Below are 48,561 nucleotides of genomic sequence, written 5' to 3'. Positions count from 1 at the left end.
TCTTTCAACTTCATCACCAATTAAACAATCCGAAAACCATCTAATCTGCCCGAAGTCAATGTGCTAGAATCGTTTTCCTAGCGATTGGGAGTGCAAAGATGTAGGAATAATTTATAAATACCAACTCTCCCCACAAAAAAAATTAACCCAAATCCATAATTCATTGAAAATCAAGGGGGACTCACGCGAAAAAAAATTATAAATTTTGGACCCAACCACACTTATCGCAAAATAATCCTACCTTTGTGCCCAGCATGGACCCGAATTTTAGCGTCCAAAATTTGAAAAGTATGAAAGACTATCACATCATTTACGAAGACAATCACCTCCTTATCGTTAATAAAAGGGCAGGTATCCTCGTGCAAGGCGACAGCACAGGCGACGTAACATTGACCGATGTCTTGAAAGACTACATCAAAGAAAAATACCAAAAACCCGGCGCAGTATTCTTACATCCCGTTCACCGGCTCGATCGCCCCGTGAGCGGACTCGTAATATTTGCCCGCACGTCCAAAGCCCTCGAGCGCATGATGGAAATGTTCCGCAAACGCGACATCCAAAAAACCTATTGGGCCGTAACCCGGAAAAAGCCTTACCCTGAAAAAGGAAAATTGACCCATTGGCTTTTAAAAAACGAGGCAAAGAACACCACCACCGCCTACGACTATCCCGAAGGCAAAGCACTTAAAGCTGAACTGAACTACAAAGTATTAGGAAAAATTAACCTGCACTACCTCGTTGAAGTAGAGCCCATCACCGGCAGACCACATCAAATTCGTGTGCAATTAGCTTCGTTGGGATGCCCCATCCGCGGCGACATTAAATACGGTTACGACAAAGCCAATCCAGACGCGAGCATCAATCTACACGCCCGCCGCTTGTACTTCATCCATCCTATCAAGAAAACTCCGATCATCTGCAAAGCTGCCGTTCCCGAAAATCCATTCTGGGAAGAATTCTTAGAACTAGATCCCGAGGATTTCAAAATGAAAAACCTCGACTACCTATACGAATAAAAAAAGGAGCTTAAATAAGCTCCTCCAAGGTTGTCTTTTCTAAAACCGATAGGTTGGCATCCCGCCATTTGGCTAATACCGTTCGCAATTGGCATGTCTCCTCATCTGCACAATCATCGCATTTACCATAAAAATGCAAGGATACACAAAGTGCCGGCGCAATGGGCCCATCTACAATGCGAATAATTTTGGCAAAAGTTACCTCACACGGTGGAACACGCAAATAATATCCGCCTCCCTTGCCCTTCTGGCTCTGCAAAACCCCATGGTTCCGCAATTCCAATAAGATGGCCTCTAGAAATTTCTTTGGAATATGCTCCGACTCCGCTATGTGCGAAATCAATAAGGGCCCCTTCTCATACGCCTGAGCTAAAACCTTCAATGCCTTTAAAGCGTATTTTGCCTTCTTAGAAATCATAGTTTGGTTGATTGTTAATCAAAACTACTAATTTTTTACAAATACTCCACTAAACCAATCGATTAACTACTTGTTACCTACAAAAAAAGGCTGCCCATTGCTGGACAGCCTTTTGAAAAAATTCAATCGAATTAGAAACGGAAGTGCGAGAACGCTTTGTTCGCCTCCGCCATTCTGTGCGTATCATCTTTCTTCTTCACAGCTGCTCCCTCACCTTTCGATGCTGCAATGATTTCATTCGCTAAACGATCCATCATTGTTTTGTCACCACGCTTACGTGCATAACCAATTAACCACTTCATTCCCAATGAAACTTTACGTTCAGCGCGTACTTCTGTTGGTACCTGGAAGTTTGCACCACCCACACGACGGCTCTTAACCTCGACAGATGGCATCACATTGTTTAATGCTTTTTTCCAAGTCTCTAAACCGTTCTCTTTCGTACGCTCCTCAACCTTATCCAACGCATCATAAAAAATGGTGAATGCCGTTGACTTCTTTCCGTCGTACATCAAGTTGTTTACAAACTTAGTTACTAATACATCCTTAAATTTAGGATCTGGTAATACGTAGCGCTTTTTTGGTTTCGCCTTTCTCATGTTGTTAGTTTTTTAATTTCGACCCAACCTTCTGCCTTAACGAAGCATACTGGATCTTTCTGTTAATAATTATTTCTTCTTACCTGTTGGAGCTGCTTGTCCTGGTTTTGGACGCTTCGCACCATATTTTGAACGAGACTGTAAACGACCAGTTACACCGGCAGTATCCAATGCTCCACGAATGATGTGATAACGAACACCTGGTAAGTCCTTCACACGACCACCACGGATCAATACGATCGAGTGCTCTTGCAAGTTGTGACCCTCACCTGGAATGTAGGCATTCACCTCTTTTTGGTTTGTCAAACGTACACGCGCTACTTTACGCATCGCTGAGTTTGGTTTCTTTGGAGTCGTCGTGTATACACGAGTACAAACTCCTCTTCTTTGTGGACAAGAATCCAAAGCAGGTGACTTAGATTTCCAAGTCATTTGCTCACGTCCCTTGCGCACTAATTGCTGAATAGTTGGCATTTTAGCGTAATTACCTGTTTAATTATAAATTCATTTAATCCCTTGTTAAGCGCAGTAAACTCAATTGAATAGAGTTATCCCACACCAATGGGGGTGCAAATTTAACAATAAGAAAGAGAAAACAAAACGGTTTGCCCGAAAATTATTTCAAGAAGCCTTCAATCCCAATCTCCAATCCCCGCAATTCCGCCAATCCACGCAAACGACCAATCGCCGTATAACCTGGATTCGTTTTCTTGCCTTCTTGTAAATCGTCCAACATCCGATGGCCGTGATCCGGACGGAACGGCAATCGATAATCTTTTCTACCCGCAGCGATTCGTTTACGTTGCTCCATCACCAAGCCCTTCATCACCCCAAACATATCCACATCCCCATCCAAGTGATCCGCCTCATGAAAATTTCCAAACTCATCCCGGCGCGTTGCACGCAAGTGGATAAAATTAAAACGATGACCCAAACGCTCCACCATCCCCACTAAATCATTGTCGGCCCGAACGCCATAACTCCCCGTGCAAAAACACAATCCATTTGCATTACTATCATAAGCATTCAGCAACTGAACTGCATCACTTTCCGTACTCACTACACGTGGCAAGCCCAAAATCGAATACGGAGGATCATCCGGATGAATCGATAAATTCACCCCTTCTTCCTCCGCGACCGGAGCGATCGCGCGAATAAATTCATATAAGTGTTCGCGCAATTCCTGCTCGCCCACATGCTGATAGGTATCTAAGGCCTCCTGAAAAGACTTCAACGTGAAACTCTCCTCCGAACCCGGTAGGCCCGCAATAATATTACGAATCAATTTCTCCTGCTGCGCTTGCGATGACCCCTTAAACCAAGCCTCTGCGCGCGCAATCTGTTCCTGCGTGTAATGTTGCTCCGCCCCCGGACGCTTCAATAAAAACAATTCAAATGCACAGAATTCAGCCGCATCAAAGCGCAAGCCCGTACTTCCATCCGGAAAACGATAATCCAAATCCGTACGCGTCCAATCCAATATCGGCATGAAATTATAGCATACCAAATCCAATCCCGCCTTCGCGACATTCCGGATAGACTGCTGATAGTTCGCAATGTACTTGACATAGTTCCCAGAACGCGTCTTAATATCTTCATGAATCGGAATACTTTCAATCACCGACCACGTCAAACCCGCCGCTTCGATCATGGCCTTGCGTTCCAAGATATCCGCCACTTCCCATACCTGACCATTGGGGATTTGGTGCAATGCACTCACAATACCTGTCGCGCCCGCTTGACGCACATCCGATAATTTTACGGGATCATTCGGCCCAAACCACCGCCATGTTTGCTCTAATGCCATAATTAATCTTTTTTCGATTTATTTCAACCGTGAGATTGGAAAAACTCCTCTGCTCTTAAAACTACTTTAGAAAGCCCAGAATTAATAAATCCTACTTGATAAATATTACCAATACCCTGATAAATAAAAAACCTTGCCTGTAAAACGGGCAAGGTTTTTGTAATCAAGCATTTATATACTTCCTTCAAAATCTGCTGGAAGAGGTGCAAAATTAGGGATTTTTTACAAAGAGAAAAACCCTATCCGTTTTGATGCGCCGGGCGCAATAAATCCGTTACCGTTTTCACTGGATTGAAGGTTTCCAAAGGAACCTCCACAAACAGCGTATTCCAATGCGCCATCGCTCCATTCCATAAACCGGGCAATTCCTGCGCCTTTAAGGACTTACCATCCTTCGTCTTTTCTGTGATAAATCCCGTCATCATATCGCGATACTCCCGCAAATCACATCCCCGCGTCGCACAAACCAAATCCACCGGATTAAAATGCGTCGCCGCTCCAAACAAGGCCTTTTGTTCCGAATTAGACATATCCACCTGCGCCGACTCCACCAATTGCAAGGTCAAATTCCCCACCGCATCCTGACACCAAAAAGGGCCTCCTCCCGGCTCACCCGTATTCTTCACCACCCCACAAACCCGAGTAGGACGTGCCAATATCCGCAACAACTCCGCCGCCTGCGCCTCCAAACTCAAATGCGCAAAATCAGCCGCCACCTCAAATCCCAAATAGGTCTTCAATTCCAAACATGCTTCCTCAATCAAACCCGCCGACAACTCTCCACGAAGGCGCATCTCCAAATACTCGATTCCCTCTAGCAACCACAATAGTAATCCCGCAAGCGCCTTCTTATACTCCACCGTGATCGGTTTCAAATGATCCGGCACCACATTGTCGATATTCTTAATAAAAATGATATCCGCAGATAAATCATTCAAGTTCTCCAGCAACGCCCCGTGCCCCGCCGGACGGAACAACAAGGATCCATCTGGCTCCCGGTAAAGCGTATTATCCATGTTTACCGCCACCGTATCCGTCGCGGGTTTTTGTTCCGAAAAAGTTACTTCAAATTTGATACCAAAATGAGCAGACCAAACGGGAACCAACTCATCCACCAATTTCTCAAATCGACCTCGATGTTCCGGAGAAACCGTAAAGTGCAATCGAGCTAATTGACCATCGGAAGCATAAGCCGCTGCCTCCACCAAATGTTCCTCCAACGGCGTCCGCGCGCCCGAAGGATACTGATGAAACTTCAATAAACCCTTTGGCAAAGACCCATATTCCATACCCGATGCTCCCAATAGCTGTTTCAACACCGTCACCTCATCAGCCCCTTCCGCCACATGTGACCTCAACTCCTCATAGAATGCAAACGAATCCAATTGATCAAAAAACAAATCCGTCTCCTTGTTTGGCGTACCCGATGAAATATATTCAAACAAGGATTTAAACATACGCGTCGCCGCACCCGAGGCCGGAACCATTTTCAATAAATTCAAGGACGACCGACGGGACTCAAAACGCTCCACATGAGACGCCAAATCCGCCTCCGAAAAACGAACAATCCCATCCCCCACCGTCGCAGATTTCTCCAAAGACATCCAAGGGAAGCCCTGCTTAAAATAATCGACTTGTTGGTGAACCTCCTCTGGACGGATACCCCGTGCAGATAATTGCAATAAATCAGATGCTGTCAACATAATGCGCGTTTTTTGAAAGAATCAAAAATACACGTTGACTTGAATTATCCCGCAATTCCCGGCGATTATTTTAAAATTATCAAGGCTGCATGAGCCGACTTTTTATCCTTCGGCCAAATTTTGGTAGATTTGAATGAACATGCAGGATATCCATCACATATTGCAACAACACTGGGGACACTCAAGCTTTCGTCCCTTGCAAGAGGAGATTATCCAAGCTGTCCTTCAAAAAAGAGATACCCTAGCACTACTCCCCACAGGTGGAGGAAAATCCATTTGCTTTCAAGTCCCGGCACTAGCCTTAGATGGCATTTGTATTGTGATTACTCCCTTGATCGCGCTGATGCAAGATCAGGTGGACCAACTCACCAAAAGAGGAATCCCAGCCATTGCCATCTATTCCGGCATGTCCAAAAAACAAATCGACATCGCGCTCGATAATTGCATCTACGGACAGGTGAAGTTTCTGTACCTCTCCCCCGAACGACTCAAAACCGACTTGGTCATTGAACGTGCCAAGCAAATGAATATCGCACTATTAGCCGTCGACGAAGCGCATTGCATTTCCCAGTGGGGCTATGATTTCCGACCGCCCTACCTCGAAATCCAACAATTCCGAGACATCCTGCCAGGCGTACCTTGCATCGCATTGACAGCCTCCGCGAACCAGGAAGTCAAAGCCGACATCATCGAAAAATTGGGGCTCAAAAATGCCCAAGTCTTTCAAAAAAGTTTTACGCGTGCCAACCTGTCATACTCCTGTCGCTGGGAAGAAAACAAAGATCCTCAACTCATTCAGATGATCAAGAAGGTCGGAGGAACATCCATCGTATACGCCAGAAATCGTCGGAAAACACAAGAAATCGCAAAGCTATTAGGAGAGAACGGTATTCGGGCCGATTTCTACCATGCCGGCTTAAGCACCGAACTGCGGACGCAAAAACAGCAAGATTGGATTAACAATAAAATGGATTGCATCGTGGCAACCAATGCCTTTGGGATGGGTATCGACAAACCTGATGTTCGCCTGGTCGTGCACATGGATTTACCCGATACCTTGGAGGCATATTACCAAGAAGCTGGTCGGGCCGGACGAGACGAAAAGAAAGCCTATGCGGTTGTTTTGGTGGAAGAACAGGACATTATTGACCTGCAGGCCAACTGGGAAAAGACCTTCCCCACGCCAGAAACACTTCGCAAAACCTATCAAGTGATAAGCAACTACTTGCAAATAGCTGAGGGAAGCGGGGAATTAACAACCTATGATTTCGACTGGACCGAAATGGCTAGACGTTTTCAATTACCTGCCTCAGAAACCTATTTCGCCATTAAGACATTGGAAAGCGAAGGCCTCCTGATTTTAAATGATGCCTTCCAAAATCCTTCCAAAATCCGCATTCAAGCCACAGCTGCCGAGGTATACGATTTCATGATTCGAAACGAAAAATTCGAAACTTTTATCAAATTCCTCCTAAGGCACTATGGCGGAAATCTTTACACGCAGTTTATCTCTATCTCCGAGGTCAATATTAGCCAGCTCATCAAGATGCCTTTGGCGGATGTCGAGCGCATCCTAAACCTGCTCGCGAAATTCGAAATTCTCGAATACGAGAAACAATCCGGGCTACCCAAGTTGACATTGCTTACTCCGCGGGCTAACACGGAAAATCTTCCCATCATCTGGAGCGAGTACCTCAAGAAAAAGGAACGAAGTCAAAGCAAAATTAAGGCCATCGAGACCTATGTTCGCGCGAAAAATACGTGTCGGAACCGCTTAATCACGGCTTATTTTGGGGAGTCCGACCAAGCAAATTGTGGCATTTGCGACCTTTGCATCCAACGAAAAAAAGAATCAAGTGGAAAGGCCTATCCAGAAGGAATGGAGAAAGAGCGACAATTGATTCTAAACTATTTGAAAAACGGGGCGATGAGCCTCCAGGATTTAACAGAATGCCTCCGCCCATTAACACAGGCAGAGGCATCTAAAATGATTCAATATTGTCTCGAAATGGGGGATATTGTTTATCAGTCGGCCGACGTACTCGCCTTAGCCTCTTCCTGAAAAACAAACTTTACCGGATTTTTGACCTGCTGATCCAACAAGGCAATGGCCAACACCTCCGTCGCATGTTCCACATAATGGAATTTCAAATCTGAAATATAATGTGCCTCAATCTCCTCCACATCCTTTTGATTTTTGTGGCACATAATTATCTCTTTAATACCCGCACGCTTAGCTGCTAAAATCTTCTCCTTAATTCCACCCACCGGCAAGACCTTACCACGCAAGGTTATCTCTCCTGTCATGGCTAAATTTGCCTTCACTTTTCGCTGGGTTAATGCCGACGCAATCGCTGTCAACATCGTAATCCCAGCCGAAGGGCCATCCTTAGGAACCGCACCCGCAGGTACGTGAATGTGAAGATTGTACTGATCAAAAATACGGTAGTCGATTTTATAATCATCCGAATGCGCCTTCAAGAAACTCAAAGCGGCCATCGCAGACTCCTTCATGACATCCCCCAATTGGCCCGATAAAGTCAATTGGCCTTTGCCGCGGTTCAGCAGAGTTTCAATAAATAAAATATCTCCACCCACGGGCGTCCAGGCCAAGCCTGTCACTACACCAGCATATTCATTACTTTCGTAAGCGTCCTTATCGAAAATCTCTTGGCCCAACATACGAACAACATCTGCCGGCTGAATCTTAGCAGGATACTCCTCACCGATGGCAATCGATTTGGTCATCTTACGAACTACTCGACCGATTTCTTGCTCCAATTTACGCACTCCCGATTCTCGGGTATAACCTTCCACCACCTTTTGAATGGCGGCATCGGTCATCGTAAAGGCAACTTTATCTAATCCATGCTCCAATTTCTGTTTTGGCAACAAATGCTTCTTTGCGATTTGAACCTTCTCTTCCATCGTATAGCCACTCACCTCAATAATCTCCATCCGGTCTCGCAAGGCAGGGTGAATGGTATCTAAGTTATTGGCAGTTGCAACGAACATGACACGGGATAAGTCGTATTCGACCTCCATGTAATTATCCAAGAAGCTATTGTTTTGCTCCGGATCCAATACTTCCAACAAAGCCGATGATGGATCTCCACGGTGATCAGCGCCTACCTTGTCGATTTCATCTAGGATAAATACAGGATTCGACGAACCGGCTTTTTTAATGTTTTGAATGACTTTCCCAGGCATCGCACCGATGTAGGTTTTGCGATGTCCGCGAATTTCCGCTTCATCTCGCAAACCACCCAAAGCCATACGGACGTATTTACGCCCCAAAGCTTTGGCGATCGAACGCCCCAAGGATGTTTTACCAACCCCTGGAGGGCCATAAAGACAGAGAATCGGAGCCTTCATGTCACCCTTCATCTTCAGAACGGCTAAGTATTCAATGATGCGCTCCTTCACTTTTTCCAATCCAAAGTGATCCGCATCCAAGACCTTCTTTGCCTTAATCAAATCGAAATTATCCTTCGAGTATTCACCCCAAGGCAAGTCGACCAATAATTCTACGTAATTCATCAGCATCGGATATTCCGGCGACATCGAATTCGTACGTTGCAATTTGCTCAATTCTTTTTGGAAGAAATCATTGACATCCTTCGACCAGTTTTTCTTCGCCGCACGTGCCCGCAACCCATCCAATTCCTGCTCTGGACTTTCTACCCCGAGCTCTTCTTGGAGAACTTTAATTTGTTGGCGGATGTAATAATCCCTTTGCTGCTGATCAATATCACTTGAAGCTTTACTCTGAATTTCACGCTTCAACTCCAAGAGCTGAATGTCCTTCATCATATGTTCCAACAACGATGTTGCCTGCTCCAAACCATTTAATTGCTCAAGCAATGCTTGCTTTTCAGGCAATTCCGCATTCACATTGGAAGACAAAAAGTGCACCAAATACGATGGTGACTCAATATTATCCAAGGCAATCTGAACCTCCCGGGGTATCTCCGGATTAAGACTTAAGATTTTTGAGGCATTTTCCTTTAAGGTAGAAATCAAGGCCTTATTCTCACGATTCAATTTCTTTGGAAAAGTATCCTCCAAATACCGTACACTAGCAATGAGATTCGGCTCCGTTTTGATGTATTCCTTTACCTCAAAACGCTTACGGCCCTGAACGATAATCGTTGTATTTCCTCCCGGAAGGACAAACATTTTCACAATGTGTCCAACCGTTCCAATCTTGTATAAATCTTCTGGTAAAGGCTCCTCTTTGGAGTGATTCGCTTGCGCTAATACACCAATCGTCCGATCGCCTTTGTACGCTTTTTTCACTAATCGCACGGATTTCTGCCGACTCACCGTGATCGGTATCACCATTCCTGGAAACAAAACAATATTCCGAATAGGTAAAATCGGCAACTCCTCTGACAAAACGCCCATTTTGTCATCACTACCCATCCCCTCTGATCCAATTGGGATCAATTCAATATTCTCGAAGTCGGACATGTCCGACAATCTCAAATGCTTAAAAAGGTCGTTTGAATTATTCATACACACAATTTATAAAATTCCCCTCGTAGTCTTATGCTAAAAGTATGGACCATTTATCAAATTTCATGCCACATGACCTTTTGGCAGACTAGCCCTATTCAAATACTTGAATCCATTTGGTTGATTGAAACAAATAGGAGCGTTTTTGATCACCACGCGCTACATGGAAAAGATTGGTTTGATCAGGAAACGTATCAGCCAATAGACTATTCTCCCAATACGTCCCGCTCAAAGATTGTTCCGTAGGAATCTCCACATAGACCCAAATGACATCTTTGACAGCCTCCCAGCCCAAATAGCGATAAGGCGTTTGCAATTGATTTTTATAATGCGTCCCTAGATGTTTCCGTAGGTAGGCATCCAAAACCTTATCGGTTTGTGGACTATCTTGAAATATAAAGCGCTTGCCTGTAAATTGGCTCAATCCTAATTCCAAATCGTCCTGAAAAAGACGAATGCTAATTTCCCAAACTTTGTCCTTGGGGTTGTAAATGCATTCCCCGACACTCGAGTGAAAAGGGTGCATATTCCCCAAAACAGGCCAAGCCACGAAGAATAAAAAGAAAAGTGCTTTTTTCAATGTTAGAAAAATGCTTTAAATATATCGTTGCCAAAAGTGTAGGCCATCAAGGCTAACAAAATCAACATACCCACTTGTTGGGCGCGCTCCAATACCTTTTCCGACGCCGGTTTCCCCGTGATCATTTCATAAATTAAAAAGACAGCGTGACCGCCATCCAAAGCAGGAATTGGCAAGATGTTCATAAAGGCTAATGCCATCGACAACAAACCAGTCAACATCCAGAATCTCGTCCAATCCCAAACACCCCCAAACATTTGAGCGATACCAATCGGACCACTTAGAGCTTTCGAAGCAGATACATCCCCAGTGGCAATTTTCTTAAATCCACGAATATTGTCTGAAATGACTGAAAATGCACGACCTGTTCCAATTTGAACGGATTCGACAAATGTATAATCTTCATGCGTGGTCTTGATCAACAACTCAGGAATAAATCCGATTTGACCGGTCTTTGCCACGACCATGGAAAGCGTATCCGATTTTCCTTGGCGGGTGATTGCTAGTTTGATGGGCTTACCCGCTTCTTTAGCTAAGGCAACCTTAATTTCATGATAGAAGTGAATGGCTTGGCCATTGACTGCGGTAATATAGTCGCCCGACTTCAATCCGGCAGAATATGCTGGTAACAATTCGCCTTTTTCACTACCTGGTTCTTCAGGAGCCGCTACTTCCGCTACCTTAAAGGCCGCTACCGGTTCGATGAAGGCAGCCTTCTTATCACTTAATTTTTCGATGAAATTGGATGGAATTTTTACCTCAATTTCCTGACCATCGCGCAATACAGTGTAAGATGAATTCTCGCCCAACAAGACATCGGAAGTCCGTAAATCAGCGAGAGATTTATAATCCGCACCATTCACTTTAACCACTTTATCGCCAGTTTTCAATCCAATTTGCTGGCCTAATTCCAAAGCCACAATTCCATTTTTATTCAGCTCCTCTTTGGAAATGAAATTATTTCCATTCGAAAACGTCAAGGCCACGAAGATGACAACCCCTGTGATGACATTCACGATGACACCGCCCAACATCACAATAAGTCTTTGATAGGCCGGTTTCGCGCGAAACTCCCAAGGCTCAGGCTCTTTCGCCAAAGTTGCCGCATCTTGTGTTTCATCAATCATACCGGCAATGGATACATACCCCCCTAATGGGAACCAACCCAAACCGTATTCGGTATCCCCTACTTTCTTCTTGAAAAGCGCGAAGTTTAAGACCGTTGGAATGGGAAACAAGAAATCAAAAAATAGGTAAAACTTATCGACACGCATCTTGAACCACTTCGCTGTAATGAAGTGTCCAAACTCATGTAATGTTACTAAAATCGACAACCCCAAAATGAGTTGGCCCGCCATTATCAAACCTTCCATACTTACTTATTTTGTTTATTAACCCACACACGGGCCATTTCTCTTGTTACTTGATCTGTATCTATATAGTCTTCTAAACTAGGATTCGATATAAAAGTTCCATTCTGCATACAATCGGCTAATAAATCCGACATGGCTAAAAAGCCAATTTGGTCCTTTAAGAATGCATCGACGGCCACTTCATTCGCCGCATTCAATATACATGGAAGATTTCCTCCTTTATCTAATGCCTCAAAGGCTAAACCCAAATTACGGAAAGTCTCCATATCCGGTTGCTCAAAAGTCAGAGTAGCATAATCCCGAAAATCAAATCGTGGAAAATCGGCTAATATCCGGTTCGGATACCCCAAGGCAAATTGAATGGGAAGCTTCATGTCCGGCAAACCCAATTGAGCCTTGATGGAACCATCTTCGAATTGAACGAGCGAATGCACAATCGATTGGGGATGAACCACCACATCGATTTGCGATGCCTTCACATCAAACAACCAAGCCGCTTCAATGACCTCCAATCCTTTGTTCATTAAGCTCGCTGAGTCAATGGTAATCTTGGCTCCCATGGTCCAATTGGGATGTTTCAGCGCTTGCGCACGCGTAACTTCCGCTAATTCCTCCCGCTTCTTTCCACGGAATGGACCACCCGAAGCAGTCAAAATCACCTTTTCAATCTGATTGTGGGATTCACCCATCAAACACTGAAAAATGGCTGAATGCTCTGAATCTACAGGTAAAATAGGGACTCCCATCTCCCGCGCCAAGGGCATAATCAAGGATCCCGCGACCACCAAAGTTTCTTTGTTGGCCAAAGCAATCGGCTTCTTAGCCTTAATCGCTTTCACCGTAGGCAATAAACCCGCATAACCGACCAAGGCTGTCAAAACGATATCAACCGTGTCCAAACAAACCACTTCCTGCAAGGCTTCCGCTCCGGCCATGACGTGTATGGAACTTCCTGCTAAGGAGGTTTTAACATAATCGTATTTGCTTTCATCGCCGATAACCACGTGGCTTGGCTGGAATTGCAAGGCTTGTTCGATCAACAAACCGGCATTGGATTGTGCGGTTAAAACCGTCACCGAAAAAACATCAGAATGCTGTTTAACAACATCCAAAGCTTGCGTTCCGATGGAACCTGTTGAACCTAAAATCGCTATTCTTTTCATCCGAGCATGGCTAAAATTTGTGAAAAGAATTCAACCCAAGTGGATGGTCGCGTCAAGGTGATAAACAGCACACCAAAAAGTCCACCATATAAATGGGCCGAATGATTGACGTAATCACGACCCCGACGATCCATCGCGATAGAATACCATGTAAATAGCCCCGCATAGATGAATCCGGGAATTCCCACGAATCCGAAAAGATAGATTTTTTCGGTGGGGAAGAACATGATACCCGCAAAGATGACTGCAGATACTGCACCAGAGGCCCCTAAGGAATTAAAATAAGGATTATTCCGCTGCTTAAAATACGTTGGCAAATCAGCCACTAGAATGGCTAATAAATAGAAAAGGATAAATACCTCCCCGCCAAAACCTGGGAATATGATTCCGAAAATATATTCTAACTGCGTACCAAAAAAGTAGAAAGAAAAGAGATTAAAAAATAAATGGGCGAAGTCGGCGTGTATAAAGCCGGACGTAATAAATCGCCAATATTCTTTCTTTCGATCAATTCGATACGGGGACATCATCATCGCGTCCAGCCAAGCTGGCTTTTGCCAGGCGAGCAGGGAAATGCCAACTGTTACGGCCATAATCAAGAAACTGAGTGAATTTGTATTCCCCATGGAATTTGGGCGATGCCCTTTAAAATTTAGCCTACAAAACTACATTAAACTTCCCGATCAACCAACCCCGAAAGGAATTTGCCTAGCGCTGCTTTTTGATCCGAATTCAAGTTTAATCGATCGATGGATTGAAAGGCCTGATCAAAATACTGATTAATTTTTTGCTCGGTTTCCGCCCGGATGCCTAGATCGGTGTAAAGAGCGGTTACCGCCTTCACCTTTTCCTCCGAATTCGGATTGGCCACAGTAAGCCAATGTTGCAAGGTTTTCGCCGACTCACCCTGCGCCGTTTCAAGTGCTCTGATTAGCAAGAATGTTTTTTTGTTGGCCAAAATATCCCCTCCCACTTGCTTTCCGAATTTTTCTGGATCCCCATAGACATCCAACAAATCATCCTTCAACTGGAAACCTAGACCGATACACTCGCCGATTTCATACAAGATGCGTGCTTTTTCCGCATCTACTCCCGCCAATATACCACCCATCTCCATCGACAAGCCGATTAAAACAGATGTCTTCAGGCGAATCATTTCAATGTATTCTTCCACGCTGACTTGGTCGCGCGTCTCGAAATTCATATCCATTTGTTGGCCTTCACAAACCTCTGCCGCTGTCCGATTAAAGCGCACTAATAGGTTTTGGTATTCAGCCAAGGACAAATGTTGGCATTGATTTAAATATTGGTAGGCATTCACGAGCATCACATCCCCAGAAAGAATAGCGATGTTGTCATTCCATTTTTCATGAACCGTTTGCTTGCCGCGTCGCAAGGGTGCTTTGTCCATGATGTCATCATGCATCAAGGTGAAATTATGGAAGATTTCGATGGAGAGCGCCGTGGGAACGACTTTCTGCCAATCGGTCTTGAATAAGGAATAGCTCAACAAACAAAGCACGGGACGAATTCGTTTGCCTCCCAATTGCATGAGGTAACGAATCGGATCGTACAATTCCTTGGGGGAATTCCCGAGAGCTTGTTGCTTGATTTCTGCTTCAAGAGCGGCTAAAAATTCTTGGTTCATAATTAACGGTCGACTTCTCCCATGACTAAATCCATGGAACCGATGATAGCCACTAAATCGGCCAAATAGGCCCCCTTGGCTAGTTCAGGGATGATTGATAGGTGAAGAAACGAGCAGGCACGTACCTTCATGCGACTTGGAATGTCTGATTTCCCATCAGCACGGATGTAAAAACCTAATTCGCCTTTGGGGTTTTCGGCACGTGCATAAATATCTTGTGCAACAGGTCTTATTTTCTTGGGAACGAATTCTTGTGGATCAAAGGAAGGGGTTCTTTTATGCTCATTCGTCAAGGCAGAAATACATTGCTCGATAATCCGGATCGACTCGATGCATTCGAGTACGCGAACATGGTTACGATCCCAACAATCGCCGGTTTGGCCTTTTGATCCTTCCCCAACGGGAACATCAAATTCTAACTCGGGGTAAACGGAATAAGCATCCACTTTGCGAAGGTCAAACGCTAAACCTGAACCACGCAAAACGGGTCCCGTACAGCCATAATTGATGGCTAGGTTTAAGGGTAAGACGCCGATATTGGCGGTACGCTTGATGAAAATGGAATTTTCCTCGACGATTTTTTGAACCTCGGAAATCGTATTCTTCATCACGGGAATTAATTCGGCCGTACGTTCTTCGAAACCGATGGGCAGGTCATAAAATAGGCCTCCCACCCATACGTAATTATAAAGCATGCGAGCACCAGAGAGCCATTCCAACAAGCGTTGGATGTGTTCCCGGTCGCGCATGACCCATAGAAAAGGCGTGTAAGCTCCGATGTCGAGGCCATAGGTACCAATGGCCACAAAATGAGACGCGATCCGATTTAACTCGGCCACCAAAACGCGGATATACTCAATGCGCTTAGGCAAGGTACCAGCGATTCCTAACATTTTTTCCACCCCCATGACATAGGCATGCTCGGAATTCATGGAGGCCATGTAATCCAGTCGGTCAACGTAAGGAATAATCTGATTGTAAGGCAAAGCCTCTGCGTGTTTTTCGAAACAACGGTGCAAATAGCCCAGGTGTGGCACAACATCCACCACGAGTTCTCCATCAGAAATCACCTCAAGGCGCAAAACCCCGTGCGTTGAGGGGTGTTGTGGCCCCAAGGAAATCAACATTTCCTCCGATTTCAAATCAGCTAATTGGTACTGATTGGGGTCGGAATCTTGAAAATTTTGAGGTGAAAATTCGTATTGAATGGAATTCATTAAACAAAAATGAAGAAAGTATCTCACATTTAAAAGCATGCAAGGATAGGCAATCGAAGTTTATCAATTATTTATCAGATATTTTCGGGAAAGTGTTTGGCAAAAAAAATATTTCTTATACCTTTGCATTCCGTTTCGAATCGAGGCGTAAACAGATTTTACAATTATGGCAAAGAAAGGAAATCGCATCCAAGTAATTTTGGAATGTACAGAGCACAAAGAGTCTGGTCTACCAGGGATGTCACGTTACATCACGACTAAGAATCGTAAAAACACAACTGCTCGTATTGAGTTGAAGAAATACAACCCAGTATTGAAGAAAGTTACTCTACACAAAGAAATTAAATAAGGTTTTAATACCCACGAATCATGGCTAAGAAAGTAGTTGCAACACTAAAGAAAGAAGGCGGCGTAAAATACGCTAAAATCATTAAGGCGGTTAAAAACCCAACGACAGGAGCTTATACCTTCAAGGAGGAGATTATTCTTCAAGATGAGGTTAACGCTGCATTGAAAAACTAGTTTTTTCGTCGGCAATTTATCGCTAGCATATTGAAGTCCCTTTTTCGGGGACTTTTTTTTGTTTACCTTCAACACACATTAGACTAATTATCCCATGGGATTATTTGATTTTCTCAAAAAGAAACCGGCTCCAGAGGAGCAAGCTAACCTCGAAGAGGCCTTGGAAAAAGGCTTGGAAAAGACCAAAGAAGGGTTTATTTCCAAAATGGGGCGTGCGGTTTTGGGAAAATCGAAGGTCGATGATGATGTATTGGATGAGTTGGAGGAAATCCTATTAACTTCCGATGTCGGGGTGGCCACAACCCTGAAAATCATTGAGCGAATTGAGCGTCGCGTGGAACGCGATAAATTCGTGTCGACGGAAGAATTAGATCAAGTATTGCGCGAAGAAGTTGCTGCACTGCTTGATGAGAACAAATCCTACGACATTGAAAATGCCTTCGCAGAACCCGCTCAAAAACCCTATGTGATCATGGTCGTGGGGGTGAATGGTGTGGGTAAAACCACAACCATTGGGAAGTTGGCCTCCCAATTTCACCAGAACGGATTGAAAGTTGTTTTAGGTGCGGCTGATACGTTCCGTGCGGCTGCAGTGGATCAATTAAAACTTTGGGGAGAGCGAGTGGGGATTCCGGTCATTGACCATGGCATGAACACGGATCCGGCATCAGTGGCCTTTGATACGGTTAAAAAAGCGGTGGATATGCAGGCGGATATCGTCATCATAGATACGGCAGGTCGATTGCATACAAAGGTTAATTTGATGACGGAATTGTCTAAAATGAAACGCGTCGTTCAAAAGTTCATCCCGGAGGCACCGCATGAGGTTCTTTTAGTCCTGGATGGATCTACAGGTCAAAATGCCTTCATTCAGGCACAGGAATTCACGAAAGCGACGGAGGTAACGGCATTGGCAATTACCAAATTAGATGGTACGGCAAAAGGAGGCGTGGTGATCGGTATATCTGATCAGTTCAAGATCCCGGTGAAGTATATTGGGGTTGGCGAAAAAGTCTCCGACTTGCAAGTGTTTAACAAAACGACTTTTGTCGATTCCCTTTTCGCCAAAAAATAACTATTTCTTCTGCTCTTTCGCCCAAGTATCCTTTAAGGTTACGGTACGATTGAAAACAAGATGTCCGGGTTTTGAATCTCGGTCCAGGCAGAAATACCCCTTTCTTATAAACTGTACTGCTTCGCCGACGGTAGCTTGAGCTAAGCTCGGCTCAACAAACGCATTTTCGATAATTTGAAGGGATTCTGGATTAATGAATTTGACAAAGTCATCTCCGAGTTCCGATGCATCTTCTACGATCAACAAGCGATCAAATAGACGAACCTCTGCGTTGACTGCATGTGGAATGGATACCCAGTGAATCGTTCCTTTCACATGAATACCGGAGGTATCTTGGCCGGATTTACTTTCGGGAATGTAAGAAGCGTGAATTTCTTTCACTGAACCATCCGCATTGAGTTCGAAATGATCGCAGGTGATGATATAGGCGCCTTTTAAGCGAACTTGTAATCCGGGACCTAATCGGAAGAATTTCTTCGGCGGTTCGACCATGAAATCCTCGCGTTCAATATACAATTCACGCGAGAAAGGAACTACACGTTTCCCTGTTTCCGGATCCTCAGGATTATTCTCAACGAGCAAATCTTCTGTTTGGCCTTCCGGGTAATTGGTAATGACTAATTTAACAGGATCAAGCACTGCCATAACACGGTCGGCCAATTTATTTAAATCCTCCCGGATACAAAATTCCAATAGACTAATATCAATCAGGTTATCCCGTTTGGCGACACCAATACGATCACAGAAATTACGAATCGATGCCGCCGTGAAACCACGACGACGATACGCTGAGATGGTAGGCATGCGCGGATCGTCCCAACCCGAAACCACTTTCTCATTGACTAATTGAAGAAGTTTACGTTTACTCATCACAGTATGCGACAAGTTCAAGCGCGCAAATTCATATTGATGGGATGGGAAAATATCCAATTTATTGATAAACCAATCATAAAGTGGTCTATGGACATCAAACTCTAAGGTACAGATCGAATGGGTGATACCTTCCATGGAGTCACTTTGGCCGTGGGCAAAGTCATACATGGGGTAAATGCACCATTGAGTGCCTGTACGATGATGAGGCACATGGCGAATGCGGTACATCAAGGGATCACGCATGTGCATATTTGGATGGGCCATATCGATTTTTGCTCTTAATACCTTGGCGCCATCAGGGAATTCGCCATTTCGCATGGCTGTAAAAAGGGCAAGATTCTCCTCTACCGAACGATTGCGGAATGGGCTATTGGAGCCGGGGGACGTTGGGGTACCTTTCTGAGCCGCAATTTCTTCGGCCGTTGAGTCATCAACATAGGCCAAACCTTTTTCAATCAATGAAACCGCAAACTGATATATCTGCTCAAAGTAGTTGGAAGCATACAATTCATTTTCCCAAGAGAAACCTAACCAGGCAACATCGGACTTGATGGATTCGACGTACTCAGTTTCTTCGGTCATTGGATTGGTATCATCAAAACGAAGATTTGTTTTGCCGCCAAATTTCTGAGCTAGACCAAAATTCAAACAAATGCTTTTCGCGTGACCGATGTGCAAATAGCCATTGGGCTCCGGCGGGAAACGCGTAAAAATCCCCTGCGGATATTTACCTGCAGCGATATCTGATTGTATGATTTCTTCTAGAAAATTTAAGGGTTTGGATTTGGATTCTTCCATCATCGCTTTTTTTGCTGGATCAATTGTAAAGTAGCCACAAAAATAAACATATTTTAGCTACCATGTATACTAAATTTTGAGATATCACGTTAGTAAAAAAACGGCTATCGGCTACCAATTAATAATTTTTCTATATTATGTAAAAAATAATTTTTATCTTAGCATTTGAAAATTACAGCAACAAGTTTTAACCAGAATATCTACTCAATTATTCCTTATCATAATGAATAAATTATTCAAAATCACATTGGTATTTGCAATAGCAATCATTTGTTTTCATGCAAATGCGCAAAACAGCCCTCGTATCAACAACAGTACGAACGTAAACATTAACGGTGTAAACAGTTACACGGTTAGTTTTACTGTTTCAGGTTGTGCGTCGGGCTATGACTGGTCAGCAACGAATGCTCAAGGGCAGACGTTTGACTTGACGAACGATTGGGATGTTGCTTATGGCTCTCCTGCTACAACATTAGTTTCTACGGTACCTTTGGGAAATATTCCTGGGGGACTTTGGTTAACTGACCCAAAATCTACGTATGAATATTCTGTAAAATGTTTAAGCGCAAATGGACCGAATGATCCGAAAGCGACTGTTAATATTTACGTTTTACCTCAACCTGTGAATGAATTAGTTCCTACGGTTAAGGTGTTGAGCAGAGAATGTGCTTCGATCGAAAACGGAACTGGGGGCGTCGTTCGCTTACAAGCTGTAGGGTGTTACGATGAGGTGGAATGGACAAAACCAGATGGAACATCAGAAGTCGTTTTTGAAGAATTTGATGGTATTTTGAGTATCAATGGGGATTACCAAGAAGGTACTTATTCTGCAAAATGTAAGTTCAACCAAATTTACCAAGATGTTAATTACAATCCAGTAAATACTTATCCAGTATCTCAAACTGGAAGAACGATTGTAAATAAGGAATATTACCCACCAAGAACAATCACATTAACGTCGGCAGGAGCATTAGGACCTGATTGGACGGAGATTTGTAATGGCGTAAACATCAAGTTGAATACAACCTTAACGGACGCGTACAAGGATAAATTATCTTACCAATGGTTCTACAACAATGTAGCTGTTGAAACGAACAGATCAGGCTTTATCAACAGTGGTAATTCAGGAAATTATTTCGTTCGTGTATCTTCCAAAGGTGGTGCAAGTTTCTGTGGGTTTACAGACTCAAACAATTTTAGCATTAATAAAATTACCCTTGACAAACCTGTTATTTTAGGAAATCCAAAATATTGCTTGGATGATGTAACGACTTTGCGAGTTGACTCAGCTAGTTTAGTGAAGCAACAAGGCTATTTAATGCCAGCTAAACCTACAGCGCCAGCAACGTTTACTTGGTATTACAATGGCGTGGCTCAAAGTAACTTAGGAACCTTGTCGAGTATTAAGGCAGGTTCTAACGTTTCAGTACAAGTTTCCTATGTATCAAATTATGGCTGTAACTCACCAATCTCGGATGAATTGGCAGTTTCAAACTATGATCGTCCCGCTACACCAAGTATTACTGCGAAAACGAAATTAGGCTGGTGCTTTGGTACACCAATTGAAGCGGAGTTAGAATCCTCTGATTTAGCAAACGGTGAAGCAACCAAATATGACTGGAGCAATATGTTATCAACAAAGTCGGTGAAAATTGATAAAGCTGGTAGCTACACAGTACGTGTCATCAACACTGACGGTTGTTATTCATTAGCTTCTGCGCCTGTAACAATTACCGTTCTTCCATTACCAGCGGCACCAACCATTGCAACAGCAAACGGAGCCTCTCCATTCTTCTGCGTTAAGTCAGAAAGTGGTGCAATTAATGCGGTAAGCTTAGTAGCGACAACAACAAATGATGTAATCTGGAGTACGAAGTTTGAAGGCAAAATTTTAGCTGATGTGAAAACAAGTGGGACATATACGGCAACTGCGCGCGATGCCAATGGATGTATTTCTTTGAATTCAAATGCGATTAAAGTCGTAGCCCAACCAAATCCAGCATTAGGGTCAGATACGAAGATTTTGAAAGAAGGTGTTTACACATTGAAGGCGACTAATTTCCCATCTGCAGCGACTGTTAATGCTACAGGTGCAGGCGAATACTTGTGGAAATTTGGTTCAACGGTACTGAATCCGAAGACCTTCATCACGAAAGTAAAAACTGCCGGAGACTATACGGTAGCACGTAAGTATCTTTATACAATTGATGGAACTCCATTAACTTGTATTACAGATGCTGTAAAATATACCTACGTAGTAGATCCAGATTATTCAGGTGTAGCTGTGTATCCAAATCCAATTACAGCAACTTCTAGCACAGACTTAAGTGCCAAAGTTCAAATTCAAATCTTAGAAGATTGGGTTAACGGAGAAATCACCTTATACGACATGGTAGGACGTCCAGTATACAGCGGAAAAATCGCTAATACAGATGGCACGTCAATCTTAGAAGTAAGTGGATTAGCAAATGGAATCTACATCTTACAGATTAAAGCAGATGGAGGTAAATCATTTGTTAGCAAAGTGATTGTAAATAAATAATTACATAGCCATTTAATTGAAGCCGATCCGAAACGATCGGCTTTTTTTATGATGAAAAAACTCTTGTACGCGATTCTAATTGCAGTAAATCTATCTGCATATGGCCAATGGATTTCGGTATCCATTCCAAGCCAAGCCTCTTTTCGTGCACTGAAAGCAAATGGAACTCATATCTGGGTAGGAGGAACACAGGGGACCGTTGGGCATTCCCGTGATGGAGGAAGAACATGGGAATTCACGCAAGTTCCCAATGCCGAAAACCTGGATTTCCGAGATTTAGCAATCGTCAATGAACAGGAAATCATGCTGATGAGTGCAGGACCATCGGAGGAAGGGAAAGCGCGCATCTATGCATCAAATAACGAAGGAAAGAATTGGACACTACGATTAAACAATACTGAGAGTGGCTATTTCTATGACTGCTTACAATGGGATGATAAAAATAAAAAAGCATGGCTGCTAGCGGATCCGATTGATCAAAGACTTACCTTGTTTAGTGTGTTAAAAGATCATGTCATTCGTATCAATCCCACTAAATCTCCCCTACTACAAACCAAGGAGGCATTTTTCGCGGCAAGTGGCTCCAGTATGATTCAATTAGGAAATAAAATACACTTAATTGGTGGAGGTGCCGACAGCGTGAAAATATACCAATACGACATAGATAGAGACTCGTGGACATCCATTCCATTAAAGGTAAACGCAGGTGAGGCAAAAGGATACTTTTCCATCGGAGCAAAAAACAAGAAAACTCTATGGGCTGTGGGTGGCGATTATCGGAAATTAAATGAATCTTCCATCCCAATTTTAATAAGCCAAGATGCGGGTATGCATTGGACACCGATGGCCAATACCCCAAAATTCTATATGGAAAAAGTTATTTGGGCGAAACCGTACTGGATTGTGAGTGGACCAAGTCAAAGTGCGGCCTACCATGAGAAAACAAAAAGGTGGAAGCGTCTAGGCGATTCCCACTATCATAATATCATTCAAGTGGGCGATGTTATTTGGGGAATCGGGGCGAAAGGCCAATTAGGATACATCAGCCTTTCGTCCATAAACCAATTATTTCTTTCTGAAAAATAAAGAAATAGGCGTCCCGTCTAATTTGAAATTTTTGCGCATCTGATTTTCTAAATAACGCTCGTAACTCTCCTTAATATACTGTGGTAAATTACAGAAGAAGATAAACGTAGGATACGGAGTAGAAACCTGCGTGCAATACTTAATCTTGATATATTTTCCCTTCCATGCTGGAGGAGGGTAATTTTGAATGACTTCAAGCATCACATCGTTCAATTTAGATGTAGAAATTTTTTGTGAACGATTCTCATATACCTCCAACATCATTTCAAGGACCTGGAATATACGTTTCTTTTCCATCACCGAGGTAAATATCACAGGCATGTAGTTTAAGGGAGCCATACGCTCCTTAATTGCCTTCTCCAATTGATTAGCTGTATTGGTGTCCTTAGCCACCAAATCCCACTTATTCACCATTAAAACGATGCCTTTCTTCGCTTTATCAGCCATGCTCACAATATTCATATCCTGAGCCTCTAAACCTGTTAAAGGGTCTATCGTTGTCGCATCAATCAAAATAATCGCAATATCACACTCCTCTAAAGCTTTGATCGAACGTAAAACCGAATAGTACTCAATGTTATCATCTATTCGAGCCTTTCTTCGAATACCCGCGGTATCCGTAATGATGAAATCCTTTCCGTAAAGTGTATATCGATTTTGAATAGCGTCACGCGTCGTTCCTGCCATATCGGTAACGATTGAGCGATCGCGTCCCAACAAGGCGTTTAAGAATGAAGATTTACCAACATTCGGTCGGCCTAATATTGCTACTCGGGGAACACCTGCCTCTGGATTCTCAACTCCCTCATCTTTAAAATGCGAAATCATTTCATCCAACATATCCCCTGTTCCACTACCACTCTCTGCTGCAATTGGGAAAGGCTCACCAAGTCCTAACTCATAAAACTCAGCAGCTGCCATTGCCTTCTCATTCGTATCAGCCTTGTTGGCCACCAAAATAACGGGCTTTTTAGAACGGCGTAAAATATTGGCAAAATCCTTATCTAAATCCGTTAATCCCGTTGTACAATCCACAACAAATAAAAGAACGGCAGATTCTTCAATAGCTAATTCAACTTGCTCACGAATAGCTCCTTCAAAAATATCTTCCGACCCATGAACGTAACCTCCTGTATCAATCACAGAGAAGAATTTACCCGTCCATTGACCATATCCATAATGGCGATCGCGCGTAACGCCCGACATATTATCCATAATGGCTTTTTTCTGTTCAATTAAACGGTTGAACAACGTTGATTTACCCACATTTGGGCGGCCTACAATGGCTACAATATTTGACATTTGTCTTAAAAATTAATCGGGCGAATACCCGAATGATCGCAATTTATCTGCTTTTGCACGCCAATCTGGCTCTACCTTCACAAATTGCTCTAAAAAAACTTTTTTACCAAAGAAGGCCTCTAAATCAGCACGTGCCTGAATACCAACCTTCTTAATACTTTCTCCTTTATGTCCGATTAAAATAGCCCGTTGCGAAACACGTTCTACATAAATCTCAGAGGCAATTCGCAAAATCGTTGGCTCATCTTTAAATGAGGTAACAACCACTTCACAGGAGTAAGGAATCTCCTTTTTATAATTCAAAAATATCTTTTCGCGAATAATTTCGGCAGCAAAAAATCGCTCCGACTTATCAGTTAACTCGTCTTTATCGAAAAACGGAGGATGTACAGGCAAATTCTCAACAATATGTTTAAAAATTTGATCCAAATGAACATGCTCCTGTGCAGAAATTGGCAGAATAGGCTTACCTGGAAAAATTCCTTGCCAATATTCCATACACGCCTGCAACTTCTCCTCTGTAACTAAATCAATCTTATTCAATAAAACGACTATCGGTGTCGTGGTATGGTGTTTCCAATTAGTTAGAAATTCCAAATCCTCGTAGGTATCAAATACATCCGTTACATATAAAACCACATCGGCATCTTCCAATGAATTCTTCACAAAAGCCATCATCGACTTATGCAACTCATATTTTGGCATTAATACGCCTGGGGTATCCGAATAAATGATTTGATACTCATCTCCCTCATATTCGCCATTGAGCATCCCCAAAATACGATGACGTGTAGTTTGGGCCTTCGAACTAACAATCGACAAGCGCTCCCCAACTAAGGCATTCATTAAGGTACTCTTCCCAACATTGGGTTTGCCAATTATACTGATAAAACCTGCTTTGTGCTGCTGGGCCATGTCAAAAAATAAATTGCCCGATTGGGATGCGAATTGAATATTTCACAAATATACTTGTTTTTCACGAAAAAACCCTGCATATTTGCACTCCAATATATCGCGGGGTGGAGCAGTTGGTAGCTCGTTGGGCTCATAACCCAAAGGTCGTCAGTTCGAGTCTGGCCCCCGCTACAGAGTAAAAGGTCTTCATTCGAAGACCTTTTTTTATATCCTAAAAAATAACTTGACCACTTAATAATTCTTTCTTTACGAAGGGCCTTTGATTTTATAGGTTTGCATTGAACGGATTACTCAATGCGATGAAAACGACTCTTAAGTTACCTGGATTACAAAATTGCCCAATTGCAGATGTCCTATATATCGAAGGGAAAAGCAATTATAGTATTATATACATCAAAGACGCCAAACCCATTACAATGGCGAAAACATTGAAAAAATTTGAATCCCAATTAAGATTGCACCCCTTTTTACGAATTCACAAATCTTACTTAGTTAATCAGGCGCACCTTTCAGGGAAAGGAATCAATGAAACAAACATGATTGAACTAAGAAATGGGAATAAACTACCCGTTTCGAGAAGAAAGCGAGATACCATCAAAAAAAGCATATAAAAAAAGGGCTTCCGATTTGGAAGCCCTTTTGTGTGAATTCAATATGATTATTTACCTGATGGTGCCGAAAGCAATTCAAAGAATTGATCCAACTTCGGTGTAACGATAATCTCCGTACGACGGTTTTGCTTACGACCAGCGCGGCTATTATTACCAGATTGTGGCTCATACTCACCACGACCTCCAGCAGTCATACGCGTTGGATCGACACCAAATTTTGTTTGCAACAAACGAACAACCGAAGTCGCACGCATTGCACTTAAATCCCAGTTATCTTTAAACTCAGGTGTAGAAATTGGCACAGCATCTGTATGTCCTTCAACTAAGATATCTAAACCTTTGTGATCATTTACCACTTTAGCAACCTTCGCTAACACAGCTTCAGCTTTAGAACTAACAGTCGCAGAACCAGATGCAAACATCAACTTATCAGAGATCGAGATGTATACAACACCTTTCTTCACTTCAATCGATACATCTTCATCATTCACATCAGCCAAAGAACGCTTTAAATTCATCACTAAAGATAAATTCACTGAATCTTTCTTTTGAATTGATGAATTCAAATCCTTGATATACTTACCTTGCTCGTTTAACGCATCCAATGATTTACGAATACTTTCAGCACCTGATTTATTGATTACAGACAAATCTGATAAACGATCCAACAAATTGGTATTTGTCTTCTTCATGTAATCCAACTGCTCTTGCAAGGATTTCAACTGGCTATTTTTCGCGTCCAAATCGGCATCACGCTTTTTCACCTCACCTTGTAAACTAGCCGTCAACGATTGACAATCTGCTAAATCTGATTTTGCGCGTGCAACGGATTGTTCACTGCTCGCTTGTAATTCTGTTAAACGTGATTGCAATTCTGTCATCTTTTTCTTGCTCGCACAAGAGGTGAACAAAAATGGCAACATCGCCAGCACCCAAATTAATTTTTTCATAAAAGTATAATTAAAGGAATATGGTAAATAAGTATTTTAACAAAAGTAAAAATCAAAAATAGATATTTTGTCCTGAATAACGAAAAATTTAAAAAATATACCCATTTTTTCTAATGGCCTCCTCAGCGATCTTACGACGAGATTCAATCAAATTATAGGGATCAATCTTCGTAAATCGCTTTAAGCCCATCAATAATACATTCAATTCATCCCCTTTGGCGAAGCCCATAATAACCTCTCGGCCCGCATGAGCCACTTTTTCAACTGCATCATGCAAATAAACCATGGCACACTCCTTTGCTATTTGATGCTTACCCTCTCCATCTCGCTGAGCCAATTTATCCACACGAACCAAAGCCGATTCCGCTACATAAACTTCAATCATCATATCTGCTAAACCCATCAAAATTTCCTGTTGGTGCTCAATCTCAGTCGTAAACTTCTGTAATGCCGCACCGGCAGCCATCAAAATCGCCTTCTTGGCATTTGCAATTACTTTATACTCCTTTCCAAAAATACCCTGCGGAACATCAGTAGAAAAATCAGGAACTCCTAAAATTTCCTTCCCTACCGCCATGGCAGCTGGCATCAATTCAATCTCACCTTTCATCGCACGCTTAAGAACCGTACCCACCGCTAAAAGCCGGTTAATCTCATTGGTCCCTTCGAATATTCGATTTATACGAGAATCCCTGTACGATCGTTCCAAAGGAGCCTCCGCAGAGAATCCCATACCACCATAAATTTGCACGCCCTCATCCACCACATAATCTAACACCTCAGATCCATGAACTTTTAGAATTGCACATTCAATAGCAAATTGTTCTACCCCTTTTAACTTAGCTTCGGCGTCAGACATGCCTGATGCTTTTAAGCTAGCGATTGATTCATCAATGTTCTGACCTGCCCGGTAACATGCTGCTTCTGAGGCATAGGTCCGACTAATCATCGTTCCCAACTTGGCCTGAATCGCTCCAAATGAATGAATTGATTTGCCAAATTGCTTACGCTCATTTGAATAATTGACCGACAAATCGATTAATCCCTTACAGCCACCAATTACCGCAGCTGCCAATTTTATCCGTCCAATATTCAATATATTAACAGCAATCTTAAATCCACCCTCTCGCTTAAACAAGAGATTTTCAACTGGTACCTCACAATCCGTAAAAAAGATTTGACGCGTTGAACTTCCCTTAATACCCATCTTACGCTCTTCCTCATTCATGGAAATTCCAGGGAATGAACGCTCCACCAAAAACGCAGTTAAGTTTTTATCATCATCAATTTTCGCAAAGACAATAAACAAATCAGCAAATCCGCCATTCGTGATCCACATTTTTTGACCATTCAAAACATAATGTGTTCCCGCCTCATTCAATTTCGCCTTCGTCTTTCCCGCATTAGCGTCTGAACCTGAATCCGGCTCCGTCAAACAGTAAGCTGCCTTCCATTCTCCTGATGCTAACTTTGGCAAATACGTTTTCTTTTGTTCTTCTGTCCCATAATACACAATCGGTAGCGTTCCGATACCCGTATGCGCAGATAAAGCGACCGCAAAGGAATGTCCACCACCGCAGGCCTCAGCGACCAACATCGAGGTATTGAAATCCATACCAAATCCACCGTACTCCTCCGGAACAGATGTCCCCAATAAGCCTAACTCACCAGCCTTATCCAATAAACCGACCATCACAGATGAATCTTTCGCAAAATCAATCTCATCCAAAATGGGATGCACTTCTGTACGAATAAAATCTAGACAAGTCTGACCAATCATTCGCTGCTCTTCCGTAAAATCCTCCGGAATAAATATTTCTTCAGGCAATAACGGGCGAATCAAAAACTCACCCCCTTTAAAGGCATTTAAACTACTCATGGCTTTGGATTTAATTTAGTTGACAAAGAATTAAATATAGTCTCTGATTCCGTTTCCAAAATATGGTTGATGGAACCAATTATTTCAAAAAAATCGGCAAGCTTTTCCTCACCAATTCGCTGGTAAACCAGCTCATTAAATAGCAAAACCCCTTGACGTGCTTGATCGCGTTTTTCCTTTCCCAAATCCGTCAAAAAAATCTTAACTACGCGCTTATCAGCATAATTCGCCTCCCGCCGAATCCACTTCTTATCTTCCAAAGTCTTCAACATGCGAGTCAAACTGCGAGACTCCAAACCTAGAGCAGGCGCAATCTTCGTTGCAGGAGTCCCCTCCTTGTCTATGTGCAATAATACATAGCCGATGGCCATGGTCATATCGAATTGCGCGGAGTACGTATTATACATACGACTAATCGCGTACCAACTGGATTTGATTTGAAAATCAACGGTTTTTTCTGCTTTCATATTTATAGAAGTATGCCGACATACCTTTGTAAATTTGAAATAAAAAAAAATAGGATGCAAGCATCCTATTTTCAAATTCCTGTAAAAATGTTAATTATTTAATTCGATTACCACGCATTCGCTTGCTGCTAACTTTCAGACCAGAGAAAGACGACTTCATAATCAGTAAACGAACCTTCTTTTTGTTGTAAAGCAAATACTTATTGCCATCATAGGTCAAACGAGAAAATGTTGGACTTCCTGTATCATCGACCAACTGATAGTAATACTCTCCGCGCTCTCCCAATACAGGTGCAAAATGCAAACTCTTTTCCTCCCCAGCTCCCGCTTCAAAAGAAATCAACAATTGATCTTTGTTCTCTTTAACCAAAACGCCTGGAGTTTCTTGCTCCAAGCTCACGCGGTTAATCGACTTACCGTTGACAATCGTGACTTTACCTGATTTTACGTTGGCATCCGACGCATTGAGCTCTCTTTCCAAAAACAACGCATTATCATTGTAAAACTGAATTTTATCCAAAGGCAATTGATTCTCTTTAATTAAAGACATTAAGGAACCAGTCAATTGCGTCTTCTCTGAGCATGAGCTCAACAAAATCACACCTAACAATAAATAAACGAGCTTTTTCATAGAATTAATTGACGCCTTCAGCTAGAATTAACACCTTATTGTTTAATACTTCAACAACTCCACCTTCAATTTGAAAGACCTCTTTATCAGCCGAAAGTGTTCCTTTATCCAAGGTACTTACCAATGCCGCGTGATCATTCAAAATCTGGAAAGAACCATCCACGCCAGGTAAAGTAACCACAGAAGCTTCTCCTGAGAATACTTTACGATCGGGTGTAATAATTTCTACAAACATAGTTTTCTTATTTAGCAGCTTCTGCTAGCAATTTCTCTCCTTTAACTACCGCATCCTCAATTGTACCTACTAAGTTGAACGCCGCCTCTGGTAGGTGGTCATACTCTCCATCGATAATCGCATTGAAACCTTTGATCGTATCGTTGATATCTACTAGAACGCCTTTTAAGCCTGTAAATTGTTCAGCCACAAAGAAAGGTTGTGATAAGAAACGTTGAACACGACGTGCACGAGATACGACTAACTTATCTTCTTCCGATAATTCATCCAATCCAAGGATTGCAATGATATCTTGTAACTCTTTATAACGTTGTAAAATTTCTTTTACTCGTTGAGCCGTATTGTAATGCGAATCACCTAAAACTTCTGCAGATAAAATACGAGATGATGAATCCAAAGGATCCACCGCTGGGTAAATTCCTAATTCAGCAATTTTACGAGACAATACCGTCGTCGCATCTAAGTGGGCAAACGTAGTTGCCGGCGCTGGATCCGTTAAGTCATCGGCAGGTACGTAAACCGCTTGTACCGAGGTAATGGAACCACGCTTTGTCGAAGTGATACGCTCTTGCATCGCTCCCATCTCCGTTGCCAATGTTGGCTGATAACCTACCGCGGATGGCATACGACCCAAAAGGGCAGATACCTCAGAACCCGCTTGAGTAAAACGGAAGATATTATCAATAAAGAATAAGATATCACGTCCTTGACCTTCGCCATCTCCATCACGGAAGTGCTCCGCAACAGTCAAACCTGACAAAGCCACACGAGCACGAGCTCCTGGAGGTTCGTTCATTTGACCAAACACCAAAGTAGCTTGCGATTTAGCCAATTCCGTTTGATCTACTTTCGATAGATCCCACTCCCCTGCTTCCATTGCATGCTTAAACTCTTCACCATATTTAATAACGCCAGACTCAATCATCTCACGCAATAAGTCATTTCCTTCACGCGTACGCTCTCCTACACCTGCAAACACAGATAAACCTTCGTAAGCCTTCGCAATGTTGTTAATCAACTCCATGATCAATACGGTCTTACCTACACCGGCACCACCGAACAAACCAATTTTACCTCCCTTTACATAGGGAGCTAATAAGTCGATTACTTTAATTCCTGTAAATAATACCTCAGTGGTTGTTGCCAACTCATCAAACTTAGGTGCTGCACGGTGAATCGGCAATCCCTTATCTGATTTAGGCTGAGAAATACCATCAATCGCATCTCCAACTACATTAAACAAACGACCTTTAATACCTTCGCCAGTTGGCATAGTCATCGGAGTTCCCTTGTCCACAACCTCTTGACCACGCTGAAGACCTTCAGTACCCTCCATCGCAATCGTTCTTACACGATCCTCTCCTAAGTGTTGTTGAACCTCTAAAATAAGTTCCTGACCATTTGATTTGGTAACAGAAAGAGCATTTAAAATTGCTGGTAAATGTGATCCATCGCCTTCGAAGCTCACATCGACTACAGGCCCAATAACCTGAGCAACTCTCCCTTTATTAACTGCGTTTGCCATTTGAAAATTTAATTTATAAAAATGAGATATCCATTCGAAGCGCAAAATTAGCTCGGAATTTCCAATAAACAAAAATGAGTATTGTATTTTTCTCCTTTTTTTTAACAAAATCAGCCCAATTCTTTGAATGAATTAAAGTTTATGCAGAAATTGGCTCGAGAAAAAAATGAGACCTTGAGCCCGAAATCCCAATTTGCCTTTCCCGCTTTCATTTGCCTAGTCAGCCTCTGCTGTCTAGCCTATTATTTTGTAGGAAGCCCAAGTCCATTGATTCTTCAAGAAGTCAGCGAAATTATTCCCGATAGAGCTATCGTGGATTCGAATGGGACTGGCCAACTAGAAAGCACTGTCTATTTTATTCGACAATCTTTCGTCGCAACTCCCCATTTCAATAATTCAATCACCTATGGGGCATACCTGATTAACATGTCTTTTGTACTAATCCTACTACTCATCGGATTCAAGCAATGGGGGCAATTCAGTTATCGCTATCTTTTCGGCGGCTTCCTCTCTTGGGCTTTCGTTATTTATTTCACGAACTCAAATGCCAGCTTGGCGGATATTTCCCTCATCCTTATTGACCAACTTACTAGCCTAGGAATACTTACACTTGTCCTGACCACCGTATTTATTTCCGCCTCAATCCCTCGAATTCTATTCCAATTCGGACAGACAGAAACACCAAAGCAAAGCAAAAAGAATTGGCTATTTTTCAGTAGCTTTTATTTAGCTAATCTAATCCTGAGCTATGGAAATAGCTATTTAGCATGGGATATTCCCTTAGCGATACCCGGTTTGGTTTTTTTCGTGGCCGCATGGAGCGCCTATTCATTTCTTCCCAACTTCTTTAATAAGCCCTTAGTTTGGGGTTTGGGCATGGCAAGTTTGGGCACAGTCCTACTATTATTAATTTCTGGAAATGACGCTGGGATACAAGCCTTTCAGCATTGGACACTCATCTGCTTCATTTTAATGCTCTTGTTATTTCCCCTATTCATTTACAGCAATTTCAGAACCCCTCTTTCCCAGAACCTCCCTGTTTATAAAATCGTTCACAAGGCCCCACACATTGACTTGCGAATCATATACATTGGAGTAACTATTTTAGGGATAGCATGGGTATTCGCAAAGAATGGCACCGTTTGGCATCAGCTACAAGCCGCCTACTACAATGAAAGAGGCGATATCGCTTTACTCCGCCGAGACAAACAAGGTACGGAATTTGCTTACCAACGAGCCATGATTCATAGTAAATTAAACGCTAAGAGTAATCTAAGTTTAGCGGCGATGGCTCTTGACGTACAGGACGTAGAAACGGCAGCCTATTACCTGACAACCGCCAATGTGAAACACCCAAAACCTGCACAATACATAGCTTTGGCAGCGATATATCAACAAGCTAACAAATCCTTTGAGGCGCTATTCGCACTTCAACAGGGCCAACAAAAATTCCCTGAATCTTTGGAGATGAACACACAATTAGCTCGACAATTCGAAAACTTGCAATCGGCGGATTCCGCCAAGCATTACTATGAACGAGCTTGGCGGATGAAACCCTCGCATCCAATTGCGCTAGCCAATTATTTATATGCCTCCAAGGAGCTGCAATCAGCCCTTGAAAATCAAGATGACCCTGCAGTTCAAGCCAACCAGGTTGCCATCTCGATGTTGAAAGGGAACAAATTCACTGAACCCAAATCTGTATATGATACAAGTCCGGGAGGAGATTTACGCGTTTGGGCGCTCATCTACAATTATAATCTTTGGGCCAAAGATCAGGCCGCATTAATTCCTTCCGACTGGATGAAAAATCCTAGCGTTTTAGCTACTTTCCCTGAAATCAAACTCCTCGATGCTTGGCAAGAATTTCATCATGGGAAATGCCTAAAGGCGCTCCAAAAGGTCAATCTATTGATTAGTGCGGATACGACATCAAAAACAGAGGGACTCCAGCAAATTTTAGGTTTTTGGAAACAAAGTCTATTGGAACCTCAAACCAGTCCTCGTATTGAAAATTGGCAACAGGCTCAAGTCGCATTGGACAAATACCCCTTTCAAATAGAGGTATTACAAAAATCGCTTGCCCTTTTGAATCAAGCAAAAAAAGAAAAGGAAGGCTACGATGCCGCATTGGCCGCCCTCCAATGGAATGAAAATATCCCGGTTTACTACCTAATCTATGCGATACAAGCTTATCATATTGGAGAAATCACCTATGGGAATGAGGCGCTTGAGGCCTTAAAAAAATTAAGCCCGAGCACCTACGAGGCCAATAAAACCACGCTCTCAGAAGCACAAGCTCTAGCTACAGAAAGACAAAAATTTAATTGAGGCCTTGTCTATCAGATAATTATGCCGTAGATTTGCAAACCAAAATTACATGCATGATGGAGTCAATGGTTCTTTCATTCTGCATTCACCTAATGAACCAAACAAGATGAATCAAAAAATTCGCATCAAGTTGAAGTCGTTCGACCATACATTGGTTGACAAATCAGCTGAAAAAATCGTTAAGGCGGTTAAAGCAACAGGAGCTGTTGTTTCTGGTCCAATTCCATTACCAACTAAAGTTGAGAAATTCACAGTTTTGCGTTCACCACACGTGAACAAGAAAGCGCGTGAGCAATTTCAATTATGTACGTACAAGCGTCTAATTGATATCTTCTCTTCTTCAGCAAAAACTGTTGACGCTTTGATGAAATTAGAATTACCATCAGGTGTTGATGTTGAGATCAAAGTTTAACCTTCGGTCCCAATTCAATAAAAAAACCTCTCCGAGCAATCGAAGAGGTTTTTTTTATGACCAAAGTTGAAAAATCTTCCGCAACGGCTTCAGCGAAACGGTAATAAAATATGGCTTCAAGCCATTCTCTCGCCAAGCCTGTCGATCTTCTAAGTTGGCCACCCAGCGATGCTTTAAAGATGCCGTACTCGTACCACCATTCCGCATGGTCATCAATAATTTGGGCAGATAGGCCACGGAAATCCCGTGTTTGTACAAGGCCCGCAACATGAATTCATAATCCCCTGCGCAGGTATAATGTGTTTTGAAACTTCCCAAGTCTTCGTATACGCTCCGCTTCACATAAAATGTGGGATGCGGCGGCATCCAACCCAACAGCCAGTTGGAACGCTTGTATTCTCCCGCCTTCCATTTTCGTACCACTTTTGAGCTTACGGGATCAATAAATTGCAAGTCGCCATAGACCGAATCAACGCCTTGTTGCTCAAAAACCTCCACGACAGAACGAATGACATCCGAGCTCGGGTAAAAATCATCCGCACCAATCACCCCAATCACATCACCCTTTGCAAGGGCAAGCCCCTTGTTGAAGGCATCATAAATACCCTGATCTGGTTCCGATATGTAGTTAATCCGATCTCCGTAGCTCGCCAACAGTTCTTTCGTCCCATCCTTTGAATCTCCATCGATTACCCAATATTCGATATCAGGATAATCCTGGGCCAACACGCTCTCAATGGTTTGTTGGAGCGTAGCCACAGCATTAAAACTTACGGTCAGAATGGAAACTTTCAATGGATTTGATTAAAAACCAAAGATAATAAAATCCCTTTCAAAGCACCTCGCTCTATTTTAAAGAATGAAAAGTATTTTTTTTAAGTGAAGACTTGACAAAAATATATTTTTCCGTACCTTTGCAAACCCAATTCGATTCTAAATCGGATTTTAATTAATAAAGCAATGAAAAGAACATTCCAACCCTCAGTACGTAAAAGAAAGAACAAGCACGGATTCCGTGAGCGTATGTCTACTGCAAACGGTCGTCGTGTGTTAACGGCACGTCGCGCGAAAGGTCGCCATAAGTTATCTGTTTCTGACGAGAAGAGAGGTAAATAAGCCATAATTTAGTTTTAGCTGATTTAGGCCATTTACTTATTCCATAAGTAATCATGCCATGAATTTCAGTTTTCCTAAATCCGAACGATTAACCCAAGTCAAGCTAATCGATTCGTTATTCCAAAAGGATAGTACAAGCGTTTCACAACGTTTTGTCTATCCTTTTCGAGTTTTGTACCTAGCCAATACAGCGGCAAAACTCGCAGCGCCACAAATCGTGATTTCCGTTCCCAAGCGAAAGTTTAAGAAAGCGGTCCACCGAAATTTATTAAAGCGTCGAATCCGAGAGGCATATCGTTTAAATAAGCCGCATTTCGTAGGTCCAGCTTTCCAGCCATTACCAGATTACATAGGTTTTGTCTATATTGGTTCAACCATTGAGCCCTATGCCAAAATTGAAAAACGAATGATTGGCATTTTAAAAGACCTCACAACGCCCACATTATGCGAATAAGTACACATAAAATTCTCGCATTTTTGCTGATTTCTGGCTTATTTCTCGCCTTCACGAAACCCGGTGACCGATTCTTTGACATTGCCAAAAACTTAGATATTTATGCGACAGTCTTCAAAGAACTGAATACATTTTACGTGGATGAAGTAGATCCCAAAAAAGCTACAGAGACATCCATCGAGGCATTATTAAAAAGCTTTGACCCCTACACCGTGTATTACCCCGAAGATGAAATCGATGATTTCCTTCAAATGACGACGGGCAAATACCAGGGAATCGGAATCATTCTTTCAGAAATCGACAAAACCCAACGCATTACTTTTATTGAAGAAAATAGCCCCGCGCACCGTGCTGGACTGGGCATTGGCGATCAGATTCTAGCAATTAATGGTACCCGACTTCAAGATACACCCGAAACGGAACCGGCCGTTTTAATGAAAGGGGCCTCAGGTACAAATGTCAACATTGAGGTGCTTCAGGTGGGCAAATCCACTCCACAGATTTTTAGCATCAAGCGAGAGACGGTACAAATTAAAAATGTAGTCAATACTGCCATCATCCAACCCGGCGTAGGCTATATCCTATTGGAGGATTTTAACGCCTCCGCAAGCAAGGAAGTAAAAAATGCCATCGTTGAATTGAAGAAACAGGGAATGAAAGAACTGATATTGGATCTTCGCAATAATCCCGGTGGACTATTGACTCAAGCAATCGATATTTGTAACTTATTCCTCCCCAAGGGCACGAAGATTGTAGAAACGCGCGGAAAAGTAGAAGAATGGAACAAAAGCTACCTAGCGCTCAACCAAGCCATTGATACGGAAACTCCCATCGTAGTGCTCATCAATAATCGTACGGCCTCAGCCGCCGAAATTGTCGCAGGTGTCTTACAAGATTATGACCGGGCTGTGATCCTTGGCCAAAAAAGTTATGGCAAAGGGCTAGTACAAGTTACCCGAGATTTGCCCTACCGAACAAAAATGAAAATTACCACAGCTAAATACTACATTCCGAGCGGACGTTGTATTCAAGCCCTGGACTACCAACATAAAAATGCCGATGGTTCCGCCAAGGCATTCCAAGATTCAAGTGCCAAGACTTTTTACACAAAGAATGGTCGGAAAGTCGTAGATGGCGGAGGTATTCTCCCTGACCAAGTGAATGATAAAAAAGCGCTATCCCATTTTGCCCAAGCTTTGTTAAAACAGGATATGTTTTTTCTATTTGCCAGCGAGTACCACGCTAATCATCCGAGCATTGCGCCAGCTGACCAATTTACGGCTGATGCGGCATTATTGGAACAATTCAAAAACACGCTAAGCAAATCAAAATTTAGCTACGAATCTCCCGTAGAGCACCAAGTAAAAAAATTACTAGAAGCTACCCGTGAGCAATCGGACTATGCCGATTTACAAAAAAACATCCTTGCACAATCTGAAAGCTGGAACACAAAAATAGACCGCGAGTTTAGCCGTCATACCCAGGAGTTAAAACCACTTTTGGAGCAAGAAATGATTATGCATTACTACCTTCAAAAAGGCCTAAATGCATGGTCAGTCCGAAGAGACCCTAGCATCCTTGCGGCCATTGAACTATTAGGCAAACCCACTAAATTTGCATCCATCCTAACGCGACGCGAAAAACCATGAGTCTAATTCTGAGCATAGAAACATCCACTCCTTTGTGTTCTGTCGCTATTCACAGCGAGGGGAAGCTCCTTGCCACGAAAGAAACGCTCGAAGAAGGTGGCCACGGCAAGCGCTTAACGCGATTAATTGAGGCTGCTTGTGAAGAAGCTAACTTGACAATCAAGGACATGGATGCTATAGCGATTTCGATTGGACCCGGTTCCTACACAGGCTTGCGAATAGGCTTAGCAACCGCCAAAGGGCTATGCTTCGGCTTAGAAAAACCATTGATTAGCCTAAATACCTTGAAAATCATGGCAAATGCCTGGGATAAAAAAGGGGGAACCCATTTACTCCTTCCCATGATGGATGCCAGACGAATGGAGGTTTACGCAGCGGTATTCGATCCACAAACCCGGTCGGAAATCGTCGAAACAGCTGCCGTTGTTTTAGAAGCGAATTCTTTTGAAAACCTAAATCAACCAACCCTTGCGTTCGGAAACGGCGCCTTGAAATGGCAAGCATCCTGCCTCAACCCGATGATTCGCTTTTCGGATGAACAGCCATTCCCACAGGCTAAGTATATGGGGGAAGATGCCTACCAAGCCTACCTAAGTCAACAATTTGCAGCCCTGGTACAGGCTGAACCCGAATATTTAAAAGAGTTCATGGGGACAAAACCCAAAATTAAATCGATCTAGCTATGGAGGAGATTGTCAATAAAGTCCAACAAAGTGGCCTAATCCAAATCGATTTGGAATGTCTTCGGCCGGGCGGCGAACGTATCTTTTTCGATATTGCACCCCAACTTTACATGGGCCTTGCTTTACGTGAAAAAGATTTCAGAGCCTTTGTTCAAAGCCATGATTGGCAACAATATACCGGAAAACATGTGGCGATAGGATGTAGTACGGATGCTATCATTCCCACCTGGGCATATATGTTGGTCTGTACCCAACTCAGCCCAATAGCCTCAACGATTCATTTCGGAACACTTCAGGAATTAGAAAATCAACTCTTTCAATCCATGATTCAAAATCTAGATCTAACACCCTATGTGAATGGTAAAATTGTGGTGAAAGGCTGTTCTAAAGAGGCTGTACCGACTGACGCATATGTGGCCTTAACGAATCGATTGCGCCCAATCGTCCGAAGTATCTTTTTTGGGGAACCTTGCAGTACGGTTCCTTTGTATAAAAAAGCAAGATAATCCGACCTATTTCCTAAATTTAAGCTTTCGATTTTCTGTATGTCCCAACAATCTCAAGAACAGTATCAATTTATTTCAGCGATTTTAGCGCAACATATTGGTGCGGGCACTCAGATTGATGACCTTCAATTTTTTTATGGGGGAAATTTTAATTTGGCCGTTCGGGTTAAGTCGGGCCAGTCTGAATATTTTATCAAATGGACGCAAGGAGAACATCAAGGTCTATTTGAGGCAGAAGCTAAAAACCTACAGCTCATTAAAAACACGGAGGCGATTGATGTCCCGAGCGTATTAGGCGTTGGCAATTTAGATGCGAAAGAATATCTCATGATGGAATGCATCCAGTCGGCCGAAAAATCAAAAGTATATTGGCCTGATTTTGGTCATAAATTAGCTCATTTACATCAAAATACAGGCTCGCTGGGTCATGGCTTAGATTACACCAACTTCCTTGGAGCTGCGAAGCAAGATAATGCCTGGGAATCCAACGGAGTCCAGTTTTTTATCCAAAAACGCTTAAAAAAACAGGTAGATGATGCCATCTATCATCGCAGAATTTCTGCGGAAATGGAGAGCCAATTCGAGGCTTTATATGAAAAATTGCCAAATCTAATCCCCAATGAGCCATCCGCTTTGTTGCACGGTGACCTCTGGTCTGGCAATGCCATGGTAAATGCACAAGGTGAAATAACGCTCGTTGACCCTTGCTCCTATTTTGGATTACGGGAAGCCGAATTAGCGTTCACGACGATGTTTGGTGGATTTCCTACCGAATTTTATGAAGCTTATCATCAAACCTTTCCGATTGAAAAGGGCTTTCATGAGCGCATTCCCCTATACAATTTGTATCCCTTGATGGTCCATGTAAATTTGTTTGGAGAAGGATATCTACCCGCAGTTAATAAAATCTTGGCAAGCTATTGATCGAAGGAATTTAACCATTCCTCGACCACCACATCAGGGTCTTTAGCTCCAGGAAAGAAGGAAACAAGCTTTCGGAAAATTTCTTCCATCACGGCATCCGGGCAGGAAGCCCCACAAGTCAAGAGAATTCGTACCGGCTGCTTTTGAGGGATAAAATCCAAGGTTTGAATTTCGTCTTTTTTACGGTTGTTGAAATGTAAAATTTCCGTAGGTGTAATCAGCTTATCCGCAGATTTAATAAAATAAGTGGGTAACTTTTCAGCACACAAATCCACCAAGTGGGCGGTGTTAGATGAATTATATCCACCCGCTACGATCGCAAAATCGGCCTCAATCTCGAGTAGTCCATAAGTTGCGCTTTGATTATCATTCGTAGCATAACACAGGGTATCTCGCGTATCGGCAAAATGATCGGTGATTTGATCCGGTTTCAATTGGTAGTAATTGATTATTTCTTCGCGTAAATAATCAACAATCTCCTGCGTATCTGTGGCAAGCATCGTGGTTTGATTCACCACACCAATACGTTCTAAATCAGTTTCTGGGTTAAAACCTTTGGAGTATTGCCCTTCAAATTCATCGTAAAAGTCTTCGGCCGACTTCTCTTTGCGAATGTAATAGGCTAACTGCTCAGCCTGCTGAAAATCTTTTATAACTAAAGTAGGAGTAACTGCCTGCGAATGCGAAAAAGTTGCTTTTGTCTCCTCATGACTTGGTTTACCATGAACAATGACCGAGTAGGATTTCTGACCGATGGCATTCGCACGATTCCATACTTTCTCAACAAAAGGGCATGTCGTATCGTAGGCATAGGTGTCGATTCCGATCGAGCTCAGTTTAGCTTGAATCTCTAGCGTTGTTCCAAAGGCAGGCACAATGACAATATCCGTTGATTTTAAGTCATCCCAAGGAATGATTTGTCCCCCCTTGGTATCTTGAATAAACGCGACCCCTCGATCCAGTAAATCGGCATTAACTGCTGGATTATGAATCATTTCCGAAAGGAGAAAGATTCGTTTCCCGGGATTTTCATCGATGATTTTGTAGGCAGTTTCTACCGCATTTTCTACCCCATAGCAGAAGCCAAAATGGCGAGACAAGTATATCTCAACCGGCCCAAAATTAAAATAAGCTGGACTGTAGTCTTTTTTTAATTTATCGCGTAACCGTCTTTTTTCCTTGATCGAACCAATCAATGAACTGCTAAACAAGCTAGGAATGGAAAATGATTTCATGCGATGCAGTTTGCGTTATTATGCACAAATAACCCTTAAACGGGGGAAGTGTTTCCAAATTTACAAAAGACGATTGGGAATCAGGCAACCTTACGCTTATTTACCATTAAATAATTGATTTACAAAGATGTTGTGGATGAATGAATAGTTTATGTTAATTTTACATGTAATTATCTACGAAATCAACAACCCTTAAATACAAATGAGCAAGTCAAGAACTAGCAAATTTACATTTTGGCGTTCTGTTTTAACCAACCCGATGAGTGGTGGTTTGATTTCATTATTCCGCAATCCAATCATCTTTTTATACATTGGGTTGTTCATTTTCGCGATTCTAATTAACGTAGAGCACTCGTTCAGTGAAGCTCCCAAGCAATCAGGGTATTTTTCGGGCTCGGTCTCATTCGACAAAAACGCTTCATACAACATCAATACGACTAAAGTGTCAGCGACAATTTTGAAGATCAGCGATGAAACGATGTTGGAAATAAAGGCTACAAGCGTCAATGACTCCGAAACGGTGTATACGCAGATTAAAAATTTTAAGGGAGTGGGAACTTACTTTATCCCAGGCGATGGTACTTCCAACAATATTGGAAATCTGATCAAGGACATTCAAGATTATCAAAATAAGAATAATTTTTACGAAGCCACTCGTCCAAATTCGGCGGGAATCTCTAATGGCGTTGGCCGCGTGAACATCACCTCCTACTCCGAGGATGCCATTTCGGGTGATTTGGTTTTGATTGGGAATAATCCAGCAGGCCAACAAGCAATTCTGGGTTCCGCTAAATTCAAAGTAAACCTACACCCCTAATGGACTTGATTGATTTTGAACCTGCCGTCGTCCAAGCTTCTTGGGAAAAAGTACTCGATTTCTTTGAAAAACAATTTAATAAACGACCAAGTGATCTCGAATCCATCTTGTTTTTAATAGGGGTTCAAGAATTGGGAATAGGACATAAGGTATTTACCAAAGAGGAAAAACAAGATTTGATGCACATTGCTACTTGCAAAGTATTAAGCTATAGTGGATTTTATGAATTAGAAGGTTTGGATGAGGCCGGATGGCCCCATTGGAATTTGGTCAACCCCGTTCCGTCCCTAAATCTAAAAGAGCAGGATCTCTTATTAAAAGCCCATATTATTCATTATTTTGAAACCGAAGTCTATTAAACGATGACTAAAATAATTAGTTACAATGTGAACGGAATCCGAGCTGCGATTCAAAAGGGCTTCACATCTTGGTTGGCCGACCAACAAGCCGATATCATTTGCATTCAGGAATTGAAGGCCGAATTTGACCAAGTAGACACCTCAGAAATTGAGCAGTTGGGTTATTCGATCCATTGGCATTCGGCGCAAAAGAAAGGTTATTCCGGGGTAGCCATTTTTTCTAAACTCACACCCAAGCATGTAGAAATTGGCTGTGGAATCGAAAAATACGACTTTGAAGGACGCGTTTTGCGTTTGGATTTTGAGCAATTTTCGGTCATGAGTGTATATATGCCCTCGGGTTCGAGTGGTGACGAACGTCAGGCCTTCAAAATGGAATGGCTTTCCGATTTTCATACCTATGCACTAAACTTGCAAAAAGAAATTCCGAATTTGATTATTTCGGGGGATTACAATATTTGTCATCGGGCCATCGACATTCACAATCCGAAAGGAAATGCGAATAGTTCTGGTTTTTTGCCAGAGGAACGTGAATGGATGGAGACATTTGTGAACAACGGGTTTGTAGATACCTTCCGTTTAATCAATCCGGAACAAGCGCATGCTTATTCTTGGTGGAGTTACCGAGCAGGTGCCCGCGGAAAAAATCTAGGTTGGCGTATCGATTACCACATGGCAAGTGCGAATTTAAAAGATCAGATTGCCAATGCCTATATTTTACCTGATGCCATGCATTCGGACCATTGCCCAATTGTCGTAGAACTTAAAACAGCTTAATATGCACTTCGAAAAACACGTCTTTATTTGCGCAAACGACAAGGATGCTCCTAAAAAATGTTGTGGCTCTGGCCATGGGATGGAATTGGTAGAAGCATTCAAATCAGCCTATGCGGAAGCAGGGAGTCCTGCCAAAATCCGTCTTCAGCGCGCGGGATGTTTAGATTTTTGTGGAAAAGGACCTGCCATGGTTGTATACCCTGAAGGCGTTTTTTATGGAAATGTCAGCCTGGATGATGTCAAAGAAATTACACAGAAACATTTGATCGAAGGGGACGTGGTGAGCCGACTGCAAATCGGATAATTAGTTAGCTATGCAATATCGTTTATACCCAACACTCTTGAATTCATTTTCTTTGTACCTGCAGCAAGCAAGGGACAAGGCTGGAAAAATCATTGTGGATGAAATCGAGATGATTGAGCGAATCAATCGCGTGAAAAAACCAAGTACACAAGCCCAACAAAAAGGAATGGACTTTGAGCGTGCGGTAATCTTAGGGGAAGACGAGGAATTATTCGAAGAAGGAATTATTGATAAAGCAAGAGCTCTTTTACCTGAAAAATACAAAACTCAATATTATGTTGAGTCACGCTACAAAAATGCCTTGATTTATGGCTATGTGGATGGTGTAAGCGAAGAGGTAGCCTTTGATTTAAAATCCACATCCTATTACGAAGCAGGTCGATTCGCGAACAACCACCAAAACCTCTATTTATTGGGGCTTCAAAAACTTGGGATAGAGCAGTTGGACTATGTAATTACCGACTTCAAAGAAGTATACAAGGAAACTTATTTTCTGAATCAATACGATTTCAGCCCCCTGTATGCTCAAATCGAACAATTCCAGTCTTTTTTGGAAGAGAATAAAAAATTCATTCGGGATAAAAAGATTTTCGATCGAAAATCCAACGACAATCAATTGTCCTTATTCGAATAAATCCAACAATTGACTTAGTTGGCTAATTCGGATATTCGACGTTTCGGATTCTTCCCGAACATGCAGATGAATCGCCGAAATTCCCACGGCCTCAGCGGCTTGAATGTCAATGATGGGATGATCCCCCACCATGACAACTTCCGAGGCAAGGCATTGTGCCTCCTTCAGTGCAAAATGAAAGAAATCTGGCGAAGGTTTCTTGCACCCGGCCACTTCCGACGTGATGATGCGTTGAAAAAAATGACTCATCCCAACACCCTGAATCTTTACGTGCTGAATGTCATCGAAGCCATTGGTCAACACATACAAAGGGTATTTGCTAGCTAAACTTTCAATAACCTGATAGGCCCCCGGCAGCAAATTCGTTTTACGTGGGGTCCGACTAAGATACAAATCCGAGAAAAGTTGAGCATCCCCTTTCCAAGACATCGCCTCAAAAAATTCGACAAAACGGGTCTCTCGTAATTCCTTTTGTGAAATACGACCATGCTGGTAATCGTCCCATAATCGGTCGTTAATTGCCTGAAATTTTTCCCAAATATCGGTATTGCTATGTGAAAACGATTGTTCAATGGGAAGTTCCACCATTAATTCTTGAATGACTTCGAAGGCATTTCGATCGTGATCCCAGAGGGTATGATCCCAATCAAAAAAAATGGCTTTTGGACTAAATTTCATCGAACAAAGGTAATAATAAGCTACCTTTGTCCCTATTAATTTCTGATAAGCTATGGAGCATCAATTACAATTAAAAAAACCGTTGGCCTTTTTCGATTTAGAAACCACCGGAATCATGGTGAACAAGGATCGTATTGTGGAAATTTCCATTGCGAAGGCGAATATCGATGGCTCTGTGGAGGTCAAGACGCGCCGCGTGAATCCAGGTATTCCCATTCCATTAGAAGCTTCCTTGGTACACGGCATCTATGATGCGGATGTTGCGAATGAACCGAATTTCAAACAAGTGGCAAAGTCCCTCGCGGGTTTTTTAGAGGGTTGTGATTTGGCAGGATTCAATTCCAATCGTTTTGATGTACCGATGTTAGTGGAGGAGTTTTTGCGTGCAGAGGTCGACTTCGATATGAAAAACAGAAAATTGGTAGATGCCCAACGAATCTTCCACATGATGGAACCGCGTAACCTGACGGCGGCTTACCGCTTCTATTGTGACAAAGAGCTGATTGGTGCGCACGGTGCCGAGGCAGATGTTTTGGCAACATTGGAAGTTTTAAATGCCCAAGTGAAGCGTTATGCGAACACTCCACTGAAAGATTCCGAAGGAAATGAATTCTTCCCGATTCAAAATGATGTGAATGCCTTGCATGAATTGAGCGCTTCCAATTCCATCGACTTTGCCAATCGAATGATTTACAACAAAAATCAGGTTGCGGTGTTTAATTTTGGAAAGCACATGGGACGTCCTGTTTTAGAGGTGCTCAAATCGGACCCGTCCTATTATGATTGGATGATGAAGGGAGATTTCCCCATGGATACCAAACGGAAATTAACCGAAATTAAATTACAAGGTTTTCAACGTTAGGGGCTTAAGAATTCAGTTTTATTCGTATTTTTGCCCCGCATAAATGCATTCAACTACTAACTATGCAATCGATTCCAGAAGTATTACGTACGATTCCGCTGACGCATTACATTTTATTTAGTTCTGCTCTTTTTTGTATCGGAATTTTAGGGGTTTTAACACGTCGAAATGCGATCATCGTGTTCATGGCCATTGAATTAATGTTAAATGCTGTCAATTTATTATTGGCCGCATTCTCATCGTATTATTCAGATCCGGCAGGTCAGATATTCGTTTTCTTCATCATGGCGGTTGCGGCAGCCGAAGTAGCGGTAGGCCTTGCTATCATTGTAATGATTTACCGTAATATTCAAAGTATTGATATTGGCGTACTTAATAAAATCAAGAATTAATTACTGCGCTTTTAACGATCCTCCTATGTCATTAGTCTATTTAATCCCCCTATTACCGTTTTTAGGTTTTGCTATCAACGGATTAGCCTTCCCCAAATTAAACAAATCAAGTGCGGGAATCATTGGAACGATACCTCCACTGGTAGCCTTCGCTTTGTCTTTGCAATTGTTTCTAAACTTTGATGGGAAAGCTCAGATTTACACCTTAGCCGAGTGGATAAAGGTGGGTTCTTTATCAATCCCTTTTGAGTTTCAAGTGGACCAATTATCGCTGTTGATGTTGTTAATCATCACGGGAGTTGGCACCTTGATTCACATCTACTCAATGGGCTATATGTCGCATGATGCGGGATTTGGAAAGTTTTTCGCTTTCTTAAATCTGTTTGTATTTTTCATGCTCATCTTGGTTCTTGGGGCCAATTTCACCGTATTATTCATCGGTTGGGAAGGCGTAGGTCTTTGCTCTTATTTACTAATTGGCTTCTGGAATCAGAAAAACAGTTACGGAGATGCCGCACGCAAGGCCTTCATCATGAACCGTATTGGTGATTTAGGTTTCTTGGTGGGTATATTCTTATTGATTCAAAACTTTAATACCACAAACTACCAAAGCATTTTCCAAGCGATTGCCTCTGGAAATGTACCTGAAAACATAGGCTTAATTGCTTTCTGCTTGTTTATTGGAGCTATGGGTAAATCGGCACAAATTCCGTTGTTTACCTGGTTACCAGATGCGATGGCGGGCCCAACCCCTGTTTCGGCCTTGATTCACGCAGCCACAATGGTGACGGCGGGAATTTACATGGTCATTCGTGCCAATGTGATTTTCGAATTAAGCCCAGAAGTCTTACATTTCGTGGGTTGGATTGGTTTAGCGACTGCCTTATTAGGTGCGGCGATTGGTCTATTCCAAAATGATATTAAAAAGGTATTAGCCTACTCTACGGTCTCACAGTTGGGCTACATGTTCATGGGCTTGGGAGCCTCTGCTTACACAGCGTCGTTCTTCCACGTGATGACACATGCGTTCTTCAAGGCGCTCTTGTTTTTAGGAGCGGGTTCGGTGATTCATGCCATGTCGGACGAACAAGATATTCGTAAAATGGGAGGCTTGAAGTCGAAAATGCCAATTACCTATTTCACATTTTTGTTAGGTACAATTGCCATTGCAGGTATTCCACCATTTGCAGGTTTCTTCTCTAAAGACGAAATTTTAGCCCATTTATATCACCATGATTTTGCGATGTGGTGTTTAGCGATTGTAGGATCTGCCCTGACTTCATTCTATATGTTCCGCGTATTTATATTGACATTCTTCGGTGATTTCCGTGGAACGGAGGAGCAAGCACATCATTTACATGAGTCCCCTTTGAGCATGACCTTCCCTTTGATGGTTCTCGCGGTATTATCGGTTATTGGAGGATTAATCAACTTGCCTCATTTCGCAGGTGGAAATGAATTCTTAGCGCATTGGTTGGCCCCAATGCTACCTGAAGCTGGAGAATCTGCGGAGGTTTCCTTCTTGACCCTAGAAATGGGCGCTCCATTGTTGGCAGCTTTTGGACCGGCCTTTTTAGCAATCTATATATTTGGTGTTAAAAAATCGGTTCCAGGTGCTGATGAGTCCATTAGCGGAATCCAAAAAGTTATCTATCACAAATTCTACATTGATGAATTATACGATTTAATCATCGTAAAACCGATTTCAATTCTTGGTAATTTCTGTTTCCAAGTGTTGGAGTTTTTAGTAATCGATTTGATTGTAGAAGGTATTGGACGAATTGTGGCATATGCCTCGACCGAATTCCGTCGGATTCAAACGGGGAATGTGGGGTATTACATTTTCGTTATGGTTATTTCCATTACCCTTATTCTCGCATTGAGTTTAAGAACTTGGATTTTGTAATTTTTAATAGACAAAAGAGGTATGTTATTACTATTTATCCTATTATTCCCGTTGGTATTGGGCGCTGGTTTATTGCTTGTTAAACCCAGTAAACCATTTGGCATTGCATTGGCGGGATCTCTTATTGAAGCGATTGCTACTGCTTATGCCTTAAGCGCTGAATCATTACAATTTTCCCAAGCTTGGCTACCGGAAGCGGGCATTAGTTTCACGCTTTGGTTGGATGGAATCAATGGTGTATTGATTGGGTTGACGGGTCTTTTGATTCCATTTATTATTGGATCTACAACGAACTCGGACAAATCTGAAAACGCCTCGTACTTAGGTTTAATCTTAAGCATGCAATCAGCCTTGCTAGGGGCTTTTCTTGCCAAAGACGCGTTCTTGTTCTACTTCTTCTTTGAAGCATCTCTTCTACCGATTTACTTCTTAGCTGCACAATATGGCGGTGAAAACAGAACAGCTATCACCTTCAAGTTTTTTGTTTATACCTTATTCGGATCCTTATTTTTATTGATCGCATTAATTTATGTCTATCTACGGACGCCAGGTGAAACACATTCTGCTGATATCGAAACCTTGTATTTAACCGCACGAAATCTAAGTGCAGAACACCAAGGCTTATTATTTTTAGCATTTTTCATTGCGTTTGCGATTAAGATGCCGGTATTCCCATTCCATACGTGGCAACCGGATACCTATACAACCTCACCAGTTCAAGGAAGTATGCTACTGGGTGGTATCATGTTGAAAATGGGTACCTATGGTATGATCAGATTAGTTATTCCGATGTTTCCATTGGGAATTACGCAATGGGGATTGACGGTTTCGGTGCTTTCGATCATCGGTATTATTTATGGTTCGGTGATTGCGATCCAACAAAAAGATGCAAAACGTTTATTGGCTTATTCGTCCTTTGCGCACGTTGGTTTGATGGCCGCGGGTATCATGACACAGAGTGTCGACGGCATTCAAGGGGCCCTTTACCAAATGTTATCGCATGGTATCAATTTAGTGGGTTTGTTCTTTGTGATTGAGGTAATTGAACGCAGAACGAAAACGCGTGAAT

General features: G+C 42.5%; 49 protein-coding genes and 1 tRNA gene (1 of these 50 only partly in view). 26 read left to right on the top strand and 24 right to left on the bottom strand.

All coding sequences use genetic code 11. The features are described from left to right. The first annotated feature begins 290 nt into the window (after window positions 1-290). Window positions 291-1,016: an RluA family pseudouridine synthase gene (locus ACMH5P_RS09895; protein WP_459494202.1), complete on the top strand. Its 726-nt coding sequence runs from the start codon at window positions 291-293 to the stop codon at window positions 1,014-1,016. A gap of 10 nt (window positions 1,017-1,026) precedes the next feature. Here the strand turns inward: ACMH5P_RS09895 and ACMH5P_RS09890 are convergent, their stop codons facing one another. The 5 genes from ACMH5P_RS09890 to ACMH5P_RS09870 form a co-directional block, all read right to left on the bottom strand. After that, window positions 1,027-1,434, bottom strand: a complete 408-nt coding sequence (locus tag ACMH5P_RS09890) for an RrF2 family transcriptional regulator (protein ID WP_459494201.1) — start codon at window positions 1,432-1,434, stop codon at window positions 1,027-1,029. 131 nt (window positions 1,435-1,565) lie between these two features. Beyond that, window positions 1,566-2,033, bottom strand: a complete 468-nt coding sequence (gene rpsG, locus ACMH5P_RS09885) for a 30S ribosomal protein S7 (RefSeq protein WP_130895318.1) — start codon at window positions 2,031-2,033, stop codon at window positions 1,566-1,568. Between the two features lie 69 nt (window positions 2,034-2,102). Continuing rightward, window positions 2,103-2,507 (bottom strand): 30S ribosomal protein S12, encoded by a 405-nt coding sequence (gene rpsL / locus ACMH5P_RS09880; protein WP_377980517.1) that lies wholly within the window; start codon window positions 2,505-2,507, stop codon window positions 2,103-2,105. Window positions 2,508-2,649: 142 nt separating this feature from the next. Beyond that, window positions 2,650-3,840: a mannonate dehydratase gene (gene uxuA / locus ACMH5P_RS09875; RefSeq protein ID WP_459494200.1), complete on the bottom strand. Its 1,191-nt coding sequence runs from the start codon at window positions 3,838-3,840 to the stop codon at window positions 2,650-2,652. 239 nt (window positions 3,841-4,079) lie between these two features. After that, complete coding sequence (locus ACMH5P_RS09870) at window positions 4,080-5,543, bottom strand: DUF4301 family protein (protein ID WP_459494199.1); 1,464 nt, start codon at window positions 5,541-5,543, stop codon at window positions 4,080-4,082. A 139-nt stretch (window positions 5,544-5,682) separates the two neighbouring features. Here ACMH5P_RS09870 and ACMH5P_RS09865 point away from each other — a divergent pair, with 139 nt between their 5' ends. Further along, entirely contained in the window at window positions 5,683-7,605 is a 1,923-nt protein-coding gene (locus ACMH5P_RS09865; protein WP_459494198.1) for a RecQ family ATP-dependent DNA helicase, read from the top strand. Here ACMH5P_RS09865 and lon read toward each other — a convergent pair. The 7 genes from lon to ACMH5P_RS09830 all read right to left on the bottom strand — a co-directional run bounded on the left by lon (window position 7,569) and on the right by ACMH5P_RS09830 (window position 16,042). After that, window positions 7,569-10,061: an endopeptidase La gene (lon, locus tag ACMH5P_RS09860; protein WP_459494197.1), complete on the bottom strand. Its 2,493-nt coding sequence runs from the start codon at window positions 10,059-10,061 to the stop codon at window positions 7,569-7,571. The genes ACMH5P_RS09865 and lon overlap by 37 nt on opposite strands. 94 nt (window positions 10,062-10,155) lie before the next feature. Then, window positions 10,156-10,641, bottom strand: a complete 486-nt coding sequence (locus ACMH5P_RS09855; RefSeq protein WP_459494196.1) for a DUF6702 family protein — start codon at window positions 10,639-10,641, stop codon at window positions 10,156-10,158. Between the two features lie 2 nt (window positions 10,642-10,643). After that, window positions 10,644-12,014: an RIP metalloprotease RseP gene (gene rseP / locus ACMH5P_RS09850; protein ID WP_459494195.1), complete on the bottom strand. Its 1,371-nt coding sequence runs from the start codon at window positions 12,012-12,014 to the stop codon at window positions 10,644-10,646. A 2-nt stretch (window positions 12,015-12,016) separates the two neighbouring features. Next, window positions 12,017-13,177 carry a 1-deoxy-D-xylulose-5-phosphate reductoisomerase gene (locus ACMH5P_RS09845; RefSeq protein ID WP_459494194.1) on the bottom strand — a complete coding sequence of 387 codons (1,161 nt, stop codon included), beginning with the start codon at window positions 13,175-13,177 and terminating at the stop codon, window positions 12,017-12,019. Then, window positions 13,174-13,803 carry a rhomboid family intramembrane serine protease gene (locus ACMH5P_RS09840; protein WP_459494193.1) on the bottom strand — a complete coding sequence of 210 codons (630 nt, stop codon included), beginning with the start codon at window positions 13,801-13,803 and terminating at the stop codon, window positions 13,174-13,176. Before ACMH5P_RS09840 ends, ACMH5P_RS09845 begins: the two co-directional genes overlap by 4 nt. 44 nt (window positions 13,804-13,847) lie before the next feature. Continuing rightward, a complete protein-coding gene (locus ACMH5P_RS09835) occupies window positions 13,848-14,825 on the bottom strand; it encodes a polyprenyl synthetase family protein (RefSeq protein WP_459494192.1) in 978 nt (325 codons plus the stop codon). Between the two features lie 2 nt (window positions 14,826-14,827). Beyond that, window positions 14,828-16,042 carry an NADH-quinone oxidoreductase subunit D gene (locus tag ACMH5P_RS09830; RefSeq protein ID WP_459494191.1) on the bottom strand — a complete coding sequence of 405 codons (1,215 nt, stop codon included), beginning with the start codon at window positions 16,040-16,042 and terminating at the stop codon, window positions 14,828-14,830. 166 nt (window positions 16,043-16,208) lie between these two features. Here ACMH5P_RS09830 and rpmG point away from each other — a divergent pair, with 166 nt between their 5' ends. The 3 genes from rpmG to ftsY all read left to right on the top strand — a co-directional run bounded on the left by rpmG (window position 16,209) and on the right by ftsY (window position 17,639). Continuing rightward, window positions 16,209-16,391, top strand: coding sequence for a 50S ribosomal protein L33 (gene rpmG / locus ACMH5P_RS09825; RefSeq protein WP_109325429.1), 183 nt, complete (start codon window positions 16,209-16,211; stop codon window positions 16,389-16,391). 20 nt (window positions 16,392-16,411) lie between these two features. Next, window positions 16,412-16,564, top strand: a complete 153-nt coding sequence (locus ACMH5P_RS09820) for a DUF4295 domain-containing protein (protein WP_109324168.1) — start codon at window positions 16,412-16,414, stop codon at window positions 16,562-16,564. Window positions 16,565-16,658: 94 nt separating this feature from the next. Further along, window positions 16,659-17,639 carry a signal recognition particle-docking protein FtsY gene (ftsY, locus tag ACMH5P_RS09815; protein ID WP_459494190.1) on the top strand — a complete coding sequence of 327 codons (981 nt, stop codon included), beginning with the start codon at window positions 16,659-16,661 and terminating at the stop codon, window positions 17,637-17,639. Here the strand turns inward: ftsY and ACMH5P_RS09810 are convergent, their stop codons facing one another. Then, entirely contained in the window at window positions 17,640-19,313 is a 1,674-nt protein-coding gene (locus tag ACMH5P_RS09810; protein WP_459494189.1) for a glutamine--tRNA ligase/YqeY domain fusion protein, read from the bottom strand. Between the two features lie 220 nt (window positions 19,314-19,533). Between ACMH5P_RS09810 and ACMH5P_RS09805 the strand changes: the two genes are divergently transcribed. Both ACMH5P_RS09805 and ACMH5P_RS09800 read left to right on the top strand, forming a co-directional pair. Further along, window positions 19,534-21,852: a T9SS type A sorting domain-containing protein gene (locus ACMH5P_RS09805; RefSeq protein WP_459494188.1), complete on the top strand. Its 2,319-nt coding sequence runs from the start codon at window positions 19,534-19,536 to the stop codon at window positions 21,850-21,852. 48 nt (window positions 21,853-21,900) lie between these two features. Further along, window positions 21,901-22,938: a WD40/YVTN/BNR-like repeat-containing protein gene (locus ACMH5P_RS09800; protein WP_459494187.1), complete on the top strand. Its 1,038-nt coding sequence runs from the start codon at window positions 21,901-21,903 to the stop codon at window positions 22,936-22,938. Here the strand turns inward: ACMH5P_RS09800 and der are convergent. Together der and era are read right to left on the bottom strand one after the other, a co-directional pair. Beyond that, entirely contained in the window at window positions 22,918-24,240 is a 1,323-nt protein-coding gene (gene der / locus ACMH5P_RS09795) for a ribosome biogenesis GTPase Der (protein ID WP_459494186.1), read from the bottom strand. The genes ACMH5P_RS09800 and der overlap by 21 nt on opposite strands. Window positions 24,241-24,252: 12 nt before the next feature. Further along, window positions 24,253-25,155, bottom strand: coding sequence for a GTPase Era (gene era / locus ACMH5P_RS09790; RefSeq protein ID WP_459494185.1), 903 nt, complete (start codon window positions 25,153-25,155; stop codon window positions 24,253-24,255). 98 nt (window positions 25,156-25,253) lie between these two features. On the opposite strand from era, the gene ACMH5P_RS09785 reads away from it, so the two are divergent. Together ACMH5P_RS09785 and ACMH5P_RS09780 are read left to right on the top strand one after the other, a co-directional pair. Next, window positions 25,254-25,326 (top strand) — tRNA-Met (locus ACMH5P_RS09785). A 128-nt stretch (window positions 25,327-25,454) separates the two neighbouring features. Next, window positions 25,455-25,766, top strand: a complete 312-nt coding sequence (locus ACMH5P_RS09780) for a LytR/AlgR family response regulator transcription factor (protein WP_459494184.1) — start codon at window positions 25,455-25,457, stop codon at window positions 25,764-25,766. A 47-nt stretch (window positions 25,767-25,813) separates the two neighbouring features. On the opposite strand, the gene ACMH5P_RS09775 is transcribed toward ACMH5P_RS09780, so the two are convergent. The 6 genes from ACMH5P_RS09775 to atpD form a co-directional block, all read right to left on the bottom strand. Further along, window positions 25,814-26,716 carry an OmpA/MotB family protein gene (locus tag ACMH5P_RS09775; RefSeq protein WP_459494183.1) on the bottom strand — a complete coding sequence of 301 codons (903 nt, stop codon included), beginning with the start codon at window positions 26,714-26,716 and terminating at the stop codon, window positions 25,814-25,816. 88 nt (window positions 26,717-26,804) lie between these two features. After that, window positions 26,805-28,595: an acyl-CoA dehydrogenase family protein gene (locus ACMH5P_RS09770; protein ID WP_459494182.1), complete on the bottom strand. Its 1,791-nt coding sequence runs from the start codon at window positions 28,593-28,595 to the stop codon at window positions 26,805-26,807. After that, window positions 28,592-29,062, bottom strand: coding sequence for a MarR family winged helix-turn-helix transcriptional regulator (locus tag ACMH5P_RS09765; RefSeq protein WP_459494181.1), 471 nt, complete (start codon window positions 29,060-29,062; stop codon window positions 28,592-28,594). Before ACMH5P_RS09765 ends, ACMH5P_RS09770 begins: the two co-directional genes overlap by 4 nt. Before the next feature lie 94 nt (window positions 29,063-29,156). Beyond that, the gene (locus tag ACMH5P_RS09760; protein WP_459494180.1) at window positions 29,157-29,693 is read right to left on the bottom strand and encodes a hypothetical protein; all 537 of its coding nucleotides are present in this window, start codon (window positions 29,691-29,693) and stop codon (window positions 29,157-29,159) included. Window positions 29,694-29,697: 4 nt separating this feature from the next. Then, a complete protein-coding gene (locus tag ACMH5P_RS09755; RefSeq protein WP_459494179.1) occupies window positions 29,698-29,928 on the bottom strand; it encodes a F0F1 ATP synthase subunit epsilon in 231 nt (76 codons plus the stop codon). Between the two features lie 7 nt (window positions 29,929-29,935). Continuing rightward, the gene (gene atpD, locus ACMH5P_RS09750) at window positions 29,936-31,453 is read right to left on the bottom strand and encodes a F0F1 ATP synthase subunit beta (protein ID WP_459494178.1); all 1,518 of its coding nucleotides are present in this window, start codon (window positions 31,451-31,453) and stop codon (window positions 29,936-29,938) included. A 141-nt stretch (window positions 31,454-31,594) separates the two neighbouring features. On the opposite strand from atpD, the gene ACMH5P_RS09745 reads away from it, so the two are divergent. Then, a complete protein-coding gene (locus tag ACMH5P_RS09745; RefSeq protein ID WP_459494177.1) occupies window positions 31,595-33,784 on the top strand; it encodes a hypothetical protein in 2,190 nt (729 codons plus the stop codon). 106 nt (window positions 33,785-33,890) lie between these two features. Next, a complete protein-coding gene (gene rpsJ / locus ACMH5P_RS09740) occupies window positions 33,891-34,196 on the top strand; it encodes a 30S ribosomal protein S10 (RefSeq protein ID WP_315575090.1) in 306 nt (101 codons plus the stop codon). 54 nt (window positions 34,197-34,250) lie between these two features. Here the strand turns inward: rpsJ and ACMH5P_RS09735 are convergent, their stop codons facing one another. Then, the gene (locus tag ACMH5P_RS09735) at window positions 34,251-34,991 is read right to left on the bottom strand and encodes a glycosyltransferase family 2 protein (RefSeq protein WP_459494176.1); all 741 of its coding nucleotides are present in this window, start codon (window positions 34,989-34,991) and stop codon (window positions 34,251-34,253) included. A 165-nt stretch (window positions 34,992-35,156) separates the two neighbouring features. Between ACMH5P_RS09735 and rpmH the strand changes: the two genes are divergently transcribed. From rpmH to ACMH5P_RS09705, 6 genes are read left to right on the top strand one after another with little or no spacing between them, the layout of a single operon-like run. Then, window positions 35,157-35,312, top strand: a complete 156-nt coding sequence (gene rpmH, locus ACMH5P_RS09730) for a 50S ribosomal protein L34 (protein ID WP_127802947.1) — start codon at window positions 35,157-35,159, stop codon at window positions 35,310-35,312. A gap of 58 nt (window positions 35,313-35,370) precedes the next feature. Further along, complete coding sequence (locus ACMH5P_RS09725; protein ID WP_459494175.1) at window positions 35,371-35,766, top strand: ribonuclease P protein component; 396 nt, start codon at window positions 35,371-35,373, stop codon at window positions 35,764-35,766. Beyond that, a complete protein-coding gene (locus ACMH5P_RS09720) occupies window positions 35,757-37,415 on the top strand; it encodes a S41 family peptidase (protein ID WP_459494174.1) in 1,659 nt (552 codons plus the stop codon). The genes ACMH5P_RS09725 and ACMH5P_RS09720 overlap by 10 nt, the downstream gene beginning before the upstream one ends. After that, complete coding sequence (tsaB, locus tag ACMH5P_RS09715; RefSeq protein WP_459494173.1) at window positions 37,412-38,095, top strand: tRNA (adenosine(37)-N6)-threonylcarbamoyltransferase complex dimerization subunit type 1 TsaB; 684 nt, start codon at window positions 37,412-37,414, stop codon at window positions 38,093-38,095. The genes ACMH5P_RS09720 and tsaB overlap by 4 nt, the downstream gene beginning before the upstream one ends. Before the next feature lie 2 nt (window positions 38,096-38,097). Then, a complete protein-coding gene (locus ACMH5P_RS09710) occupies window positions 38,098-38,604 on the top strand; it encodes a DUF2480 family protein (RefSeq protein WP_459494172.1) in 507 nt (168 codons plus the stop codon). Between the two features lie 39 nt (window positions 38,605-38,643). Further along, a complete protein-coding gene (locus tag ACMH5P_RS09705; RefSeq protein ID WP_459494171.1) occupies window positions 38,644-39,528 on the top strand; it encodes a fructosamine kinase family protein in 885 nt (294 codons plus the stop codon). Here ACMH5P_RS09705 and ACMH5P_RS09700 read toward each other — a convergent pair. After that, window positions 39,522-40,763, bottom strand: coding sequence for a 4-hydroxy-3-methylbut-2-enyl diphosphate reductase (locus ACMH5P_RS09700; RefSeq protein ID WP_459494170.1), 1,242 nt, complete (start codon window positions 40,761-40,763; stop codon window positions 39,522-39,524). The genes ACMH5P_RS09705 and ACMH5P_RS09700 overlap by 7 nt on opposite strands. Before the next feature lie 202 nt (window positions 40,764-40,965). Here ACMH5P_RS09700 and ACMH5P_RS09695 point away from each other — a divergent pair, with 202 nt between their 5' ends. Genes ACMH5P_RS09695 through ACMH5P_RS09675 form a run of 5 tightly spaced genes read left to right on the top strand, consistent with a single transcriptional unit; the run spans window position 40,966 to window position 43,654 of the window. After that, entirely contained in the window at window positions 40,966-41,580 is a 615-nt protein-coding gene (locus tag ACMH5P_RS09695) for a hypothetical protein (protein WP_459494169.1), read from the top strand. Further along, window positions 41,580-41,939: a hypothetical protein gene (locus ACMH5P_RS09690; RefSeq protein WP_459494168.1), complete on the top strand. Its 360-nt coding sequence runs from the start codon at window positions 41,580-41,582 to the stop codon at window positions 41,937-41,939. Before ACMH5P_RS09695 ends, ACMH5P_RS09690 begins: the two co-directional genes overlap by 1 nt. A gap of 3 nt (window positions 41,940-41,942) precedes the next feature. Then, window positions 41,943-42,716, top strand: coding sequence for an exodeoxyribonuclease III (locus tag ACMH5P_RS09685; RefSeq protein WP_459494167.1), 774 nt, complete (start codon window positions 41,943-41,945; stop codon window positions 42,714-42,716). A 1-nt stretch (window position 42,717) separates the two neighbouring features. Then, window positions 42,718-43,020 carry a (2Fe-2S) ferredoxin domain-containing protein gene (locus ACMH5P_RS09680; RefSeq protein ID WP_459494166.1) on the top strand — a complete coding sequence of 101 codons (303 nt, stop codon included), beginning with the start codon at window positions 42,718-42,720 and terminating at the stop codon, window positions 43,018-43,020. 10 nt (window positions 43,021-43,030) lie between these two features. Next, entirely contained in the window at window positions 43,031-43,654 is a 624-nt protein-coding gene (locus ACMH5P_RS09675) for a hypothetical protein (RefSeq protein ID WP_459494165.1), read from the top strand. Here ACMH5P_RS09675 and ACMH5P_RS09670 read toward each other — a convergent pair. Then, complete coding sequence (locus ACMH5P_RS09670; protein WP_459494164.1) at window positions 43,643-44,332, bottom strand: YjjG family noncanonical pyrimidine nucleotidase; 690 nt, start codon at window positions 44,330-44,332, stop codon at window positions 43,643-43,645. The two genes, ACMH5P_RS09675 and ACMH5P_RS09670, sit on opposite strands and share 12 nt — an antisense overlap. 52 nt (window positions 44,333-44,384) lie before the next feature. On the opposite strand from ACMH5P_RS09670, the gene ACMH5P_RS09665 reads away from it, so the two are divergent. The 4 genes from ACMH5P_RS09665 to ACMH5P_RS09650 form a co-directional block, all read left to right on the top strand. Next, the gene (locus ACMH5P_RS09665; RefSeq protein WP_459494163.1) at window positions 44,385-45,194 is read left to right on the top strand and encodes an exonuclease domain-containing protein; all 810 of its coding nucleotides are present in this window, start codon (window positions 44,385-44,387) and stop codon (window positions 45,192-45,194) included. A 62-nt stretch (window positions 45,195-45,256) separates the two neighbouring features. After that, the gene (gene nuoK / locus ACMH5P_RS09660; protein ID WP_459494162.1) at window positions 45,257-45,586 is read left to right on the top strand and encodes an NADH-quinone oxidoreductase subunit NuoK; all 330 of its coding nucleotides are present in this window, start codon (window positions 45,257-45,259) and stop codon (window positions 45,584-45,586) included. Window positions 45,587-45,611: 25 nt separating this feature from the next. After that, complete coding sequence (gene nuoL / locus ACMH5P_RS09655) at window positions 45,612-47,492, top strand: NADH-quinone oxidoreductase subunit L (protein WP_459494161.1); 1,881 nt, start codon at window positions 45,612-45,614, stop codon at window positions 47,490-47,492. A 21-nt stretch (window positions 47,493-47,513) separates the two neighbouring features. Beyond that, window positions 47,514-48,561, top strand: the 5' portion of a protein-coding gene (locus ACMH5P_RS09650) for a complex I subunit 4 family protein (protein ID WP_459494160.1). It continues 389 nt past the right edge of the window; only the first 1,048 of its 1,437 coding nucleotides appear in the window; the start codon lies at window positions 47,514-47,516; its stop codon lies beyond the right edge, outside the window.

This window comes from Aquirufa sp. 5-AUSEE-100C1, assembly GCF_054558655.1.
The sequence above is the reverse complement of the archived record's forward strand: the minus strand, read 5'-3'. Positions and strand labels throughout refer to the sequence as shown.

Coding starts and splice junctions, on each gene's coding strand:
- ACMH5P_RS09895 (WP_459494202.1), top strand. CDS start 291: ATGAAAGACTATCACATCATTTACGAAGACAATCACCTCCTTATCGTT.
- ACMH5P_RS09890 (WP_459494201.1), bottom strand. CDS start 1,434: ATGATTTCTAAGAAGGCAAAATACGCTTTAAAGGCATTGAAGGTTTTA.
- rpsG (WP_130895318.1), bottom strand. CDS start 2,033: ATGAGAAAGGCGAAACCAAAAAAGCGCTACGTATTACCAGATCCTAAA.
- rpsL (WP_377980517.1), bottom strand. CDS start 2,507: ATGCCAACTATTCAGCAATTAGTGCGCAAGGGACGTGAGCAAATGACT.
- uxuA (WP_459494200.1), bottom strand. CDS start 3,840: ATGGCATTAGAGCAAACATGGCGGTGGTTTGGGCCGAATGATCCCGTA.
- ACMH5P_RS09870 (WP_459494199.1), bottom strand. CDS start 5,543: ATGTTGACAGCATCTGATTTATTGCAATTATCTGCACGGGGTATCCGT.
- ACMH5P_RS09865 (WP_459494198.1), top strand. CDS start 5,683: ATGCAGGATATCCATCACATATTGCAACAACACTGGGGACACTCAAGC.
- lon (WP_459494197.1), bottom strand. CDS start 10,061: ATGAATAATTCAAACGACCTTTTTAAGCATTTGAGATTGTCGGACATG.
- rseP (WP_459494195.1), bottom strand. CDS start 12,014: ATGGAAGGTTTGATAATGGCGGGCCAACTCATTTTGGGGTTGTCGATT.
- ACMH5P_RS09845 (WP_459494194.1), bottom strand. CDS start 13,177: ATGAAAAGAATAGCGATTTTAGGTTCAACAGGTTCCATCGGAACGCAA.
- ACMH5P_RS09840 (WP_459494193.1), bottom strand. CDS start 13,803: ATGGGGAATACAAATTCACTCAGTTTCTTGATTATGGCCGTAACAGTT.
- ACMH5P_RS09835 (WP_459494192.1), bottom strand. CDS start 14,825: ATGAACCAAGAATTTTTAGCCGCTCTTGAAGCAGAAATCAAGCAACAA.
- ACMH5P_RS09830 (WP_459494191.1), bottom strand. CDS start 16,042: ATGAATTCCATTCAATACGAATTTTCACCTCAAAATTTTCAAGATTCC.
- rpmG (WP_109325429.1), top strand. CDS start 16,209: ATGGCAAAGAAAGGAAATCGCATCCAAGTAATTTTGGAATGTACAGAG.
- ACMH5P_RS09820 (WP_109324168.1), top strand. CDS start 16,412: ATGGCTAAGAAAGTAGTTGCAACACTAAAGAAAGAAGGCGGCGTAAAA.
- ftsY (WP_459494190.1), top strand. CDS start 16,659: ATGGGATTATTTGATTTTCTCAAAAAGAAACCGGCTCCAGAGGAGCAA.
- ACMH5P_RS09810 (WP_459494189.1), bottom strand. CDS start 19,313: ATGATGGAAGAATCCAAATCCAAACCCTTAAATTTTCTAGAAGAAATC.
- ACMH5P_RS09805 (WP_459494188.1), top strand. CDS start 19,534: ATGAATAAATTATTCAAAATCACATTGGTATTTGCAATAGCAATCATT.
- ACMH5P_RS09800 (WP_459494187.1), top strand. CDS start 21,901: ATGATGAAAAAACTCTTGTACGCGATTCTAATTGCAGTAAATCTATCT.
- der (WP_459494186.1), bottom strand. CDS start 24,240: ATGTCAAATATTGTAGCCATTGTAGGCCGCCCAAATGTGGGTAAATCA.
- era (WP_459494185.1), bottom strand. CDS start 25,155: ATGGCCCAGCAGCACAAAGCAGGTTTTATCAGTATAATTGGCAAACCC.
- ACMH5P_RS09780 (WP_459494184.1), top strand. CDS start 25,455: ATGAAAACGACTCTTAAGTTACCTGGATTACAAAATTGCCCAATTGCA.
- ACMH5P_RS09775 (WP_459494183.1), bottom strand. CDS start 26,716: ATGAAAAAATTAATTTGGGTGCTGGCGATGTTGCCATTTTTGTTCACC.
- ACMH5P_RS09770 (WP_459494182.1), bottom strand. CDS start 28,595: ATGAGTAGTTTAAATGCCTTTAAAGGGGGTGAGTTTTTGATTCGCCCG.
- ACMH5P_RS09765 (WP_459494181.1), bottom strand. CDS start 29,062: ATGAAAGCAGAAAAAACCGTTGATTTTCAAATCAAATCCAGTTGGTAC.
- ACMH5P_RS09760 (WP_459494180.1), bottom strand. CDS start 29,693: ATGAAAAAGCTCGTTTATTTATTGTTAGGTGTGATTTTGTTGAGCTCA.
- ACMH5P_RS09755 (WP_459494179.1), bottom strand. CDS start 29,928: ATGTTTGTAGAAATTATTACACCCGATCGTAAAGTATTCTCAGGAGAA.
- atpD (WP_459494178.1), bottom strand. CDS start 31,453: ATGGCAAACGCAGTTAATAAAGGGAGAGTTGCTCAGGTTATTGGGCCT.
- ACMH5P_RS09745 (WP_459494177.1), top strand. CDS start 31,595: ATGCAGAAATTGGCTCGAGAAAAAAATGAGACCTTGAGCCCGAAATCC.
- rpsJ (WP_315575090.1), top strand. CDS start 33,891: ATGAATCAAAAAATTCGCATCAAGTTGAAGTCGTTCGACCATACATTG.
- rpmH (WP_127802947.1), top strand. CDS start 35,157: ATGAAAAGAACATTCCAACCCTCAGTACGTAAAAGAAAGAACAAGCAC.
- ACMH5P_RS09725 (WP_459494175.1), top strand. CDS start 35,371: ATGAATTTCAGTTTTCCTAAATCCGAACGATTAACCCAAGTCAAGCTA.
- ACMH5P_RS09720 (WP_459494174.1), top strand. CDS start 35,757: ATGCGAATAAGTACACATAAAATTCTCGCATTTTTGCTGATTTCTGGC.
- tsaB (WP_459494173.1), top strand. CDS start 37,412: ATGAGTCTAATTCTGAGCATAGAAACATCCACTCCTTTGTGTTCTGTC.
- ACMH5P_RS09710 (WP_459494172.1), top strand. CDS start 38,098: ATGGAGGAGATTGTCAATAAAGTCCAACAAAGTGGCCTAATCCAAATC.
- ACMH5P_RS09705 (WP_459494171.1), top strand. CDS start 38,644: ATGTCCCAACAATCTCAAGAACAGTATCAATTTATTTCAGCGATTTTA.
- ACMH5P_RS09700 (WP_459494170.1), bottom strand. CDS start 40,763: ATGAAATCATTTTCCATTCCTAGCTTGTTTAGCAGTTCATTGATTGGT.
- ACMH5P_RS09695 (WP_459494169.1), top strand. CDS start 40,966: ATGAGCAAGTCAAGAACTAGCAAATTTACATTTTGGCGTTCTGTTTTA.
- ACMH5P_RS09690 (WP_459494168.1), top strand. CDS start 41,580: ATGGACTTGATTGATTTTGAACCTGCCGTCGTCCAAGCTTCTTGGGAA.
- ACMH5P_RS09685 (WP_459494167.1), top strand. CDS start 41,943: ATGACTAAAATAATTAGTTACAATGTGAACGGAATCCGAGCTGCGATT.
- ACMH5P_RS09680 (WP_459494166.1), top strand. CDS start 42,718: ATGCACTTCGAAAAACACGTCTTTATTTGCGCAAACGACAAGGATGCT.
- ACMH5P_RS09675 (WP_459494165.1), top strand. CDS start 43,031: ATGCAATATCGTTTATACCCAACACTCTTGAATTCATTTTCTTTGTAC.
- ACMH5P_RS09670 (WP_459494164.1), bottom strand. CDS start 44,332: ATGAAATTTAGTCCAAAAGCCATTTTTTTTGATTGGGATCATACCCTC.
- ACMH5P_RS09665 (WP_459494163.1), top strand. CDS start 44,385: ATGGAGCATCAATTACAATTAAAAAAACCGTTGGCCTTTTTCGATTTA.
- nuoK (WP_459494162.1), top strand. CDS start 45,257: ATGCAATCGATTCCAGAAGTATTACGTACGATTCCGCTGACGCATTAC.
- nuoL (WP_459494161.1), top strand. CDS start 45,612: ATGTCATTAGTCTATTTAATCCCCCTATTACCGTTTTTAGGTTTTGCT.